38 protein-coding genes and 2 tRNA genes (1 of these 40 running past the window's edge) are annotated in these 57,671 nt (G+C 69.1%); 12 read left to right on the top strand and 28 right to left on the bottom strand.

What is annotated here, in order from left to right; all coding sequences use genetic code 11:
• Window positions 1-108: 108 nt before the first annotated feature.
• The 6 genes from rho to argS all read right to left on the bottom strand — a co-directional run bounded on the left by rho (window position 109) and on the right by argS (window position 9,200).
• On the bottom strand, window positions 109-2,067 hold the full coding sequence (gene rho, locus AB0H42_RS20990; protein ID WP_357058337.1) for a transcription termination factor Rho: 1,959 nt from the start codon (window positions 2,065-2,067) through the stop codon (window positions 109-111).
• Between the two features lie 447 nt (window positions 2,068-2,514).
• Window positions 2,515-3,462 (bottom strand): homoserine kinase, encoded by a 948-nt coding sequence (gene thrB, locus AB0H42_RS20995; protein WP_357058139.1) that lies wholly within the window; start codon window positions 3,460-3,462, stop codon window positions 2,515-2,517.
• 26 nt (window positions 3,463-3,488) lie between these two features.
• Complete coding sequence (thrC, locus tag AB0H42_RS21000) at window positions 3,489-4,604, bottom strand: threonine synthase (protein ID WP_357058339.1); 1,116 nt, start codon at window positions 4,602-4,604, stop codon at window positions 3,489-3,491.
• 77 nt (window positions 4,605-4,681) lie between these two features.
• Entirely contained in the window at window positions 4,682-6,043 is a 1,362-nt protein-coding gene (locus tag AB0H42_RS21005) for a homoserine dehydrogenase (protein WP_357058141.1), read from the bottom strand.
• 24 nt (window positions 6,044-6,067) lie between these two features.
• A complete protein-coding gene (gene lysA / locus AB0H42_RS21010) occupies window positions 6,068-7,483 on the bottom strand; it encodes a diaminopimelate decarboxylase (RefSeq protein WP_357058143.1) in 1,416 nt (471 codons plus the stop codon).
• A 58-nt stretch (window positions 7,484-7,541) separates the two neighbouring features.
• The gene (gene argS / locus AB0H42_RS21015; protein ID WP_357058145.1) at window positions 7,542-9,200 is read right to left on the bottom strand and encodes an arginine--tRNA ligase; all 1,659 of its coding nucleotides are present in this window, start codon (window positions 9,198-9,200) and stop codon (window positions 7,542-7,544) included.
• Window positions 9,201-9,292: 92 nt separating this feature from the next.
• Between argS and AB0H42_RS21020 the strand changes: the two genes are divergently transcribed.
• The 3 genes from AB0H42_RS21020 to AB0H42_RS21030 all read left to right on the top strand — a co-directional run bounded on the left by AB0H42_RS21020 (window position 9,293) and on the right by AB0H42_RS21030 (window position 11,131).
• A complete protein-coding gene (locus AB0H42_RS21020; RefSeq protein WP_357058147.1) occupies window positions 9,293-10,231 on the top strand; it encodes a DUF3105 domain-containing protein in 939 nt (312 codons plus the stop codon).
• The gene (locus AB0H42_RS21025) at window positions 10,231-10,965 is read left to right on the top strand and encodes a DUF305 domain-containing protein (protein WP_357058148.1); all 735 of its coding nucleotides are present in this window, start codon (window positions 10,231-10,233) and stop codon (window positions 10,963-10,965) included. Before AB0H42_RS21020 ends, AB0H42_RS21025 begins: the two co-directional genes overlap by 1 nt.
• 93 nt (window positions 10,966-11,058) lie before the next feature.
• Window positions 11,059-11,131 (top strand) — tRNA-Arg (locus AB0H42_RS21030).
• Between the two features lie 382 nt (window positions 11,132-11,513).
• Here AB0H42_RS21030 and AB0H42_RS21035 read toward each other — a convergent pair.
• The 3 genes from AB0H42_RS21035 to AB0H42_RS21045 form a co-directional block, all read right to left on the bottom strand.
• On the bottom strand, window positions 11,514-12,722 hold the full coding sequence (locus tag AB0H42_RS21035) for an FAD-dependent oxidoreductase (protein WP_357058150.1): 1,209 nt from the start codon (window positions 12,720-12,722) through the stop codon (window positions 11,514-11,516).
• 90 nt (window positions 12,723-12,812) lie between these two features.
• A complete protein-coding gene (locus AB0H42_RS21040) occupies window positions 12,813-13,709 on the bottom strand; it encodes a hypothetical protein (RefSeq protein ID WP_357058152.1) in 897 nt (298 codons plus the stop codon).
• A 44-nt stretch (window positions 13,710-13,753) separates the two neighbouring features.
• Window positions 13,754-14,785 carry a hypothetical protein gene (locus tag AB0H42_RS21045; protein ID WP_357058154.1) on the bottom strand — a complete coding sequence of 344 codons (1,032 nt, stop codon included), beginning with the start codon at window positions 14,783-14,785 and terminating at the stop codon, window positions 13,754-13,756.
• 161 nt (window positions 14,786-14,946) lie between these two features.
• On the opposite strand from AB0H42_RS21045, the gene AB0H42_RS21050 reads away from it, so the two are divergent.
• Together AB0H42_RS21050 and AB0H42_RS21055 are read left to right on the top strand one after the other, a co-directional pair.
• The gene (locus tag AB0H42_RS21050; RefSeq protein ID WP_357058156.1) at window positions 14,947-15,471 is read left to right on the top strand and encodes a hypothetical protein; all 525 of its coding nucleotides are present in this window, start codon (window positions 14,947-14,949) and stop codon (window positions 15,469-15,471) included.
• Between the two features lie 16 nt (window positions 15,472-15,487).
• Complete coding sequence (locus AB0H42_RS21055) at window positions 15,488-16,900, top strand: metallophosphoesterase (RefSeq protein WP_357058158.1); 1,413 nt, start codon at window positions 15,488-15,490, stop codon at window positions 16,898-16,900.
• A gap of 71 nt (window positions 16,901-16,971) precedes the next feature.
• On the opposite strand, the gene AB0H42_RS21060 is transcribed toward AB0H42_RS21055, so the two are convergent.
• Window positions 16,972-17,043 (bottom strand) — tRNA-Cys (locus AB0H42_RS21060).
• Window positions 17,044-17,211: 168 nt separating this feature from the next.
• Here AB0H42_RS21060 and AB0H42_RS21065 point away from each other — a divergent pair.
• Both AB0H42_RS21065 and AB0H42_RS21070 read left to right on the top strand, forming a co-directional pair.
• Window positions 17,212-17,754, top strand: coding sequence for a MarR family transcriptional regulator (locus AB0H42_RS21065; protein ID WP_357058160.1), 543 nt, complete (start codon window positions 17,212-17,214; stop codon window positions 17,752-17,754).
• Window positions 17,755-17,923: 169 nt separating this feature from the next.
• A complete protein-coding gene (locus AB0H42_RS21070; protein ID WP_357058162.1) occupies window positions 17,924-18,970 on the top strand; it encodes a hypothetical protein in 1,047 nt (348 codons plus the stop codon).
• A 103-nt stretch (window positions 18,971-19,073) separates the two neighbouring features.
• On the opposite strand, the gene AB0H42_RS21075 is transcribed toward AB0H42_RS21070, so the two are convergent.
• From AB0H42_RS21075 to AB0H42_RS21100, 6 genes are all read right to left on the bottom strand, one after another.
• Window positions 19,074-19,850 (bottom strand): enoyl-CoA hydratase, encoded by a 777-nt coding sequence (locus tag AB0H42_RS21075; RefSeq protein WP_357058164.1) that lies wholly within the window; start codon window positions 19,848-19,850, stop codon window positions 19,074-19,076.
• Window positions 19,851-19,957: 107 nt separating this feature from the next.
• Window positions 19,958-20,704: an ESX secretion-associated protein EspG gene (locus tag AB0H42_RS21080; RefSeq protein ID WP_357058166.1), complete on the bottom strand. Its 747-nt coding sequence runs from the start codon at window positions 20,702-20,704 to the stop codon at window positions 19,958-19,960.
• A gap of 6 nt (window positions 20,705-20,710) precedes the next feature.
• Window positions 20,711-21,526 carry an ESX secretion-associated protein EspG gene (locus tag AB0H42_RS21085; RefSeq protein ID WP_357058168.1) on the bottom strand — a complete coding sequence of 272 codons (816 nt, stop codon included), beginning with the start codon at window positions 21,524-21,526 and terminating at the stop codon, window positions 20,711-20,713.
• Complete coding sequence (locus tag AB0H42_RS21090) at window positions 21,523-24,153, bottom strand: hypothetical protein (protein ID WP_357058170.1); 2,631 nt, start codon at window positions 24,151-24,153, stop codon at window positions 21,523-21,525. Before AB0H42_RS21090 ends, AB0H42_RS21085 begins: the two co-directional genes overlap by 4 nt.
• A gap of 75 nt (window positions 24,154-24,228) precedes the next feature.
• Window positions 24,229-24,708 carry a YbaB/EbfC family nucleoid-associated protein gene (locus AB0H42_RS21095; RefSeq protein WP_357058172.1) on the bottom strand — a complete coding sequence of 160 codons (480 nt, stop codon included), beginning with the start codon at window positions 24,706-24,708 and terminating at the stop codon, window positions 24,229-24,231.
• Window positions 24,709-24,948: 240 nt separating this feature from the next.
• Complete coding sequence (locus AB0H42_RS21100; RefSeq protein WP_357058175.1) at window positions 24,949-36,711, bottom strand: toxin glutamine deamidase domain-containing protein; 11,763 nt, start codon at window positions 36,709-36,711, stop codon at window positions 24,949-24,951.
• Between the two features lie 437 nt (window positions 36,712-37,148).
• On the opposite strand from AB0H42_RS21100, the gene AB0H42_RS21105 reads away from it, so the two are divergent.
• Window positions 37,149-37,835 carry a hypothetical protein gene (locus AB0H42_RS21105; protein WP_357058177.1) on the top strand — a complete coding sequence of 229 codons (687 nt, stop codon included), beginning with the start codon at window positions 37,149-37,151 and terminating at the stop codon, window positions 37,833-37,835.
• A gap of 132 nt (window positions 37,836-37,967) precedes the next feature.
• Here the strand turns inward: AB0H42_RS21105 and AB0H42_RS21110 are convergent, their stop codons facing one another.
• The 7 genes from AB0H42_RS21110 to AB0H42_RS21140 form a co-directional block, all read right to left on the bottom strand.
• Window positions 37,968-38,288, bottom strand: a complete 321-nt coding sequence (locus tag AB0H42_RS21110; RefSeq protein WP_357058179.1) for a hypothetical protein — start codon at window positions 38,286-38,288, stop codon at window positions 37,968-37,970.
• Window positions 38,289-38,322: 34 nt separating this feature from the next.
• Complete coding sequence (locus tag AB0H42_RS21115) at window positions 38,323-41,826, bottom strand: hypothetical protein (RefSeq protein ID WP_357058181.1); 3,504 nt, start codon at window positions 41,824-41,826, stop codon at window positions 38,323-38,325.
• 302 nt (window positions 41,827-42,128) lie between these two features.
• Window positions 42,129-43,031: a 3-hydroxyisobutyrate dehydrogenase gene (mmsB, locus tag AB0H42_RS21120; protein WP_357058182.1), complete on the bottom strand. Its 903-nt coding sequence runs from the start codon at window positions 43,029-43,031 to the stop codon at window positions 42,129-42,131.
• The gene (locus AB0H42_RS21125; protein ID WP_357058184.1) at window positions 43,028-44,116 is read right to left on the bottom strand and encodes an enoyl-CoA hydratase/isomerase family protein; all 1,089 of its coding nucleotides are present in this window, start codon (window positions 44,114-44,116) and stop codon (window positions 43,028-43,030) included. The genes mmsB and AB0H42_RS21125 overlap by 4 nt, the downstream gene beginning before the upstream one ends.
• Before the next feature lie 37 nt (window positions 44,117-44,153).
• A complete protein-coding gene (locus AB0H42_RS21130; RefSeq protein WP_357058186.1) occupies window positions 44,154-45,305 on the bottom strand; it encodes an acyl-CoA dehydrogenase family protein in 1,152 nt (383 codons plus the stop codon).
• A gap of 5 nt (window positions 45,306-45,310) precedes the next feature.
• A complete protein-coding gene (locus AB0H42_RS21135) occupies window positions 45,311-46,810 on the bottom strand; it encodes a CoA-acylating methylmalonate-semialdehyde dehydrogenase (RefSeq protein ID WP_357058188.1) in 1,500 nt (499 codons plus the stop codon).
• Window positions 46,811-47,028: 218 nt separating this feature from the next.
• On the bottom strand, window positions 47,029-48,162 hold the full coding sequence (locus tag AB0H42_RS21140) for a DUF2157 domain-containing protein (protein ID WP_357058190.1): 1,134 nt from the start codon (window positions 48,160-48,162) through the stop codon (window positions 47,029-47,031).
• A 124-nt stretch (window positions 48,163-48,286) separates the two neighbouring features.
• On the opposite strand from AB0H42_RS21140, the gene AB0H42_RS21145 reads away from it, so the two are divergent.
• Both AB0H42_RS21145 and AB0H42_RS21150 read left to right on the top strand, forming a co-directional pair.
• The gene (locus AB0H42_RS21145; protein ID WP_357058192.1) at window positions 48,287-49,345 is read left to right on the top strand and encodes an amidohydrolase family protein; all 1,059 of its coding nucleotides are present in this window, start codon (window positions 48,287-48,289) and stop codon (window positions 49,343-49,345) included.
• 198 nt (window positions 49,346-49,543) lie between these two features.
• Window positions 49,544-50,134 carry a hypothetical protein gene (locus AB0H42_RS21150; protein WP_357058194.1) on the top strand — a complete coding sequence of 197 codons (591 nt, stop codon included), beginning with the start codon at window positions 49,544-49,546 and terminating at the stop codon, window positions 50,132-50,134.
• 79 nt (window positions 50,135-50,213) lie between these two features.
• Here the strand turns inward: AB0H42_RS21150 and AB0H42_RS21155 are convergent, their stop codons facing one another.
• Both AB0H42_RS21155 and AB0H42_RS21160 read right to left on the bottom strand, forming a co-directional pair.
• Complete coding sequence (locus AB0H42_RS21155; RefSeq protein ID WP_357058196.1) at window positions 50,214-50,978, bottom strand: hypothetical protein; 765 nt, start codon at window positions 50,976-50,978, stop codon at window positions 50,214-50,216.
• The gene (locus AB0H42_RS21160) at window positions 50,978-53,794 is read right to left on the bottom strand and encodes a DEAD/DEAH box helicase (protein ID WP_357058341.1); all 2,817 of its coding nucleotides are present in this window, start codon (window positions 53,792-53,794) and stop codon (window positions 50,978-50,980) included. Before AB0H42_RS21160 ends, AB0H42_RS21155 begins: the two co-directional genes overlap by 1 nt.
• A 312-nt stretch (window positions 53,795-54,106) precedes the next feature.
• Between AB0H42_RS21160 and AB0H42_RS21165 the strand changes: the two genes are divergently transcribed.
• Both AB0H42_RS21165 and AB0H42_RS21170 read left to right on the top strand, forming a co-directional pair.
• Window positions 54,107-54,469 carry a hypothetical protein gene (locus AB0H42_RS21165; protein WP_357058198.1) on the top strand — a complete coding sequence of 121 codons (363 nt, stop codon included), beginning with the start codon at window positions 54,107-54,109 and terminating at the stop codon, window positions 54,467-54,469.
• Window positions 54,470-54,519: 50 nt separating this feature from the next.
• Window positions 54,520-55,230, top strand: coding sequence for an HNH endonuclease family protein (locus tag AB0H42_RS21170; protein WP_357058343.1), 711 nt, complete (start codon window positions 54,520-54,522; stop codon window positions 55,228-55,230).
• 9 nt (window positions 55,231-55,239) lie between these two features.
• Here AB0H42_RS21170 and AB0H42_RS21175 read toward each other — a convergent pair whose 3' ends face one another.
• The 3 genes from AB0H42_RS21175 to AB0H42_RS21185 form a co-directional block, all read right to left on the bottom strand.
• Window positions 55,240-56,055, bottom strand: a complete 816-nt coding sequence (locus AB0H42_RS21175) for a sulfurtransferase (protein WP_357058200.1) — start codon at window positions 56,053-56,055, stop codon at window positions 55,240-55,242.
• Between the two features lie 102 nt (window positions 56,056-56,157).
• Window positions 56,158-57,588, bottom strand: coding sequence for a dihydrolipoamide acetyltransferase family protein (locus tag AB0H42_RS21180; protein ID WP_357058202.1), 1,431 nt, complete (start codon window positions 57,586-57,588; stop codon window positions 56,158-56,160).
• A 42-nt stretch (window positions 57,589-57,630) separates the two neighbouring features.
• Window positions 57,631-57,671: the 3' portion of an alpha-ketoacid dehydrogenase subunit beta gene (locus AB0H42_RS21185; protein WP_356959041.1), read on the bottom strand. Its footprint extends 934 nt past the window's final position; the window shows 41 of its 975 coding nt (coding positions 935-975); its start codon lies off the right edge, out of view; the stop codon is at window positions 57,631-57,633.

Here is a 57,671-nt window from a genome sequence, read left to right on the forward strand (position 1 = left end):
GTTCCGGCCTCGAAAGCGCATGAGCCGAAGGCTCGAGTCTCGAGGCCGGAACGGCGGGACCTCAGGGGGCCTCGCCCCCGCGCGCCGAAGGCGCGCCAATGAACACAGCTACTCGTCGAGCGCGCCCGGTGCAGTCTTGGAGACCTGCATCAGGAACTCGAGGTTGTTCTTGCTCTTGCGCAGGCGGTCGATCAGCAGGTCGATCGCCTGGTGGGAGTCCAGACCAGACAGGACGCGACGCAGTTTGTGCAGGACCGCGGCCTCGTCCGGGTTGAGCAGCAGCTCGTCCTTACGGGTGCCGGACGGGTTGACGTCCACCGCGGGGAACACGCGCCGCTCGGCGATCTTGCGGTCCAGTTTGAGCTCGGCGTTACCGGTGCCCTTGAACTCCTCGAAGATCACCGTGTCACCGGTCGAACCGGTTTCCACCATGGCGGTGGCGATGATGGTGAGCGACCCGCCGTTCTCGATATTGCGCGCCGCGCCGAGGAACCGCTTGGGCGGATACAGCGCGGTGGAGTCGACACCACCGGACAGGATGCGCCCGGAAGCCGGCGAGGAGTTGTTGTACGCGCGGCCCAGACGGGTGATCGAGTCCAGCAGCACCACGACGTCCTTGCCCATCTCGACCAGGCGCTTGGCCCGCTCGATGGCCAGTTCGGCGACCGAGGTGTGGTCGGACGGCGGCCGGTCGAAGGTGGAGGCGATGACCTCGCCCTTCACCGAGCGCTGCATATCGGTGACTTCTTCGGGACGTTCGTCGACCAGCACCACCATGAGATAGCACTCGGGGTTGTTGATCGCGATCGCGTTGGCGATGTCCTGCATGATCGTGGTCTTACCGGCCTTCGGCGGGGACACGATCAGCGCACGCTGGCCCTTACCGATCGGCATGATCAGGTCGATCACCCGGGTGGTCAGCTTGTTCTGCTGGGTTTCCAGGCGCAGCCGCTGGTTCGGGTACAGCGGGGTCAGCTTGTTGAAATCGGGGCGGCGCTTGGCCGAATCGATTTCGGCGCCGTTGACGGTATCCAGCCGCACCAGCGGATCGAACTTCTGCCGCTGGTTGCTCTGCTCGCCGTCGCGCGGCGCGCGGACCGCACCGGTGATCGCGTCACCGCGGCGCAGGCCGTTCTTACGAACCAGGTTCATCGAGACGTAGACGTCGTTCGGCCCGGCCAGGTAGCCGGAAGTGCGCACGAACGCGTAGTTGTCCAGCACGTCGAGGATGCCCGCGACCGGCTGGAGCACATCGTCTTCGCGAATCTCGGGCTCGCGCGATTCACCGCCGCCGGCGTCGCGGTCGCGGCCCCGGCGACGCTCGCGGAACCGGCGGCCACGGCGGCCCCGGCCGCCTTCCTCGTCGTCGCCACCACGATCGCCACCGCGATCGCCGCCCCGGTTGCCGCCGGAACCGCGCTGATCGCCGCCCTGGCCCTGCTGGCCCTGGTTGCGGTCGCGACGGCGTTCGCCCTGCTCGCCGTCCTTGCTGTCCTTACCGTCCTGCTGCTTGACGGCGTCGTTCTTCGCGCCGTCCTGCTGCTTGGCGTCCTCACCGGCGGGCTCGCCGTTCTTGGGCTGCTGGTCGCGACCACGACGCTGGCGGCCGCGGCCGCGCTGGCCGGACTCGCGGCCCGATTCCTCGGCGCCCTCGGCCGGCTTGTTGTCGGCTCTGCCGTCGGTCTTGGCGCCGGATTCGGTGTCCGCGTCCGTGCCTGCGGTGGCGTCGGCGGTCGCCGAGCCGTTGGTGGCGGCCTGGTCGGGCTTGCCCTTGTCCGCGGCCGCGGAGTCCTTGTTCGCCGCGGTATCGGCGGCGGGCGCTTCGACCGCCGGAGCCGACGCGGCGGCGGGCGCGGCCTGGACGGCAGGCGCCGCTGTCCCGGCCTCGGCAGGCTGGTCTGCGGTTTTACGTTCTTTGACAGCCTTCGCGCGGGTGCTGCGCTCCGCGGCGGCGGGTCTGCCTGCCTGGTTTTCCTTGATGGCGGCGATGAGATCACCCTTGCGCATACCGGAGGTGCCTCTGATTCCGAGTTCCCCTGCCAGTGCGCGCAACTGCGGCAACAACATTCCAGTCAGCCCCGATCCGATGTCGGTGTTCTCGCTCATCTTCGAAGAAATCTGTCCGGAGTCACTTTCGCGGTTGCCCGAGGGTTCGGAGTCGGATTCCACCCCGGGTGTCGCGAGCAGGTCCGTATCTGTCACGGAGATCCTTTCCTTCCCTCGATGGCCGTGTGCTGTGTCGAGGGTTCGTTCCGTAGCCCGATCTCGCTGCCGGACTCGGATTTGTAGCCGTATCGCCTGCCCCTCCGGGACCGGGTGCTTCGCCACCGCTGGAAAAGGTGGAAGAGATCATTCCAGTTGAGCGGCTGCGCGGCACCCCCATGGCATGAGGGCTCGAGCCTGGAGCCTGCTGGAGCGATTGCCCTGATGAAGCACCGGCGTCTGATGCGCGCGATGTACGGACTTGCCCAGGATAGCGGGCAAGTACGAAGGTCGGCAAGGCGGACGCGCCCGTCAGCCGATCTGCACGCCTTCCGCGATGCCCGGTTCGATGATCCGCAGCCCGTCCGCAGCGGCCGACAGACGTAGCTTTTCGGGAAAAGGGCAGGTCAGGAGAGCGAGCACGGTGGGCCCGGCGCCGGAGACCGTGGCCGCGATGCCGGCATCACGCAAGCGCTGGATCCACGCGGTGGTCAACGGCAGCGCGGGGGCGCGCTGGGTCTGGTGCAACCGATCCGCGGTGGCCGGGAGCAGCAGGTCCGGACGCTGGGTCAGCGCGACGACCGCCAGCGCGGCCCGGCTCACGTTGAACGCCGCGTCCCGGTGCGGTACCAGTTCGGGCAGCAGCCCGCGGGTCTGCGCGGTGGAGGACCGCTCCTCGGGAACCAGGACGACCGGATGCACCGTGGGATGCGCGTCGAGGCGAACCGCCCGGTAGAGGCGTTGCGGGGCGCCGATATCGGTATCCGGGCCGGGGCCGGCCTCCGTCCAGGACACGACGATTCCACCGAGCACACTGGCGGCGGCGTTATCGGGGTGGCCTTCGAATTCCGAGGCGAGCTGCACCAATTGATCGGTGTCCACCGCCAGGGACGGATCGAATCGCGCGGCCAGCGCACGCCCGGCGGCCAGCCCGCCGACCACGGCCGAGGCGGAGGAACCCAGTCCGCGGGAATGCGGAATCGCGTTCCGGCACAGCACGTCCAGACCGTCGGCCCAGATACCGGCCGATTCCAGCCCGCGTTCGATCGCCCGCACCACCAGATGCTGTGGCCCCCAGGCCACCTCGTCGGCGCCTTCGCCCTCCATCCGGATGTTCAGGCCGGAATCGGTACTGCGCACCTCGATCTCGTCGTAGATCCCCAGGGCCATACCCAGCGAATCGAAACCGGGCCCCAGATTCGCGGTGGAGGCCGGCACCCGGACCGAGACCGTGATACCGGCCGGCAGGGTCGGAGCCACCAGCCGGCTTTCGCGCGTATCCACGGTCAGGCCAGTTCGAGGCGTGCGGCCACGGCGACCGGGTCGACCTGGATGGCCTGCACCTCGGGCATGCCGAGCAGGGCGGTATCGGGGTCCTTGAGACCGTTTCCGGTGACCGTGCAGACCACCGTCTGCCCGGGCTCCAGCCAGCCCTCGGCATGGGCGGCCAGCACACCGGCGACACTCGCCGCCGACGCGGGCTCCACGAAAACGCCCTCTTCGGCCGCGACCAGGCGGTACGCGTGCAGGATCTCCTCGTCGGTGGCCGCGCGGAACGCGCCGCCGGACTCCTCTTTGGCCGTCACGGCGCCGTTCCAGGAGGCGGGCGCGCCGATCCGGATGGCGGTCGCGATGGTTTCCGGGTGGCTCACCGGGGCACCGTTGACCAGCGGGGCCGCCCCGGCGGCCTGGACACCCAGCATGCGGGGGAGCGTTTCGGTCACGCCGTCGGCCCGGTATTCGCGGTAGCCCCGCCAGTAGGCGGTGATGTTCCCGGCATTGCCCACCGGCAGCGCGTGCACATCGGGGGCCCGGCCGAGCACATCGCAGATTTCGAAGGACGCGGTCTTCTGCCCCTCGATCCGCGCCGGGTTCACCGAGTTCACCAGGCCGATGGACGGGAAATCCGAGGTGACCTTGCGGGCCAGTTCCAGGCAGTCGTCGAAATTGCCCTCGACCTGGATGACCTTCGCGCCGAGCATCACGGCCTGGGCCAGTTTGCCCATGGCGATCTTGCCCTGCGGGATGAGCACCGCACAGGTCATCCCCGCGCGGGTGGCGTAGGCGGCGGCCGAGGCGGAGGTGTTACCGGTGGAGGCACACAAGACCGCCTGCTGACCGCGGTATCTGGCATCGGTCATGGCCATGGTCATACCGCGGTCCTTGAACGAACCCGTCGGGTTGGCGCCCTCGACCTTCAGGTACACCTCGCAGCCGGTGAGCTGCGATAGATGCGGCGCGGGGACCAGCGGAGTCCCGCCCTCGAAAAGGGTGACCGGCTCCCAGTCGGCCGCACCCGCGAGCCGGTCGCGGTAGGCAGCGATGAGCCCGGGCCAGCGGGAGTGCACCCCGGCCTGCGGGGCGACACCGGCGGTGGGCCCACCCGTCGCGGCGACCCGCATCGAATCGCTGCGCGATGCTGTTGGCCCATCCGTCGCCCCACCGCCGCTCCTGACCGAATCGCTGCGCGATGCTGTTGTCATTCTTCGGTGCCTTCCAATCTCAGAACGCTGGTGACAGATGTGACGGATTCCATACCCGACAGCGCGGCGACGGTCTCCGAGAGAGCCGCCTCGGTCGCGAGGTGGGTCACGACCACCAGCCGCGCCTTGTCGTCGTGACCCTCCTGCCGGACGGTCGAGATACTCACTCCGTGGCGGGAGAATTCGCCCGCCACCCTCGCCAGTACACCGGGACGGTCTTCGACCTTCAGATTCACGTGATAGCGCGTCGGGGTGTCGCCGATCGGCGCGATCGGAAGCTCAGCATAGACCGATTCGCCCGGCGCCCGGCCACCGAAAAATTTATTGCGGGCGGCCATGACCAGGTCGCCCAGGACGGCCGAAGCGGTCGGTGCCCCGCCGGCGCCCTGCCCGTAGAACATGAGCCGACCGGCGTTCTCGGCCTCCACGACCACCGCGTTGAACGCTCCGGTGACCGCGGCCAGCGGATGTTTACGCGGGATCAGCGCCGGATAGACGCGCACCGACACCCGGTCCTTGCCACCTTCGGACCGAGTGGGTTCGCCCGCACCCGCCGGTACCCGCTCGCAGATCGCCAGCAGTTTGACGGTGCAGTCCAGCGCGGACGCGGTCTCCAGGTCCTCAGCGGTGATGGTGGCGATGCCCTGGCGGTAGACATCGGCGGCCGTCACGCGGGTGTGGAAGGCCAGCGAGGCCAGGATGGCGGCCTTCGCGGCGGCGTCGTAGCCCTCGACGTCGGCGGTCGGATCGGCTTCGGCGTAGCCGAGACGGGTCGCTTCGGCGAGGGTGTCACCGTAGTCGGCACCCGTCTCGTCCATGGCCGAGAGGATGAAGTTGGTGGTGCCGTTGACGATGCCGACCACTCGGTTCACCCGGTCGCCGGACAGCGACTGGATGAGCGGCCGGACCACCGGGATGGCACCGGCCACCGCGGCCTCGAAGTACAGGTCGGCGCGGCTGCGTTCCGCGGCGGCGGCCAGTTCGCCGGTGTAATCGGCCAGCAGCGCCTTGTTGGCGGTGACCACCGACTTCCCGGCGTTGAGCGCGGCCAGGATGAGTTTGCGGGCCGGATCGATACCGCCGATCACCTCGACGACCAGGTCCACGTCGGGCCGCGCCACCAGGGCCTCGGCATCGGTGGTCAGCAGTTCGGCGGGTAGTCCGCGGTCGCGGTCGAGGCTGCGCACCGCGACTCCGCGCAGGGTCAGCGGCGCGCCGACCCGCGACTGCAGATCGTCGGCGTGATCCCGCAGGATCCGCACGACCTCGCGGCCCACATTGCCCATCCCCAGTACCGCGATACCGATCGGGCGGTCCGGCCCCCATCGACCCGGTACCACCTCGGCCCCCTCTGGCATGCTCGCCCCTTTCGTCGCGTCCATTCAGACCTCCAGGCCGAGCAGGTCCTCGACCGTTTCCCGGCGCAGGATCAGCCGGGCCGCGCCGTCGCTCACGGCGACGACGGCGGGACGGGTCAGCATGTTGTACCGGCTCGACATGGAATAGCAGTAGGCACCGGTGCCGGCGACCGCGATGAGGTCCCCCGGACCCGCATCGGCCGGCATCCAGGTGTCACGGATGATGATATCGCCGCTTTCGCAGTGCTTTCCGACAACGCGAGCGACCACCGGCGGCGCCTCGGAACCGCGGGACACCAGCTGGCAGTGATAGTCGGCCTGGTAGAGCGCAGGCCGGATATTGTCGCTCATCCCGCCGTCCACGCTCACGTAGCGGCGACGCAGGCCACCGTCCAGCGAGACATCCTTGACGGTGCCCACCTCGTAGAGGGTCACGGTGCCGGGGCCGGCGATGGCGCGGCCCGGTTCCACGGCGATACGCGGGACAGGCAGTCCGGCGGCTTCGGCCTCGTGGGCGACCAGCGCGCCGAGTTTCTCGGCGAACATGTCCAGCGGCGGCGGATCGTCGGAGGGCAGGTAGGAAATACCGAGGCCACCGCCCAGATCGAGCAGCGATATCTGCGAGGTGCGTTCGACACCGAATTTGTCGACGGCGTCACGCAACAGCCTCAGCATCCGGCGCGCGGCGATTTCGAAACCGTCGATTTCGAAGATCTGCGACCCGATATGGCTGTGCAGCCCGACCAGCCGCAGATTATCTGCCTCGAACACCTGCGCCAGCGCTTCCATGGCGTCGCCGCCGGAAATGGAGAAACCGAACTTCTGGTCCTCGTGCGCGGTCGAGATGTATTCGTGGGTGTGCGCCTCGACGCCGACGGTGACCCGGACCAGGACGTCTTGGACGACCCCGGCGGCACCGGCGACGGCTTCCAGCCGTTCGATCTCGATCAGCGAGTCGACCACCACGTGGCCGACTCCGGCCGCCACCGCGGCCTCCAGTTCGGCCACCGATTTGTTGTTGCCGTGCAGGGCGATCCGCTCGGCCGGGAAGCCGGCGTGCAGCGCGACGGCGAGTTCACCGCCGGAGCACACGTCCAGCGAAAGTCCTTCGTCGCGGATCCAGCGCGCGATCTCGCCGCACAGAAAAGCCTTGGAGGCGTAGTGGACTCGCGCATTCGGCCCGAACGCGCGCACCATATCGCGGCAGCGGGACCGGAAATCGTCCTCGTCCACCACGAACAGCGGTGTCCCGAACTGCGCGGCGAGCTCGGTGACGGGCACCCCCGCCAGCCGGACCACATCGTCGGCGCCGCGGGTGGCGTTGCGCGGCCACACCTGTGCGGGCAGGTCGATCAGCTGTCGCGGATCGGCCGGGCGTTCCGGCAGGTTCGGGGCGTGCGGTATCTCGGCGTGCCGGGGCCCGGCGGGATGGACACTCATCGGTCTTCCTTCCTCGTCCACTGCCGGAACAGTCGGTCGATACGATTTCCGGGCGCGGTCACATCCGCTCCGGGGCGGTGACGCCGAGCAGGGCCAGGCCGTTGGCCAGCACCTGGCGGGTGGCGTTCACCAGCACCAGGCGGGCGGCGTTGACCGGCGAAACGGGTTCGTCGCCCAGCGGCAGTACGCGCAGGGCTTTGTTGGTCTGGAACGGGTGGTAGGCGCCGGCCAGTTCCTCCAGGTACCGCGCGATGCGGTGCGGTTCCCGCAGGGTCGCCGCGCTCGCCACCACCCGGGGGAATTCACCGATGGTGCGGATGAGCGCGCCCTCGAGCTCGGAATCCAACAGGGCGAAATCCGGTGTCACCGTGTCGTATTCGAATTCGGCGGCATTGCGCGCGATGGACGCGGCCCGGGCGTGCGCGTACTGCACGTAGTACACCGGGTTCACACTGTCCTGTTTGGCCCACAGGTCCAGGTCGATATCGATGCTCGAGTTCACCGAGCTGCGCACCAGCGAGTAGCGGGCGGCGTCGACGCCGATGGCCTCCACCAGGTCGTCGAGCGTGACCACGGTGCCCGCGCGTTTGCTCATCCGCACCGACACGCCGTCGCGCAGCAGGTTCACCATCTGGCCGATGAGCACCTCGACGCTGTCGGGGTCGTCACCGAACGCGGCGGCCGCGGCCTTCAACCGGCCGATGTAGCCGTGATGGTCGGCGCCGAGCATATAGATACACAGGTCGAAACCGCGCGACCGCTTGTCCTGCAGATAGGCGATATCGCCGGCGATATAGGCGGCGTTCCCGTCGCTCTTGATGACCACTCGGTCCTGCTCGTCACCATATTCGGAGCTGGCGATCCACCAGGCGCCGTCCTTCGAATACAGGTCACCGGAATTCTTCAGCGTGTCCACCGCGCGTTCGACCGCACCCGAGGCGAACAACGAACTCTCGTTGAAATACACATCGAAATCGGTGCCGAATTCGTGCAGCGATTCCTTGATGTGCGCGAACATCAGTTCCACGCCCTCGGCGCGAAACAACTCCAGCCGCTTTTCCGGTTCGAGTTCGGCCGCGCCGGGATGGGCGGTGACGATCCGGTCGGCGATCTCACCGATATAGGCGCCCGCGTACCCGTTCTCCGGGGTCGGCGCTCCGGTGGCGGCGGCGACCAGCGATTCGGCGAACCGGGTGATCTGGGCGCCGTGATCGTTGAAGTAGTACTCGCGGGTGACCTGGGCACCCTGCGCGGCCAGAATCCGGCCCAGCGCGTCGCCCACCGCCGCCCAGCGGGTCCCGCCCAGGTGCACCGGGCCGGTCGGGTTGGCGGAGACGAATTCCAAATTGATCCTGGTACCGGCGAGGGCGTCGGCGGTGCCGTAGGCGGCTCCGGCCGCATGCACCTGCTCGAGCACCGCACCCTGGGCGGACGCGGCGACCCGGATATTGAGGAAGCCGGGCCCGGCGACCTCCGCGGCGGCGACGGCCTCGGTATCGCTCAGCGCCGCGGCGAGCCAGCCGGCCAGATCCCGCGGGTTGGTTCCGGCCTTCTTCGCGACCTTCATCGCTACATTGGTGCTGTAGTCACCGTGCTCCGGATTCCGGGGACGCTCCACATCGACCGTGTCGGGCAGCACCGCGGCATCCAGTCCACGTTCGGCGAGGACCTTCGCCGCGGTGGCGTGAAGGAGATCTGCAAGGTCGGCTGGAGTCACGAGTCTCTATCCTATGGTCCGAGTGGGTGCGCGCCGCGAGTGGGCACCGCAGCTCGGCACTGTTCATCGACGTGGAAAGAACTGGGACCGGTATGCCGAACAGGACGAGCGCCAAATCGGCGAAGGCCGTGCAGGCGGCGGGCAAAGTCGCGGGTGCGCGCGCGGGCAGCAACAGGAACAAGGGCAAACCGCCGATCATGCAGCGAATCCCCTGGCTCACCATCGGCGCGGTGGTGGTGCTCGTCGGATTGGTCGCGGCGCTGGCGGTGAACCTGGTGCCCAAGTACCAGGAGAGGGCCGCCCTGGAGAAGTTCACCCCTTCCGAGCAGCAGAAGGACCCCTCCGACCAGATCGAGGGTGTGGTGAAGAAGGAGTACCCGGCGGGTCTGCACGTCGACGCGACCAAGCGGGTGGCCTACGACCAGACGCCGCCGTTCGGCGGCCCGCACGACTCCTCCTGGGCCAACTGCATGGGCACCGTCTACGACAAGGCGCTGCGCGACGAGAACGCGGTGCATTCGCTGGAGCACGGCGCGGTCTGGATCACCTACAACCCGGACAAGGTCGACCGGGCCGGGATCGACACGCTGAAGAAGAAGGTCGAGGGTGAGCAGTACATGCTCATGTCGCCGCACCCCGGCCAGGAAGCCCCCGTCTCGCTGCAGTCCTGGGGGCATCAGCTCACCGTGAACAGCGCCGACGACGAACGGGTCGGTCAGTTCATCACCGCGCTGCGGCTGAACAACTTCGCCTACCCCGAGGTCGGCGCGGACTGCGCGACGGTCGCCTTCGACACCCAGAACCCGCCGCCCTACGACCCGAGCGAACCGGGCCCCGACGCCGTGCCGATGGACGGCGCCGGCCTGCAGCCCGACCAGGGCGAACTCGGCGGTATGGGAGTACCCGGCGGCGGTCTGCCGGGTGGGCTGCCCGGCGGCATCCCGGCGATCCCGGGAATGCCCGGCACCCTGCCGGACCAGCAGGCGCCCGGCGCCGCGGCCGACCAGCAGGTCCCCGGAGCCGGACAGTAATGCCGGAAACGGAAACCCCCGATACCGGGCACCGGCCCGAGTCCGGGTTGCGCGCGCAACTGCGCGGCCAGCGCACCCCGCTGCTGATCATCGCCGCGATCGCCCTGCTCGTAGTCGGTTTCGGCGCGGGTGTGCTGTTCGCGCCGGACGACTCCGAGGGGTCGGAGCCGGGTCCGGTCGATATCGGATTCGCGCAGGATATGTCGGCACACCACACGCAGGCCGTGGAGATGTCGGGGATCGCGCTGCTGGGTTCGGCCGATCCCGCGGTGCAGCGCCTCGCCTACGACATCCTGACCACCCAGCAGAGTCAGATCGGGCGGATGCAGGGCTGGTTGCAGATGTGGGGCGCCCCCGCGCGCGGCACGGACGGCTACATGGGCTGGATGCACGAGCCCGGGCACGGTGACGACGACCAGCACAGCGGCGGCCACGACCACGGCGCCGGGGCACCGGGGTCCGGGGCCGTGGCCGCGATGCCGGGTATGGCGACCACCGCGGACATCCAGCGGTTGCGCGACGCACGCGGTACCGACCTCGATGTGCTGTTCCTGCAACTCATGCTGCGCCACCACGAAGGCGGGGTCCCGATGCTCGAATACGGTGCCGAACACGCCGAAACCGGCGAGATCGGCATCCTGGCCGGACAGATGCTCGCCGCGCAGCAGGGTGAGTCCCGGCTCATCACCGATATGCTCGCCGCTCGCGGCGGCCGGCCACTGCCCCTGAACTGAACCACCACCACTCGTTTTGGCCGCATCGGCGGTGATGCGATACGCTGTGGTCCGCCCGATCGACCGGCTCCCGGTCGCACCGGGTGGATCCCCGCCCTCGTAGCTCAGGGGATAGAGCGTCTGCCTCCGGAGCAGAAGGCCGCAGGTTCGATTCCTGCCGAGGGCACGCACGAGGAAGGCCCCCGACCAGCTGGGTTCTGGTCGGGGGCCTTTCTCGTGCGCGACGTCGGCACGCTGTCCGCTGCTGCGTCACATGCCGAACATCATCCCGAGCATCCGCTGCAGCATTTCCATACCGGCACCCAGATCGAGTCCGAACGAACCCATCGTTCTCATCTCCTTCACCACGGATTTTCTACTGGCCCCCGACTCAGTCGCCGCTTACCGCATCCCCGCGACCCGAAACAAGCACACGGCGATTTCGATGCACTTTCGGAACGGCATGCGTCGTCGATCTGCGCACGTCTCGCGGTACCGATCCGACCTGCCTCCGCCTGCATATCCGGCCGGGCCCGGCCACCACTGTGGCCGGGCCCGCCGGTCGGTGGCTAGTTGTTCGCGCGCCGGATGGAGCGCTGGACGAGACCTCGGATACCGGGTAACTGGATGGCGCGCAGCATGAGATCCCCCGCCCAGACATGCGCGCGGGTGGGTGGGGCGAACCGACCGATTCCCCTGCGAGCAAGGGCTTGCCGCTTGCGGACCTCCGGGCGCAGCGATTGCTCCCACGCGCCGAGTGCGGTGGTGAGGTCGTCGCCGTGGGCCGCGAGGGCCGTACCGAGCCGGTCGGCGCCATCGAGGGCCAGGGCCGCGCCGTAGCCGGCGAAGACCGTCACGCACCAGGCGGCATCGCCCAGGAGCACGACCCGGCCGCTACTCCACCGGTCGATGACGATCTGGCCGACCGAGTCGAAGTAGGCGTCGGCCGGGTCGGCGGCGAGCTGCCGGAGCGCTTCGGCCACCCCGCGACCCAGATCACCGAACGCCTCGGTGAGCGCCGGTGCGGCGCCGAGGGCGAGCTCGGCCGCCGGGTCGGGGCTGCGGTAGGTGAAGAACGCCGAGGACCGGTCCGGGCCCAGGTTCATCACCGCGGCGGTGCGCCGGGGCCCGAGGAAGGTCGTGCCGACCCCTTCGGCGACATGCTCGGGCACGGTGTCGAGCGGGAAGGCGCCCACCATGTGGTTCAGCTCGACCAGATAGTCGGATTCGGGACCGAAGACCAGGTCACGGATCCGGGAGTGCACACCGTCGGCGCCGATGAGCAGATCGGCCCGCAGGCGGCTGCCGTCGCTCAGGGTGGCCTCGACGGCACCGGGTTCCTGGGTCACCGCCCGCACTGTGGTGCCGAATCGGATATCGACGTGTTCGGCCACCGCGTCGTACAGCACCGATTCCAGGTCGCCGCGGAGAAGGCTCAGCGCCCGGTCCCCCACCGCGGCCTGCGCGACGGCGGCGGGAACGGTGAACTTCTCCCGGCCGTCGGCGTGGACGAGCACCGAGGTGAAGAACCCGATATCGCGCGGGGCGAGCGCGGGCACGAGACCGAGACGCTCGGCGGCGTCGTATCCGGGCCCGTGCAGGTTCAGCAGGTAGCCGCCGCTGCGCCGCGCGGGCGCCCGCTCGAGCACGACGACTTCCCAGCCTGCTCGGTGCATCCGCAATGCCGCGGCCAGCCCGGCGATACCGGCTCCCACCACCACCGCCCGTTTCGTCCCGCGACCGCTGGGGTTGCGCACCGCGTTTCTGTGATCGTCCACTGCCGCTCCTGGAGGTCTGCCACTCGGCCACTATCGTCAACTTCTAGTTGACGATATCACCTCGTCAACCCACGGTTGACGAACAGAGGGTCAGGACTGGACCGGGCCCGGATCGCCGGGGCACAGTGCTGCCACCGCCGCGGCGATGTATTCGGTGGCCGATCGGCTCCGCATGATCGCCCGGCCCACCTCTGTCCGGGCCGCACGCTCGGTGGGGAGCGACAGGTAGCGCAGGCAGGTGGGGACCAGGTTCTCGTAGTCGTCGAAGGCGACCGCCGACCCGAACGGGGACGACTCCTCGGTATCGGCACAGTTTTCCGAGACGACGAAGATGCCGTTGGCGAGGAGGTAGGAGACGCGCACTATTTCGAATACCCCGGCGTCGTAGTAGTGCGTATTGAGGACGATCTTCGAGCGTGCGTACAGCGCGTCCCGCGCGGGGCCATACAGTCCGAAATGAGCCCGGGCATCGATCCCGAGCCGGCGCAGACGCTCGATCGGCGCCATTCTGTGCTCGTTGAGCGATCCGACCAGGAGGACGTCGATATCCCGCTGCGCGGCGGGCGGGATCCGCTCCAGTTCGGGCACATGACCGATGGGAACATGCCGGACGCCCTCGATACCCAGGTCGCGAAGGGCGGCGATATTACGGAGGCTGTAGTCCCACACCGTGTGGCGGCGGAAGAGCGCCAGCAGTTCCTCGGTGATCCACTCCGACCCCGGCAAGACCTGCTCCAGGTTGTACAGAATCGCGTCGTCCGGGACCTGCATGTCCCACCAGTGCAACGTATTGCTGCCGAACACGATATGTCGCCGGTCCGGTATCCCGATGTCATCGGAGAGGACGCTGTCGAAGCCGGCCCGGCACAGTGCGAAATGCACCGTCTCGGCGATCTCGCGGAAGGCCTCCCGATGCTGATACGTGCGCGGCGGCGCAATGGTGACCGCGAACTTCCCGGCATCGGCAACGGGCGGTGTTGTCGGCATGATCGATCGAACCTTCCGGTTGTCCGGGCGGCCACTGCCACCGGTCAATCCAATGAATTCGCCAAACGAGCGTGCAGATCCAGCAGCTCGGGGATCTGGGCGGCCGGTCGGCGGCCGAAACCGCATTCGGTGGCGATTCCGAACTCGGGCACGAACTCGGCCGCGGCCTTGATGCGGCGGCGAGCACCGTCGAAACCATCGGAGGCGTGCACCAGGCCCAGGAAGAGGGTGGTCTCCGGTTCTGTCGCCAGGCCCGCGAGCGGGGCGAAATACGCAGCGTCCGTGCGCCCCTTCGGGACGGGCAGGTGGATCCAGTTCAACGGGCGCTTCAGCGCGGTGGCAATACCGGAGGCCACATCGACCAGTTTCGAAGTATCGGCGGGCTCGACGAAATGCCGATGGCCGAAATCGCCATAACAGAGGTGATAGCCCAGATCCACCCCGGCGGGAACCGCATTACCGAGACGGGAGAGCCGCTCGATCACGCCGCCCAGCCGGGCGGGATAGTCGTCGCCGAACCAGCACGGGAAGACGCCTTCGAACAGCGCGAATTCGACGGGCGCGTCCCATTGGATCGCCAGATCCTCATGGGGAATCGCCGAGGTGATCTGATCCAATTCGGCGAGGATCGCTGCCTCGTAACGGATCTCCAGTTCCGCCTGGGGGCCCGCGGCGAACGCGCCGATCACCGAGATCGGGGTCGGCAGACTCACCTGGAACCGGACCCGGGGCCGGAGCACACCCTGCGCGCGGAGCTGTTCGAACACCCGCCATGACGCGCGAGCGGCCTGCGCATATCCGAGCGTGCCGAAATCAATTGTCGCCGCGTCGATACCGGGCGCCGGCTGCACCCGTTCGCTCGGTCCGTATTCCGGGCTCGGCGGCGGCACAGTGACGAGGCCGGGGTGCGCCTGCAGCCGGGGCAGCTGCCACACCACAAAGTTGTCGCGCTCTCCGGTCTCACCGTCGGGGACTCGGGTGATATGCCCACCCAGACGGGTAGCGACCTGCGCGAAGACCGCCGCGGCGTCGGAGAGCGGCACGCTGCCGCACAGATGGACACCACGACCGGACATAGAACAAACCTCCACACATTGTCGGATACCGCTGAAAGGAGTGTAGGAGCGCCGACGCAGTTGCGCGCGCGGAGCACTCGGCCCGGGCGACCCGCCGTACCGGACTTCGACCCGGGAGGTGTCGTAGTGTTCGGGAAAATCCCCCGGGAACGGAGAATGTTTTGACTCAGCCACCGGCAGGCCCGACCGGTCCGCAGCCGCCCGACGGCACCCGGCCCCCACGGAAACGTCGCACCGGCCTCATCCTGGGCGCGGTGGCGGCCGTGGTCGTGGTCGTCGCCGCCATCGCCGCCGTGGCGGTGCTGACCGTGCAGGGACGCACCCCGCTGTCCTCCGACGACCAGCAGATCGTGGCCTCACTGCGCGAGTTCTACGGCACGCTCAGCGACGACGGTTTCGCGGCCGCCACCGGGTTGGCCTGCAAGGCCGACCGGGACGAATTCGATGCCATGTCGGACGCGGAGAAGTCCGAGGCCGAGAAGCTCGGATTCACCGTCGATATCGACTCGGTCGACAATATCGTCGTGACCGGTGACCGCGCGAAAGCCGAGATCAAGGGCAAGTTCAGCCTGTCGGCGCCGGGTGGGGGCGACGACGAGCAGATGGACGACAGCTCCGAAGAGAGCCTCGTGAAAGAGGACGGCGAATGGCGGGTCTGCTCCTCCTCCGACAGCGACCCGAAATGATGGACGGCGGGCGCCGATGAGCTGCTGCGGGCCCTCGCGCCGCACCGTACTGGGCGCGCTCGGCCTCGCGGCACTGCTGCCCGCCGCCGGACTCTCCGGTGCGGGCCGGGCGACCGCGGCGCCCGGCCCGGTGCGGGCGACCGACCTCGAAGTCGTCACGGTCACCGATACCGCCGCGGTGCTCACCTGGACCAGCCGCGACCCCGGCAGCGCGATCCCGGTACCCACCGACGGCGAGCTACTGCTCGGCCCGGCGGACAGTGCCCGCCCGCTCCGGACGGTCTGGGCTTCCGCGAGCGCCACCCCCTTCCATTACGCGCAGATCGACGGTCTGGAACCGGGCCGCGCCTACCGATTCGAGGCACGATCGGCCGGGGTGCGGGCGACGCCCGCACTCTCGGTCGTGAGCGGCGCGCCCGGCACCCCGGAATCCACCGCGACGTTCACCACCCTGGTGCCGCCGCCGGGACGGCTGCTGCGCACCCTGGCGCTGGCCAACGACGTCCACTACGGGGAGACCGTGAGCGGCCTGGTGGCGGGCGGGCTGCCCCCTGGGATACGCCAGGAACCGGGTCTGCCGCCCTATCCGGAGGTCATGTTCGACGCCGTCCTAGGCGATCTGCGCCGCCCCGATCGCGGCGCGGAACTACTGCTGCTGGCCGGTGACCTGACCGCCGAGGCCACACCCGCGCAGGTGCGCGCGGTGCGCGCCCGGCTGGACCACTGGGGCGTCGACGGTCAGGACTACCTCGCCGTACGTGGGAACCACGACCGGTTGCACACGGGCGCGGAATACGCGGACTGCCCGGCGGTTCCCGGCGCCACGGACCACCGTGATTGCTGGAGTGAGGTTTTCGGACCCCGGCAACAGGTAATCGAACACGAACTCGGCGGTCTGCGCGTCCTCGGCCTGGATACCAGCGCACTGGACGGCGCGGGCGGGGTACTCGACACCGCGCAGTGCGACCGGGTCACCGAACTGCTGCGCGCCGAACCCGACCGTCCCACTGTGGTTTTCGGTCATCATCCGGTCACTGTGGAGGCCGGGCTCACCAATACGGCCGGTCCCGGTTTCGTACTCGACCGCGATACCGCGCTGCGGTTGCAGCGGTTGTACGAGGACGCGCCGGGGGTCTTCCTGCAGCACAGCGGCCATACCCACCGCACCCGCCGCACCCGGCCGGATACCGCCTGCGCGGTGGAATTCCTGGAGGTCGGCGCGATCAAGGAGTATCCGGGCGGGTACAGCCTGCTGCGGATCTACGAGGGTGGTTACACGGTGAACTTCTACAAGACCCGCACCCCGGAATCCCAGCGCTGGAGCACATTGACCCGCGCCGAATACTTCGGCCTGCTTCCCGAGTACACACTCGGCACCTTCGCCGATCGCAATCACGTGGTGCTGCGGGATTTCTCGGGACTCACCTGACCAGCCATGACCCGGATTCGCGCGCGGCCCGGGCCGGAATCGCCAACGACTCCGGCCCGGCCGGCATACAGAGCGAGCGGCGGGAATTGAACCCGCGTAAACGGCTTTGCAGACCGTTGCCTGAACCACTCAGCCACGCCCGCGTGACTCGATGATCATGGCTCGCCGCCGCCGCACGGCACACAGTTGCGCTCAGCCGGATCGCAACCGGTGACAGCGCCCGGACCGGTGGCGGCGCGGGTGACACCCGCCACCGGCGGGTGTGCCCACGCCGCGGCTCACCGGCGAGGTGGCGTGCGATGATCGAACACATGTCTCGCCCCCGCCCGCTACCCGTCGACCCTATCCAGGAGGCCCACCGTCAATGGGTCGGCCACGGCTGGGGTGCGGTCGCCGACGGGATGGCCGCGGTGACCTCACTGGTCCGCGCCCAGCAGATCGTCATGGCGCGCGTCGACGAAGCCCTGCGCCCGACCGGCCTGACCTTCTCGCGCTACGAACTGCTGCAACTGCTGAACTTCAGCGCGACCGGTGCGCTGCCGATGGCAGTGGCCAGCGCCCGGCTGCAGGTGCACCCGACCAGTGTCACCAATTCGGTCGACCGGTTGGAGGCGGCGGGGTTGGTGAACCGGGTACCGCATCCCAACGACCGGCGGGCCACGCTGATCGAGATCACCGATGCCGGAAGGGCTCTCGTCGCCGAGGCCACCGACTATCTGAACGAGCGCGTGTTCGCGCGGCCGGAGCTACCGCCCGACCGGTTGCGGACGCTGCTGCAGTTGCTCGCCGAGTTCCGGCACACCGCGGGAGACTTCGACACCGGCGAGGAACCGGCCCGCTGGGCCGAACCCTGACCGTATCCCGGGCGGCCGGCGCGGACCCGGCAAACCCGGCTTCGACCAGGGCATCTCGGATGTTGGCCCGGCCGGATCGGCAGCGAAAACATCACAGCCGGGCACCCATTCGGCGAATTTCTCGGGGGTTCGGCTTGGCAACGACCGGCCCGCGGCGCACCATATGTTTATGGTGCTGGTTCTCGGGGTATCAGTAGGCGCCTCAGGTGCGCGTGCGGTGCTCACCCATTCGGATCAACCGCACCTGCCGCCGATCGATCGATGTCATATCCCCCGCCCGGCCCGCGCCTCGGTGGCCGAACCGGCCCTCATCGCGATCCGCCGGATGTACGGCGCCGCCGACCGGCGCGACGAGTACATCACCGGAACCGCGGTGACCTGTCACAACCGGGAGCAGGCCGAAGTGGTGGGCGATGCCCTCGGTACCGGCCGCGTCACCCTGGTGGACGAGCCGCTGGCGCAGTTGCGCTACCTCAGGTTCACCGAGAAACTGCCGGCGACCGGGGTGGTTTCCCTGTTCGACCTGGGCTCCTCCGGTCTGACCCTCACCCAGATCGACTGCCGCACCGATACTGTGCTGGCCGGGGCCCACTGCCCGGGGTTGGGCGGCGACGGCTACAACGAACTGCTGTGCGAATGGCTGGACTCCGCCGGTGTGTACACCGACGAAACGGCGGCCCGCCGGTACCGGGAAGCGCTGAGCAGTGCCCGTGTCGTGACCGCCGCCGACCCCGATACCGCCGAACGCGCGGTGATCACCCGCAGTGACCTCGCCGAACTCTGCGCGGACGCGGTGCAGTCGGCCGCCATCCTGGTACACCGGGTGGCCGAGCAGACGGAGGCGGCGCCGGACGCGGTGGCCCTGCTCGGCGGGTGCGCCCGCAATCCGGCCCTGCGCGCCCGCTTGACCGAACTGCTGAACCTGCCGGTGGTGTGCGATTCCGAACCGGAATATGTCTCGGCGCGCGGCGCGCTGCTGTTCGCGGCCGAACGGCCCGCCGCCGGTATCCGCACCGCGCATATCCGGGCGGGCGGTCAGGTGGTGCCGCTGGCCCCGCCTGCGGTCGGGCGGCGCAGGGTCTACGCGGCCGCGGCGGTGACGATCGGGCTGGGTGCGACCGTGGCCGGACTGCTCACGGCCCAGAACGGGGCCGCACAATCCACCCGGACCAATTTCGTGCCCACCGACATCCTGGACGCGCCACCGGCGCCCTGAACCGGGCCCGCACCGCCACCGGCGAGCGGGCCGCGGTCTTCGGGGTGCGCTTCGCCGGGTACCGAACCGGTCGCCTCGGGGCCCGGGCCGCGCGCCGAGAAAATCAGCGGTTGGTGAACTTCGCGGGCCGCTTGTCCACGAAGGCCGCCATCCCCTCGGACTGGTCCGCGGTCGCGAACAGCGAGTGGAACACCCGCCGCTCGAACCGCAGGCCCTCACCCAGCGTGGTCTCGAAGGACCGATTCACCGCCTCCTTGGCGATCATGGCCACCGGCAGTGACATCGACGCGATGGTGGCACCGACCTCCAGCGCGGTGTCCAGCAGTTCGGCGGCGGGCACGATCCGCGCCACCAGACCGGCGCGCTCGGCTTCTTCGGCATCCATATTGCGGCCGGTGAGCACCAGATCCATGGCCTTGGCCTTACCGACCGCCCGGGTCAGCCGCTGCGAACCACCGATACCGGGAATGACGCCGAGTTTGATCTCGGGCTGGCCGAACTTGGCGGTATCCGCGGCGATCAGGATGTCGCAGATCATGGCGAGTTCACAGCCGCCGCCCAGCGCATAACCGGCGACCGCCGCGATGGTCGGCTTACGGAACTGGGCCAGCCGCTCCCAGCGGGCGAAGTAATCGTCCATGAACATGTCCATATAGGACTTCGGCTGCATCTCCTTGATATCCGCGCCGGCGGCGAAGGCCCGGTCGGAGCCGGTGATCACCACGGCGCCGATCTCGTCGTCGCGTTCGACCTCGTCGAGCGCGGCGATCACATCGTCGAGGACCTGCGCGTTGAGCGCGTTCAGCGCCTTGGGCCGGTTCAGCGTGATGAGGGCGACCCCATTCTTGCGCTCCAGCAGAATCGTCTCGAAGTCGGTCACGGCGCATCCTCTGGTTCGAAAGGTCATGAACATCGGTGACGATACCGCGCGCCGGACGAGCGGCATCGACATGGCTCGAGGGTGCGGCGCGACGGTTACGGCGGTGTCTACGTCGCCAGTCGGACCATGATCTCCGCCATCCGCGCCTCGATCCAGTCGCATATCGCGGTGCCGTCCATACCGACCAGTTCCGCTTCCGGACCCATCACGTACCGGCCGTCCCCCGGTAGATCTCGCCAGACCAGACCCACATGGATAATTCCCCGCACCCGGAAACCCAGCCGGCCCTGGATCACTTTCAGGACCCCGGCATCCGGTCCGGACGAAACGCAGGAGGTGCCGGACGCGGGGAACCCGCGGAAATCCGGGTTCGCGCCCCCGGCGGCGAGCCCGGTCGACACCGACTGCGGATCGCGGCCCGCACCGGCTTCGGGCAGCAGACCGACTACCGTCCGCGCCAGGACCGCGGGACTGCATTCGGCGATATCGAAGCCGCCCGAATGGGCCACGGTCTCGCCCGGCCGCTGGGTGATCACATAACCCCGATCGTCACGACGAACCGCATGCACCCGGAGACACTGCTGCGGATCGGTATGGTGCCGTTCGTTCCACAGATTCGCCAGAACCATGATGTCGGGCCTGGTGAGCGCACGGACCATATCGTCGAACCGCGGATCGGTCACCTCGCGCAGGGCCGCGCGTACCTCGTTCCGCTCGCGTTCGTAGTCGTCGGCGAACCTCGTGTTACTGGTGAAGGTGAACGGACGCGGCAGGCCGCCGAGACGGAGGTCGTCGCACAGCACCTTGAACTGCAGACCGGTGAGATTCCAGCGGTAGCCGATCGGTTCGGACACAGGCGGTCATTCCTCGATTTCCATATTTCGATCGAGCCGGGCCACTACCAGATCTACCTGCTCATCGATCCACTCGATCAAATCCTCGGTGCCCATTCCCCGCGCGGACGGTGACGAATGGTGCATGGGGATCGCGTACCGGCCGTCACCCTCGACATCGCGCCACAGCATTCCCATCTCGACACGGCCGCGCGGACCGTACTTCGAACGACCCTGAACCACCCGGATGGAGCCGCTGCGCACGGCGGACGTACGCAGAAAGGTCAGGGCACGGTCGTATTCGTTACCGGTGTCCGCGTCCTCGTCCTGATCGGAGATCATCGATCCGGACGTGCTGTATCCGGGTTCGAACCGGGGATTTCGCGTCGTATCGGGGATAGCGGTATCGGGCAATCGCCCGGCCCGCGCGAACGGTATCCGCGACAGAACGATATCGCCCAGCGCATGCGGATCGCATTCGACGATATCGAAGCCGGCCGCATGGTGCACCGTTTCGCCGGGCCGCTGGGTGATCACGAAACCCCGTGCCCGCTGCCGGCAGGCATGGACGCGGGTACGCACTTCCGGGTTGTCGAAATCCCCGTCGCCGCCGAATGCCTGCAGGCTGACGAATACGTCGGGTCTGGCGAGCGCGACGCCGAATGCGTCCAGCTCACCGTTGTAGCGAACCCGTAGGTCCCGGGCGGTCTTCGACAGCTCCCATTCGTATTCGTCCGCCCACCGGATCGAACTGGTGAAGACCAGCGGCCGCGGCAACCTGCCCTCGGTGTGGTCTTCGCACAGTGCCCGGAACTCCAGAGCGGTGAGCTCCCAGCTCCTCATGGTTCGATCACCGGTTTCACCCGGTCCGGGATGTCGAAGACATCCTCCATGTTCTCGCGGCCCTGCAGGTATTTCGACGGTTTGTAGTCGTTGTTCTGCCCGCCCGAATTAGCGGCGCCGGCTCCCGGAGCACCACCCATCGGCGCTCCCCCCATCGGCTGCGAGGAACCCGTAGGCGATTGATAGTGGCCGGCTGGTTCCGTCCCCGGTCCCGCCAGCGCGGCTCGGGGGAACAGCTGGGACTGCTGCGGCTCCGGGTAGGACGACAGCGGCGGTTCCGGAGGAGTGACGCCGCCCGGCAGGCCCGCACCGGCACCGCCGCCCGCACCGGCACCGCCACCCAGCGCGCCGGCCAACTGGTCGAGCTGCTCCCGGGCCGGATCCAGCATGCCCTGCAGGTGCTGCTGGATCTGGCTGGGGTCCAGCATTCGAGCCAGTTCGTCCATTCCGGGAAGGCCGCTGCCGAGCTGCGCGAACGCCTGAATCCCCTGGGTGAGCAGGTTGGCGATCCTGCCCAGCGGATCCTGGTTGCTACCGCCTGCTCCGCTCCCGCTGCTACCGGAGCTGTCGCCGAGGAGGCCGGACCAGCTGTTGCCCGTGCTGCCGGCACCGTTGCCGCTCCCGGAACCGGAGTCGTCGCCGAACAGCGTATCCGCCGAACCGTAGGGCGAATTCTCGTCGTAGAGCGAGGAGAGCGGGGTGTTCTTCAGCTCCTCGGGCATCTCGTCCAGCGGGATGCCCGTGAGCTGCGAGAGCGCGTCCGCGAGAGAAGGCTCGCCCGAACCGTCCGATGCCGTGATCTTCCGGTTCTTCAGCGCCTCGGGAAGCTCGGAGGTCGGTATACCGGTGAGTTTGCTCAGGATATCCGCGGCCGTGGGGTTCTCCGGCATCTCGTCGGCACCGCCGGTGGAGTCCGAGCCGGGTCCACCTTCCGACCCTGGGCCGTTCCCGCCGGTCGAACCGGGGCCCCCGTTGGAGACCTCTTCGCCGGAGCTGTTGTTGCCCAGCAGATCCTCGGCCGACGGCATCTCCGGGAGCGTTGGGGACTGCTGCTGCTGACCGGTGTAGGCCGGGCTGCTGCCGCCTTTCGGACTCGAGCCGCCGCCGCCCGCCGGGCTGCCGCCGCCGGACCCGGTTCCGCCCGAGGATGCCTTCTCGGGCATGGACGGCATGGTCGGGCCACCGCCGGTCGCGGTTTCGGGCATGGACGGCATGGTCGGACCACCACCGGATCCCGTTTCCGTCATGGACGGCTTGGGCGGGCTGCCGCCGCTACCCGACCCACTGCCCTTCGAACCGGCCGTGATGGGTGCGCCGGAGCCACTCGACCCGTTGCCCGGACCTCCCCCTGAACCGCTCTGTCCGGTGTATTCCGGTCCGCCGCTGCCGGGACCACCACCGCTACCGGACCCCGTGCCCCGACCGTCTTCGAGACCATCCGCGTAGCCGTCCGCGTAGCCGGATTGATAGGTGCTTCCGCTTCCGCTGCCCGAGCCGCTCCCACTGCCACTGCCACTGCCACTGCCGCTGCCCGAGCCGCTTCCACTACCGCTACCGCTCCCACTACCCGAGCCGCTTCCACTACCCGAGCCGCTTCCGCTGCCCGAGCCGCTCCCACTGCCGCTACCGCTCCCACTACCCGAGCCGTCGCCCTCACCCCCGGGCTTCGTGATGGGCCCGTCCAATACGGGCATCACCTTCACGGTTTCCTTCATCGGCTCGAGGTAGTACTCGTTGAGCCGCCAGCGGTAGTCCCCCAGGTCCGGCTCGTGACAGCCGCCGGGTTCCGTGGGGATACCCGGCATCTGCGGCTTCGTGTACGCCAAAAATGTGGCCGCCCAGGCCATGTTGTCGCGCACCTGCTCGATGGAGTCGATCAGCGGCTGGACGCCGTTGCGGTAGTTGCGTACCGCTTCCTGCGCGCCCGCCGAGCCCTCGCCCTTCCACGACTCGGCCAACGGAAAAATCTTTTCCACCAAGCCGTTCAACTTGGAGCCCAGATCGCTCGCCAGCGAACCCCAGGTCGCCGAGCGGTTCATCACCGCCTGTGCATCGATGTACTGGCCGTGGTCGTACATCTCCCGCCAGGACACCGCATCCTGGGCCTCGACCTTGATGGCATCGCCCGGGTCCTTGTTGCCACCGTAGTTCTTCACACCGCTCGGAATATCGGGACTCTGATTACTGAACACGAGCGTCGGGTCCCGTGGTGCCATCGGGTCGGCCACTGTCGCGGGCTTGTAGTCCGCCGCGCCCTCGCCCGGCTTGATCGCGCCCAGTTCATCGCTCGACGCCTGGTCGACATTGTCGTAGGCCTTACCGGCGGCAATGAACAGCTGGGTCAAACCCTCGAGCACCGTGGCGTGCTCACGCAGGATCTCGTACAGCCGGCCGGCCTTCTTGCTGTACCCCCCCGCCAGCTGATTACCGGACGACAGCGCCCCGAACATCGCCGGATCCAGCATATCCAGCTTGTGCTGGGTGATGGCATTGGCCATACCCCGCAGATCATCGACCAGATCGGCGGCGGCCCGGGCCGCTGTGATCGCGTCCTTCGGGGTGAACTGCAGATGCCCCTCGTTCGCTTGGGTGGTGAGAGCGGTCAGCGTGTTCGGGTCCAAAGCCATGAGCGTTCACTTTCCGTCGTAACCGTCGACCGGATCCTGCGGTACCGCGACCGGGCTCGACATGATCGCGCGTTGTCAGTCTCGATCCGCGACAATGGACGCCGGCCCCGGATCATCGGGCTCATCCGGCTTGTTTCCCGGCCAGTCCGGCGAATCGGGCGGCACGGTCGGTGTTTCCAGCGGTTGGGGTATCAATCCGGCCAGGTCCGGCGCACCCTCGACCATCGCGGACAGCTTCGGCAGTGAATCCCGATGCGTCAGCAGCGGATCCATGAGTTCGCGTGCCTTCTTCTGCACCTGGGCCGCGGCCTCCTGTACGGCCTTGGTGATGGCCGCGGCGATCTCGTCCGGCGTCAGCTCGAGGATATCGTCGGCGAATTTGGTATCGATGAGCAGACCGTCGGCGTTCACCGTCACCTCGATCCGTTTCTCTTCGGCGAGGACCGTGGCGGTGAGCAGGGAACGTTTCTTCTGTACTTCGGCGATACCGCGCATCTGGTGGCTCAAGCCCGACAGCATGGCCGCCATATCTTCCTGCAGGCGTTCGTTCACCACGGTGCTACCTCAGTCCTTCTGGTCCGGAAGTGACCTCCGCGAAGACCACACCCTCGGGGATTACAGCGCAAGATGTTGAATACACGATGGCGCGCACGCGAATTCGGTGTGCGCGCCACCGGGCGTTCCGCAGAACTGGCTGTCCATCCAGCGCAATTGGTCGACGGCGGCGCGCTGACCGACGGCGAAGGATTCGAGAGTGCCCGCGATCGACTCGTCGACTCCGCGAATCCGCCGCTGTCAGAGAGTAAAAGGTTTGTCCTCCTCCGGCGCCGGGCCCGGATGATGGTCCGGGCCGGCAGTCGTGGCGCCGGGCGGCAACCACGTCATGTCCGCGGCATCGGGGGCCCGGAAATCCGTCGGCAGCGACCACTCCACCGGCCGTCGGCGTTGCGGCCGGCCGTGCCCGTGGTAGAGCCGCCGCCCCGGGCCGGGCTTCAGTACTCCGTCGTCCCCATCTCCGGCCATGCCCCGACCTGCTCCTGATGCCAGGCCGCCCAGGACGCCGCCACCATCGCGTCGGTGCTCGTCGGTTGTGGCAGGCGTGTCGCCTTGTCGATCACCATCGAGAATTCCGCCGCCGGCTTCACCTCCGAGCGGACGCTGATCCGGTACTCGATCCGCGCCGCGGTCTCGGCGATCCGCAGCAGTTCGACCCTGGTCCGGCGCGGATAGATCTGCCGTGCCGCCGGTTCCCGGCCGGTGGTCGCCGCCTCCGTGTAATCCTCCAGCACCGTCGAACCCGACCAGCTCGGATACTGCAGGATCACGCCGGTCTCCGCGTGCACCACCAGACACGACATCCCGACGGCCCGGCCGGTCTCCCAGTCCTCCTCGGTCGTCTCCGGCTGGAGCAGCCAGGCGCCCACCGGCATCCGGCCGATCAGGTACCGGTGATCCCCCGGCAGAACTTCCCGGACGTAGTTCCGTACTTGATCCTCGCTCTGTAACGGTGGATTCATCTCTCACTCCTTCTGAGGTGTGGTCGAGGTTCGGGCCACCCGCGACGGCCTGGGCCGGTCCGGACCTCGTGGAAGTCCGCGTCGCCGCGGCTGTCGCAACGGTCCGGCCCGGTGGTATCGCGACGAAATTCAGGTACAGGGTGCGCTGGATCAGGGCCGGTGGCGGAGATTCCGATACTTCGCCTGTCACCGGGTCCCACCACACCGGCTGGGTCGCGCCCTTGGGAAAGACGACCACCGGAGCCGCGGCACCGGTGATGGTCAGCTGGTCCTCGGGCAGTGCGCGGTCGAAGGTTCCCGTCTTCGGATCCACCTCGACGGTCACGCTCACAGCCACCACCGCGGCACCGGGACCGAGGCTCGCGACCCAGTCGTGTAGCGCGGCGAACTGCGCCGCCACGGATTTCTCCGGAAAAGCGTTCAGCTCGGTCTTCGTCCAACCCAGCAGCCGGTCGATACCGTCGCCGGCGCCCATGTCCTCGTCGTCGGCCCCCGCGGACGGCTGCCGCGGCGCGGCCACCAGCGGTGTCCCCAGGAAGGACGATACCGCTGCCATCGCCGCGTCGAATTTGTTGAGACCGAACGCGGGAGCCGCCGGGTCCGTCACCTCGACCAAGGTCCGGTAGGGGTTGCCGAGCGTGGGATACGTACGCGGATCGGCAGCGGTGACATAGTTCCCGCGGCTGTCGCGCAGAGCGTCTTCGAGCGCTTGCCGGGCCGCCGGGTCCACCGGATCGAAGAACGGGTCACGGTCCGCCGACGGATCCGCCAAGCGCAGCGGCGGCTGCGGCGGGTCGATTTCCGGCCGGACCAGCGGCCCCATATCCTTCTGCGCGAATGGCGTATCACTGATGCGGCGGCCGGGTGGTATCTCCAGAAATCGGAAGTCCACGGCTTCGGGGAATGCGTGTGCCGGCGGGGCGTCCCACGTCTGCCCGGTCACCGGGTTCCACCACACCGGTCCCGCGGCGTCGACCGGATAGACCACCAGCAGCATCTCGGTCTCGTCGTCGAAGGACGAAACGAGTTGCCCGGAACGCGGATCCACCGTGCCGAGCTCGATCACGGCCACCGCCGCGGAACCGGGCCCGAGGGCATCCACCCAGTCGTGCAGTGCGCCGAAATGCGCCGACTCCGGGCCCGCCTCGGACCCGAACCGGCCGAGACTGTTTCTGCCCCAATACTGCAGGCGGTGGATGGCGCCGCCCTCGTCGTCCTGGTTATGGACGCCGAGCCCGGAATCGGGATGACACGGCACCGCCACCTGCGGCTTGCCGAGGAAGGACGACAGTCCCGCCAATGCCGCGTCGACCCTGTTGTATCGGCGCATAGGTGTCGTCGGGCCACCAGCGTTGACCAGCATGCCGTAGGGCAGTTCGGGGGTGGGATAGGAGCGCGGATCCGCTCCGGTCACGAAGTTTCCGTGGCTGTCGCGGAGGGCGTCTTCGAGGGCTTTCTGATGTCCCGGATGTTCGAGCCGGTCGAGGTGGTACCGCTCGAACCGGCGCCCGTCGGTGGGATCGGCGAGCAGCATCGCGGCCGGTCGCCGCCGCCGCGGCCGGGTCGCCGGCAACGGACGCGCGGCCGTTGCCGGCGCCGGCAGGGTGGGGTTGCCGTTCGCTGGTTCGGTCACCACGGTGCGGCCGGGCGAAATCGGCAGGAACTGCACGCTCGCCGACCGCGTGGCCATACCGACCGGTGGGTCCGAGGACATTTCACCGCTCTGCGGGTCCCACCACACCGGCCGGTCGGCGCCGGGCGGATAGACGATCGCGATCGCGTGCCCGCCGGCGGTCTTGGGAGAACCGTCGGCATTGTGCAGCGGAGCGTCGGTCACCGGATGCCGCGCGTACCACTCGTTGGTGACGAACGCGGCCGAGCCCGGACCCAGATGTTCTATCCAGGCGCCGATGGCCGCAAGCTGCTCCGGGATCGACCGGCCGTCGTGGGCATAATCGTCGAACTCGGTGCGGAACATGTGGACCGCCCGCTCGAGACCGCCGTTCTCGCCGTAGGTCGAACTCACCACACCGTCGACCACTCGGAAATACGAGGGCGCGGCCACGACCGGATGTCCCAGGAATGTCGACAGCGCCGCCAGCGTGCAATCCACACAGTTGGTATCGCGCCCCGGCACCGACTTCCCGCCGGCATTGATCAGTTCCCCGTACGGCGGGCCGCCGGCCGGATGGACGCGTGGATCGGCGTTGACGACGATGTTGCCGTCGCGGTCCCGCATCGCCTGATCCAGGGCGCGCTGCGCCTCCGGGCTCTCCAGCGGAGCCATATGGCCCGTGCCGAAAACCCGGCTCCGCGTCGGATCCAGCACCTGAACAGGCGGCTGGCGGCGCCCGTGCCGTGGCGCCGGTGGCGGGTGGCCGGGAGACGGCGGACCCGGCGCCCCGGGCAAGTTCGCTGTGGGAACCGCCGGCGCGGGCACCGGCGGCGGGAGAGTGCGGTACGACGGCGCCGCGGGGACCGGATCGCTCGGGCCGGGACCGGGCCGTGCCGGCCGTGGCCCGAGCAGCTGCCGCAACCGCTCGCGCAGCCGGAACGATGTCCCGGTGGAGTGCGTATTGCCCGACCTGGTTCCGTTCCGAGCGGGCCGGGACTGCACCGGGCCCCGGGAACCGGACGCGGTGGGCGAATTCCCGGCCGGCGCGCCGAGGCTCATCCCCGTATCCGCCCGGCCCCCGGCAGCGGTACCGGCGACCTGCGTCGTCCCCGGGTTTCCGGCGGGATCGCCGACGGTCCGCCCCGCGGGTATCGGGACGAAGGCCAGCTCTGCCGTACTCGCCACCAGGGTCGGCGGCGGCGCGTCCCAGGTTTCACCGGTCACCGGATCCCACCACACCGGCCCCGAAGCCATGGGCGGGTGGACGACCACCAAGGGCTCCGGGTCCCCGAGAACGACGCCGCCGTCCGGGGCACGAAGCGGCGCACCGGTCTGCGGATCCGGCCGGGGTTTCACCGGCAGGACCAGTGCCGCCGAGCCCGGCCCGAGATGGGTCATCCAGTTCTGCAGCGCCTCGTACTGCCGGAGGATCGGCAGTGCGCTGTCGAAACCGGTCGGGTCACTGTGCAACCACTGGACCGCGCGGTCCTTACCACCGGTTTCGTCCGCGCGATCGTTGCCGGGAATCGCCGGATCGGGCTGTCGCGGCACGGCGACCTCGGGTTTACCCAAGAAGGTCGCCAGTGCCGACAACGCGGCATCGAACCGGTTGGTGTCGCGGCCCCGCAGGGCCGTACCCCCAGGGTTGATCATCTGCGCGTACGGATACTCCGGCCGGGGGAAGGTGCGTGGATCGGCACCGGCGACAAACTTTCCGTCGGCACCTCGCAAGGCGTCCTCGAGCGCCTTCTGGAAACCGGGATGCTCGACCGCGCGCAGGCCGCCTTTGCCGATACGCCGGCTCTCCGAAGGATTGGCCAATCGCGGCGGCGGATCCGGGCGGGTGGGCACCGGCGCGAGCACCGGTTCCCGCACCGGATGCCGCGGCACCGGCACCTCCGGCCGGGCGGACGGCTGCGCCGCGGGGAGATCATCGAGCACTGTGGTCCCCGGCGGCACCGGAATGAACCGCATCATCACCGTGCTCCGCGTCAACCGCAGCGTCGGCCGCTCGGAGGCGATATTGCCCTGCGGATCCCACCACACCGGGCCGGGCGCGCCCGCCGGGTACACGATCAGGGTCGCGTGCGAACCGAGAACGGGTTGCCCGTTGACCGACAGTGGCCTATCGGTGAGCGGGTCCCGCGCCTGGTAGACAATCTGCACATAGGCCGCCGATCCCTCGCCCAGATTCGTCACGTAATCCTGGAGCGCGGCGAACTGCTGCGGGATCGTGCGCGTCCCGTCGTTGAAATCGTTGGGCTGATTGCCGAGCATCCGGTGCAGCCGGAACTGGTCGAGACCGTCCCCTCCGACGGTGTCGACCACGCCGTTCACGATCCGGTGGTAGCGCGGCAGGGCGACCTTCGGCTTCCCGAGGAAGGTCAGCAACCCCGAGATCACGCAGTCGAGGCAGTTCTTGTCCCGGCCGGGCGCGGTCGTGCCGCCGGGGTTGATCATCTCGCCGTACGCCCGCTCGCCGGCCGGGTGGTTGCGCGGATCCGCGTATCTGACGACCTTGCCGCCGGAATCGCGCATGGCGTCGTCGAGATCCTGTTGCAGCGCCGGGTTCTCCAGTGGAGCGAGCCAGCCCGGTCCGAACATCCGGGCATCCGAGGCATCGGCCAACAGCGGCGGCGGCCACGGCCGATCCAGACGCGGCCGCGGCGAGACGTCCTGCTGGGCACCCGGATGCGGCGGCGGTACCGGTGACCGATTACCGAGACCGGGTCCCGGGTGCGGCACGCGCGGGCCCACCGGCACTTGCTGCGCACCGTCCCACTTCGGCTTCTTCGCGGCGGGCTCCGCCTGTTCGGGTTCGGACAGCGGTCGCTCGGCTCCCGCGTGCCCGGTTGCCGCCGGCACCGGTTGCGGCCCGGTCTGCTCGGACGCACTCGGTGCCGCCGGGTCGGTGACCAACCGGGTGTTCTCGGCCGGTGGATCTTCCGGTCCCCTGTCCGGCAACTCGATGTCGGAGTCCATCGCCGGCGAAATCTGCTCGCTCCCCGGCAACTCGTGCCGCTGCTCGCCCCTGGCCGGTACGTGCCGCTGCCCACTGCCGGGCAGTTCGTGGCGCTGGTCGTCCCCGGGCAACTCGTACCGGAATTCCCCCCCGGACCGAGTGCCTCCCTGATCCTCGCCCGGCAGTTCGTGCCGTTCGACGACTTCGGGCTGCCGGTGCCCCGACCCGTCGGATTCCGTCGCTGTTCCCCGCGGCCGCAACGGGCTCGCACCGCTCGGCACCCGTCGCCCCGGAGCCTCCGGCGCGACCGTGATCAATCCGTCCGAGTCCCGTTCCATCAGGACATCGGACGACATCACCGGGATCAACCCAGCCGATTCCACCCCGGCCGCCGCGACATCGGGCACCGGCGAACCCGGCCCGTCCCGACTCCGCTCCGGTGGGGCCTCCAGCGCAACCGGAATCAACCCGTCCGAGCCCTCCACCATCACCACATCGGACGACACCGGGATCAGCCCGACGTACCCACCCTCCTGCGGCCCGTCGGAGATCGTCTTCGGAACCGGAGCAGACCGGGCATCCTGCTCTGTCGCGCCGGATGCCGGGCCGGGCGCGGCCGCCGGGGGAAGCACTACTGCCCGGATGAGGTACTCGGGGCGAATATTGCCGTAGTCGCCGGTGGGGTTCGGCACCACCTCGGTGATCTGATAAACGGTGCCCCGGGCCAGCAGTAGTTCCCGTTCGTAGGCGTAGCGGCCGTTCCGGCCCAGCCACAGCCCACGAGTGCCCGCCGGCAGGTCCAGTTCGATCCGGACCGTGCCGGGGAAGGCCGGTACCTTCCCGAGCGAGGTCGACAGGTAGGCCGGTTCCTGCTGAGTGGTTCCGACCAGCAGCCGGGGGTCGCGCCCGCCCAGCGGCGCGCCGTCGCTCGCGGTGAGGAACGAGATATCGTTCATCCCGCGCACCGCCCGGAGCGGACCGCCGGGTATCGGCCGGTCCACCGCCGCATCGAGATCGGTGATCCGCCGGTCGAACGCGGCCTGGGTGGGCGCGGTTCCCAGATAGGCGGTCAGTCGGGACAGTGTGTCCTGGTCGGCGTCGAGTTGTTCCAGGTGCGCCTCTACATCCGGCCGGCCGAGCACCTGGTCGACCACCGCCCGCTGCTCGGGGGACAGATCCGGGTTCTGCGCGATGCGTTCCAGGTCGGCGCGGGTGGGCGCATCGCCGCCGTTGAGGTCGTAGAGCGTGATGAGGGTCGGCAGGGAGTCACGGACCCGCGTGAAGAATTCCGCTCGGTCCGGGTTGCCGTCGCGCAGCACATTGTTGACGGTGAACGATTCGGCGACGTATTTGCGGGTGGCATTCTGTTGTTCGGCGGGCAGATCGTGGAATACCCCGAGCCGGTTCTCGCCGTACCGGTTGCCCGACTCGTCATCGGTGAACTGCCGGTACCCGTCCACACCGATGTACCCCTCGTCGAACTCCGGGGACGGGGGCGGCTGTTGCGCAGCGGGATCGGTCGCCGGTAGTTCCGCGACCCCCGGTTCGGGTCGCCGCGCCGGGGGGATCTCCCGCGCCGCGGGCGCCGGTGTCATCACGGCTTCCGGGAGCGGTGTGTATTCGTCCGGCTGCACCGGTGTCTCGGACTCGACCGACGCGTGCGGCATCACGGTCTCAGGAACAGCGTCGAGCTCCACCGGCTCCGGCGACTCCGACCGATCGCGCGCGTCCGAGATCACCACCTCGGGCACCGGCGCGAACTCCACCGGCTCTTGGGTGAACCCCGGCCGCTCCGATGCCACAACTTCCGGCAGGGACGTGAATGCGGTGTCCTGCTCCGGGTTTCCGATAGGGTCGCGTAGCGGTTCGAACGACCCGTCCGCTGTCGGGTCACCTCGCCGATCGCCGGCTCCCGCCGGGCTGTGCGGCGCTTCGCCGGCCGCGGAACCACCCGGCGATGGCGCGTGCGGCACCGCGGGCGGATCGACGGTCCGGCCCGGAGGAATCGAGAGGAAGCCCAACCGTGCGGTTGTCGCCACCGCGCTCGCCGGTGGACGGTCCCAGGTCTCGCCGGTCACCGGGTCCCACCACACCGGTCCGTCGGCGCTGGGTGGATAGACGACCACGAGGGGTTGCATGCCGGTCACCGGACGGTGCTGTGGATCGCGCGCGATCGTCCCGGTCCGGGGATCGATCTCGGGGACGACCCGGAAGGCCAGTGCGGCGGCCCCGGGACCCAGGTGGTGCACCCAATTGTGCAAGTGCGTGAACTGTTGCGGTACGGGCAGGGCGGGATCGAAATGGTTGGGCCCGGTGCCCAGCCACTGGGCCGCCCGCAGATATCCCTGGGGCTCGTCGGTCTGTACATAGAGGCCGGGCCCGCCGTCGGCATGGCGGGGCGCGGCGACCTGCGGGCTCCCCAGGAAGGACGAAAGGGCCGAGATCGCGGCATCGAAGCGGTTCGTGGTGCGGCCCGGCAGGGCGGGGCCGCCGGCGTTGATCATCCTGCCGTACGGATTCTCCGATGTGGGATAGGTCCGTGGGTCGGCGCCGACAACGAAATTGCCGGAACCGGCGCGGAGTACGTCGGCGAGCACCTTCTGCAGGCCGGGATGTTCGACCGGATCGAGACGGCCCGGGCCGAACGTCCGGGTCGCCGCGGGATCGGGCAGCCGCATCGGTGGCTCGGGAACGGTGCGGACCGGCGGGGACACCGGGCCCGGCGGCGGGCGATGCACCGCCGGGGCGGGTGGTTGCGCGGCGGGTGGGTCGGCGACCATGCTCCGGCCCGGCGGAATCGGGATGAAATCGATTTTGGCCGTGTTCCGGACCATATGCTGCGGCGGCCCGTCCGATATCGCGCCGGTCTGTGGGTCCCACCAGACCGGGCCCGCCGCGCCCTTGGGATAAACGATCACCGTGGCGTGGGCGTAAGAGGTCCCGGGCCTGCCGCCCGCGACCGGTGACGCACCGGTCGCGGGATCGATTCGGTGCCATTCGCTGTTGACGAAGGCCGCAGATCCTTCGCCGAGGTGGGTCATCCAGTCGTGGATGGCGGCGAACTGCTCCGGAATGGTCCGGCGGCCGTCCCGATAGCTGTCCGGGTAGGTCCGCAGCATATGGAACACCCGCTGCAGCGCCTTCGGTTCCTGCCGCAGGGTGTCGACGACACCGTCCACCATGTCCGGATAGCGCGGTACGGCGACCTCCGGCCGGCCTAAGAAGGTCGCCAGGGCCGACATCGCGCAGTCGGGGCAGTTGTTGCCGCGGCCCAGGGTCGCCGGGCCCCCGGGATTGATCAGCCGGCCGTAGGGCGTGCCCCCGGCGGGGTGGGTCCGGGGATCGGCGAATCGGATGAAGTTGCCGTCCTCATCGCGGAGCACGTCCTCGAGGTTTCGCTGTGACTGCGGGTCCTCGAGGGGAGCGAGCAGACCCGGCCCGTACACGCGGGTATTCGACGGGTTGGTCAGCAGCATCGGTGGCGGTGGTCGCCGCCGGCCGGGCGGTGGCGGCCCGGCCGCCGGCGCCGCGGTGGAAGACGGTTGCACCGGGCCCACCTGCGGCAGAACTCGATTCGGAATCGAGGGTCCCTGCTGCGGCAACGGAACCTGCGCAGTCACCGGCCCCCGGTGCGTCTGCGCGGGCGACGGCCGGCGGGACCGCGGAGGCGGCGGCGCGGTCTGTGGCCCCACGGTCAGCGGGACCGGCGCCACGGGTGGGGTCTGCTGGGACTCGGACGCGGCGGGCGGCGGCACCGCGGGCTGCTCCGGGTCCGGCACCGCGTGCTGCTCCGGATCCGGCACCGCGTGCTCGGTACGCGGTTTCTTCGGCGGCGGTTCCGCCTCGGATTCCGTCTCGGCATGCGACCGCTTGGGCCGCCCGGCATCGCTGTCCGCGGTCGACTGCTGCCCGCCCTGGTTCGAGGGTGGTGAATTCTGGGTGGGCGAACCGGGCTGCTGGGCCGGTTGCGCAGGATTGAGTGGCGGCTGGGCCGGGGTCGGCGACGCGGAAGCGGGGGACTGCGGGAGCAGGCTCCCCGGAACCCGCGCCGGCGAGGGCATTCCGGGTTCGATGAGCGGGACCGTGTCCTCACCGTCGATTACCGAGGTCTGGAATTCGGTTCGAGTCCAACGCGAATCCGCGTCGTCGGAGTGCTGGATATCCGCCAGGTTCGCCCAGGCGTCCTCGTCCGATCCCGGGGCCGGCCCGGGATCGGTTCCGGTGGGCAGCCCGTCGCGACCGGAAATCGGCCCGGCCGCCGGTGTCGAATCCGCTCCGGCGGCAGACGTAGTCGACGCGGGTGCCGAATCGCCGGCGGCAAGCCCCGCCGGCGTGCCGGTGGGCGCCGCCGACGAGGAAGTCCCCGGTCTGTTCCCGGCGGAACTCGACTGTCCGGCCGGTGCTTCCGTCCGGCCCGGCTGGGTCGATGGCGCGGGCTGGGTGGGCCCGGCCGACTGGCCCGGCACCGTGGACTGCGGCGCCGCAGCGGGCTGGACCGGGCCGGTCACCGGCGCCGCCGGCGGTACGGACGACTGCTGACCTCCCACGATCGGCTCCTGGCCGAACCGGCCACCGGTCTCTCCGCGATCGCCGGGTCGCTGCCCCGCCGCCGACTCCCCGGCCCGCGAACCGGGCTGATCCGGCCGCTGTCCCGGCTCACCCGGCTTCTCGCTACCGGAGATCCAGGAAGCGTCACCGTGCCGATCCCCGTGGTTCGCGGTGTTCTCGCCGGACGCGGTCGCCGGGTCGCTGCCCTTACCGCCGAGCGGGTCCGGCGCCGACTCCGGCGACCGGTGACCGCCCTCGTCGCCGGTATGCCCGCGTTCACCCGATGCCGATTCTCCGCTGTCGTTCCCGCTCGACGCGCCGCCGTTTTTCCCGGTGGATCCGTCAGCGCCCCGGTCACCGTTGGTCGGCCCGTCGCCGCCGACCGACGCCGCGGCTCGGTCGTCTCCCCCGGCCCCCGGATCGCTCGGCCGGGTCCGCCCGTCCGACCCGGCCCCACCGGTCGCACCGCTGTCCACCGGCGCGGGCGCGGGCGGCTGCTGCGGTGACCGGCCACCGGTGGGCGAGATCTCCGGTGCGGTGGGACGCTCGTTGTTCCCGTTCCCCGGTTCGTACGGGTTGCTTCCGGAGAAATCGGTGGGGTCGGAATGCTGTCCGCCGAACCCGTCCGGCTGCTGCCCGCCGGAGAAATGCTGCGTTCCGGTGGACGAGCCGTACAGGCCGCTGGGCGTGAACGATGTCCTGCCGGTCGGCACGATGCGCGGCCCCCCCGACCGCTCCTGCCCGGACCCGTACGTCTCCGATCCGGCCGGGGAACGCGGACCGTCCTCGCTCATGCCCGCGTTCTCCCCGGTATTCTGCGCACCCGGCACCGACCCGTCCCCCGAGCCGCCGGCGAATCGCGGACCGCCTCGCCCGAACGGGCTACCGCTACCGGCGAACCCCGACGGGCCGAAACCAAAACTCGACGGATCCGCCGCACCGACGATCCCGCCCTGGATGAAACCTCCGGCCACCCCGATCCCGGTGAGCGTGTCCTCCACACTCTGCCCCGAGATCGCGGAGACGAACAGGCTGCCGAAGATGCCCGCACCCCCGTCGGCCGCAGCGCCGACCACGGTGTTGCGGCCCACGCGGCCCCACCAGTTGTCGAGGCCGGCGCCGAAACCCTTGGAGAATCCGAATCCGTTGCCGATTCCTTTGTTCAGTCCCTTGGCGATACCGCTGCCGACCGGTTCCGCGGCACCGCCCGCCGCGACGCTGTAGCCGAATTCCTCCCCGTTGAACTCGTCGCGTTTCCCGTCGGCCAGTTGCCCGGCCTGTATCGCGCCGTTGATGAGCGCCTCTTCGGCCGCCCCCTGGATCACCTCGCTACCCACCGACCCCCAGCCTTTGGCGGTCGGCATCACCGGTTTACCGGCCAGCAGGCTCTTCCAGAAACTTCGCTGGATATTGGGCGCACCGAGTTTGGCGGCCAGGTTCTGGATCGCCCGCTGGACGGAGGTGGCCACTGCCTGCAGGGTCGCGCGGGTGGTGCCGATCGCCGCGGCCTCCACCGCGGGCGCGGTCGGCGGGAACAGCCAGGCCAGCGCTATCTCGATGGCCAGCCAGCACAGCGTGATGATGATGGTCAGCTTCTGCGACTGCAGTTCGGTCCCGAAATCGAAGGTCGAATCGGCGGTTTCGAGCATGTAGTTACCGAGGGCCTCGAGTGAGGAGTCTCCGGTACGCAACCGGTCGAACTGGGCGCCCATCTCGACCCGGGCGGCACCCTCGGGGTAGGCCGCCATGGTCGCCTCTTCGACTTCGTCGACAGCGGCGAGCAGAGCCAGCAGTTCGTTCGCGGCGTCCTTCCAGGCCGCGGACACCGCCCAGGCATTGTCCTCGTCGCCGTCCGGCCATTCCGCACCGGCGATCCACCCGAGCCAGCGCAATTCCTCCGGCAGATACAGGCTCATCGAGACAGAACGCCGGCAGACACTGTGCTGATCACCGCCACCTCCTCGCAGAACCGCTCGGGCGAATTACAGCCGACGAGGGTGAACCAGCGATGGCGCACAGGAGAATTGGGCAGAAATGACCTGTTCTACGGCAAACATTCCCCGAACAGCCGGGTGCAGGGTCGCGGTGGGGTTCCCACCGCGAGCTGTGTCAGGGTCGACAGTTGCTGTCGCAGGTGGAATCCGACCTCGCTACGCCATCCTGCGGGCGGGTTCCCCATCCGGTCGGTGAACGCGGCATATCCGGATACCGAACACCGTGAATCCGCTCGACGAACGGTGGTCTATCAGGGATCGGTGGCTTGTGTTTACAGGCGTCCGCACGCGCGCCCCGCCGGTAACTCAGCCGGTACGGTTGACACGATCACGGTGCTCTCGGAAGGCGGAAAATCAGAATGGACCCCTCACGCTGTGTTGTTCTGGTACCCGTCGGCAGCCACATCGAACACGACTGTGATGAGGCGTTGAAGCAATTGGAACGACGCGGCTACCCGGTGTGGCGCAGACACGGCTCGGCCGCGATCGACCAGGCCCGCAGTCAGATGGCCACCGATGCGCTGGCCGAGGGATTCGACGAGTTGATGTGGATCGATTCGGATACCGGATTCGATCCGGACGCGGTGGACCAATTACGCGCCCACGACCTTCCACTGGTGGGTGGGGTATGCGTCAAGAAAGGTTCACGCGCACTGGCTTGTCATGTCTTGCCGGGCACCGAGAAGTTCGTCCTCGGCGAAGGCGGCGGTCTCACCGAAGTCCGCTACGTCGGGACAGGTTTTCTGCACACCAGGCGGGAGGTCTACGAGAAGATCGCCGAACACGAGGAGCTCCCCGTGTGCAACCTCAGGTTCGGCAAACCCACTGTCCCGTATTTCCTACCGATGCTGCTACCGGAAGGCGACGGCAACCACTGGTATCTCGGCGAGGACTTCGCCTTCGTCGAACGCGCGCGGCGCTGCGGATTCAGCGTGTACGTCGACACCAGCTTCCGGCTGGACCACATCGGAACCTACAGCTACACGTGGGAGGACGCCGGGAGCAACAAGCCCCGCTACGGGAGCTACAACTACTACTTCAACTGAGGTACGAGCAGCCACCGGCGCCTCGGCAGAGCCCGAGCGGTAGCGAACCTACGCCGGAGAATCCCTTCCTGCCGGATCGCGGTCACGATCGCCGAGAGATCCCGGTTTGCGGACACGGCCGCCCGCCTCCGCTCAGACCTGCCCGTCCATCCTGCGCAGCTCGTTGACAGCATCGGTTTGACCGGTGGCGATGGCAACAAAGGTGCCGCCGATCCCGTCGACGCCGTCGAGCAGGTTCGGCTTGGAGGTGCCGTAACCGTCGTTGTTGTTGCCGTTGATGAACTTCTCGCCGAAACTATCGTTACCCCACGGCTGTCTGTTCTGCTCGTCCTCGAGTCCGCCGAGCCGCTCCCGCAACCGGCTACCGACACCCAGTATCGAATCGCCGAGCTCCTGCGATATTCCCGCTGCGATCGCCAACCGGTCCGGATCCACCTCTACGCGATCCACCATCGTCCTCACCTCTCATCCGGGTGCCGCCGGATCGTTACAACCTGAACGGCACATCTACTTCCGAGGACTGTGTCCCCGGGTTTCCGCCGACCACCTCGCCCGCTGCCACCGTCGCGCCGTCGGGCACCACCGCGCCGGGCAGGATCACCGCCCCTTCGTTCACGATGGCCCCCGCGCCCACCACGGCTCCCGGGTGCACGATGACGCCCGCGTGGAGCTGCGCGCCCTTGCCCACCACGGCCCCCTCCTGCACCGCCGCGCCCCCGTGGATGACGGCGCCCTCGCCGATCTCGGCGTTCTTGCCCACCGTGGCGCCCGCCTGGACCTCTGCCCGTGGCCCGATGTTCGCCGATGGATCGACCACCGCCTCCGGGCTCACGATCGGCTCCGGCGCGTCACCCGCTCCGTCCGGGTCGGCCGTATCACCCGCCCCTGCCGGAATCGCGCCCTCGGGCAACCATCCGTCGGTCGCCACCTCGGGACCGCGGAATTCGGTGATCGGGTACGGCACCCGCATCGGCCAGCGCTGTGGTCGCGGTTTACCGCGCACATCCTTGCCTTCGCCCAGCGTATGAGCGATACCGTGATGACCGTGCTCGGTCCTCGACTCGGCGTGCCTGTCGCGGAAGAGCTCGTAGGCTTCGCGGGAGCCGGGTGGCACTCCGAGCCGATCCGCAAGCTCCGACCCGAACGACAATTGCGAGGTGTTGGCCGACCAGGCCGACTGGAACGGCGGGTCGCCGTTGTCCGACGAAGTGGCCGACCAGAACGACTGGATCGGCGGACCCCCACCCTGCGCCGCGGAATCCGAACTGTAGACCGACGCACTGTCCGAGGACATTTCGAACGAGGTCTCCGACTGAGAGAACTGCGGCCGCTGCCACGGTCCCGGCGCCGGAACCGGCTGTCCCAGTGCGCCTACCGGGAATCCTGCTTCCGATATCGTGCCGTCCGAGGAGGTCTCGAAAATGGTCTCGGCGTCGCTGTCGTCCTGTCGCTGCTGCGAGTTCTGCTGCAGGGGATGGGGAGCCGGCGGGTTCTGGCCGCCGAACGGACGCGAGAAGTTGAACGGCTGCGCGGCCGGTCCATTCTGACCGGGTAGTGGACGCGAGAAGTTCAGCGGGCGCTGCGCCGACGGCGTATCCGGGCCGGGTTGCGGCGCCCCCGGCGCGGACGGGCCGGCGTGGTTCGTTCCCGGCGCGGGGTACAACGGGCCCGCCACCCGGTCGCCGCTCCCGGGAATACCCGGAGTCGTCGTGGCGCCGTACATACCGGATGGTGGAAGCGGGAAGTCCGACAGCGAAGCAGCGTCGGACCGCATATCCGATCCGGTTTCGATACTGGTTACCGAGGTGGAGTCGGAGTCGGAGCCGAACCAATCCGTGCGCAGGGGCCGAACCGTGTTGTCCAGCGGGCCGCCGAAGGTATCGCTCCTGCCGCCGGGTGGCACCGGCGAGGCATCGGGATCGGTCATCGCCGAGGAGTCGATCGAGGTGACCGACGAATTGTCGTGCAGCCCCGGCTGCGGCGCCGACTGACGGGACGCGGGACCCGCCGGCTGATTCTGCGACTGCTGGCTCTGCGACGAGAACTGCTGCTGCGCGGACGACGTTTGCGCGGCGGAGTTCACCGGTCCCGGCTGGCCCGCCGACGGTCCCGGCTGTCCGTGGTAGCCGCCGCCCAGGGTCGGGGGATCCGATCCGAACTGCCCACCGGATACAGTGCCGGGAGGGGCGGCACCACCCGACATGACAACGTCACCGCTCACATTGTGGATGGAGATACCGTCGTCCGAACCGCCGAACCAGGCGTGCTGCGGCATGGCCCCGCCGTTGCCGACCGATGTCCACGGCGCACCCGAGTCGCCATAGTGTCCACCGGCGACAAAACCTTGCGCGTTGTCCCGGCCACCATAGGTGCTGTCGTCGTCCCGGCCACCGTAGTAGCCGCCATTACCCTCATCACCGAACCGGCCACCGATGAACCCACCATTACCGTCATCACCGAACCGGCCGCCACCTCCCTCTCCGTACTGGCCACCGTAATTGCTTTGGCTGCCGCCCTCCCCGCTGAACCCACCGAAAGTCTGGGAGCCGGAAGGACCACCGTGAGCCGCGGGTCCGTAATTTCCGAACTGCCCCGGCGATTGATTCGGCTGCAGGTGTCCCCCGTAATGACCGTCGCCGCCGGACCACTGGCCACCCAGGCCGGCCTGCCCCTGACTGTTGCCTTCCGAACCAAAAGTGTGTGCACCGGGCGGGTTCGTTGCGGCAGTCGAGTTCAGGTTCTGCAGCGCGATATCATCCGGCCCGATACCGGGCGGTCTCGCGATATCGGTCGAGGAATCGTTGGTCGTGTTGCTGGAACTGTCGCTCGAACTGTCGGCCGAGCTCTCCGGTGCGGGAGCCGATGCGGGGGCGAACAGCCCGGGCCCTTCGTACTTCGGCAGCCGCCAGGCGAAACTTCGCCAGTGGTCGTTCCGGAGTCCGGCCAGGTTGCTGAACCCGTGTTCACCCTTCGGAATGTAACTGTTGAACGCCGCCCCGCCGCGCACTCCGCCGACGATACCGCCCTGAGCGATATTGCCGACCCAGCCGGCGGCGTTGCCGAAGGCGGAGAAATCCGCGCCGGAGGCGAGCGCGGTGGCGAGATTGCCGAAGATGGCACCGAAGGCGTCGGAGGTGGCGCCGATGAACATCCCGCGGAACGCGCCCATGGCGGGGTTGTAGACCACATTGCTGGGAAGTTTGCCGAGCCCCTTGTCGATGAATTCGCCGAGATACTTCCCGAATTCGCGAGCGGGGACCGCGCCGGCGGCACCGCCCAGCGCACTCAGGCCGAACTCCTTGCCGTTGAACTCGTGCCGTTTGCCCTGACCGATCTGGCCGGCCTGCACACTGCCGTTGATCGCCATCGGCACCACCGCGCCCTCGATGGCGCGGGAGATGTAGACACCCCAGCCTTTCGCGGTCGGCCAGTGGGCAGTGCGTCCGGCCCCGACGAGGTTTTTCCAGAAGGGACTGTGCTTCAAGTTCGGCGCCCCCATTCGCGCCGCGATATTCGTGATCGTCTTCTGCACGAAATCCTGTATGAACTTGAGAGCCGAGCGCGTCGAGACGATCGCGGCCGCTTCCACGGCGGGCGCGGTCGGAGGGAACAGCCAGGCCCAGGCGATCTCGATCGCCAGCCAGCACAGCGTCAGGATGATGGTGAGTTTGGTCGCCTGCAACTCGGTGCCCATATCGAACGCCGAATCATATTGCGTCATCATGTATTCGGCGATCTGCTCCACGGAGTGTTCGCCGGTGCGCAGCTCGTCGAACCGCCCACCCATCTCCGCACGCGCCGCGCCCGCCGGATACGCGGCCATGGTCGCCTGACGCGCCTCGTCGATCTTGGCGAGCAGAGCGGTGAGCTCCTTACTCGCCTCCTCCCAGGCCCGGGCCACCTCCCAGGCCTTGTCTTCGTCCCCATCCGGCCACGGGGCCCCGGCGATCCAGCCGAGCCAGCGCAATTCCTCGGGTAGGTAGAGCGTCATACCGGCGAAGCCACAACAGTCCGACCTTGCTGGCTCACCGCTACCTCCCTGACGGCCGATACCAGTGCTATCTCAGCGTATTCGGCTGAACTGGCAGTAGCGCGGCCTTGAACTCGGCGCGATATTCCGGCGAATCGACCTCCGGTCGTATCCCGCTTCGCCGCGGCACCGCCGATCCCCGGCGCGCCGAAAAGGGACCTGCCGTGCCGTCACACCACAGGTCCCCCCACCGTTTCGCCCACCGGGCCGGCCCCTCGACTCCGCTACCGCCCACGGTGCAACGCTGTGCTCTCCCGGACCGGCTATTCGGCCGGACCGGTCCCGCCACTGCGTTTGCGCACCTCGGTGATGATGGCCGAGAAGTCCCGGTCGCCGGAACCCTCGTTGAATTCGCGGTAGATCTCCGCCGCGAGCTGCCCGATCCGGCCCTCGACACCGTTGGCGCGCAACGCCTCCACCGCCAGGCCCAGGTCCTTGTTCATCAGCGCCGTGGCGAACCCCGGCTTGTAGTCGTTGTTCGCCGGGCTGGTCGGCACCGGGCCCGGGACCGGGCAGTAGGTGGTGAGCGACCAGCTCTGCCCCGAGGCCGTGGAGACGACATCGAAGAACGCCTGATGACTCAGGCCCAGCTTCTCACCCAGCACCAGCGCTTCCGACAGGCCGATCATGGAGATGCCGAGGATCATGTTGTTGCAGATCTTGGCGGCCTGCCCGTTCCCGGCGGCACCGGTGTGCACCACCTTGGCGCCCATCACCTCGAGCACCGGCAGCGCCTCGGCGAAATCGGCATCCGCACCGCCCACCATGAAGGTCAGCGTTCCGGCGGCCGCACCGGAAACCCCACCGGAGACCGGCGCGTCCAGGGCCCGGTGCCCGGCCGCCGCCGCGGCTTCGGCCGCAGCGCGGGCGTCGGCCACATCAATGGTCGAACAATCGATGAACAGCGTGCCCGGGTTGGCGGCCGGCAGCAGTTCGTCGTACACGGTGCGCACCAGCTTGCCGTTGGTGAGCATGGTGATCACGATGTCACGACCGGTGGCCGCGGCGACGCCGGTGTCCACCAGCGCGACCCCGTCGGCGCGGGCCTGCTCCTGCGCCGCGGGCGAGGGGTCGAACGCGTGGACGTCGTACCCGGCCTTGACCAGGTTGGCCGCCATGGGGCCGCCCATATGGCCGAGGCCGAGGAAGCCGATCGTCTTGCTCATTGCTTATCCTCCGGAATCGTCAAACCCAGTTCCCGCGCACCGAGCTCGGCGAAATATTCGTCGACCTGCGCGGTGGTCACATCGGACAGAGTGGCGGGCGACCACTGCGGGTTGCGGTCCTTGTCGATCACCTGGGCGCGGATGCCCTCGACCAGGTCGTGCGAGGCCAGCGAGGCGATCGACACCCGGTACTCCTCGTTCAGCACCGCTTCCAGGCTGCCGGTGCCCTTCGCCGAACGCAGCGACCGCAGGGTCACCTGCAGCGCGACCGGCGATTTGCCCAGCACGTCGGCGGCGGCCTTGTTCGCCTCCGGAGAGTCGTGGGCCTGCAGGCGGGCCACGATCTCGGCGACGGTATCGGCGCTGTAGCACGCATCGATCCAGTCGCGTTGCGCGACCAGCGCCGACTCCGGGGCCGCGGCGGTGAATTTCGCGATGGCGATATCCGCGGCCTCGGACTCCAGGGTGGTCAGCAGCGCCGGGATCTGGTCGGCGGGTACGTAGTAGTCCGCGAAACCGGTGGCGACGGCATCGCCGGCCCCGAGCCGTGCGGTGGTGAGCGCGATATGCGTGCCCAGTTCACCCGGTGCCAGGGCCAGCAGGTAGGTGCCGCCGACATCGGGGATGAACCCGATACCGACCTCCGGCATGCCGACCTTGGACCGTTCGGTGACGATCCGGTGGCTGCCGTGGGCGGACAGGCCGACCCCGCCGCCCATCACGATCCCGTCCATCACCGCGACATACGGCTTTGGATAGCGGCCGATGAGCGCGTTGAGAATGTACTCGTCGCGCCAGAACTTCCCGGTCGCCGAATCCGCCGCCGCCCCCACATGCCCCGCCGCCTGCTGTTCCTTGGCGTCGTGGTGGATGGCGACGATATCGCCGCCCGCGCACAGGCCCCGCTCACCGGCGCCGGTGATGGCCACCGTGCGCACCGAATCGTCGGTGGCCCAGGCACGCAACCGCTCGGTGATGGTGAGCGTCATCGCGTGGTTGAGGGCATTGATGGCCCTGGGCCGGTTCAGGGTGATCAGGCCCAGGTCGCCGCGCTGTTCGACCAGAACTTCGGGTTCGTCGCTCATTCATTTCCTTTCGCGCTCGCCGCCGGGCGGCCGCCGATCACGACACACCCGCCGCGGACGCTGTCATCGACCGGGCGATGACCATCCGCATGATCTCGTTGGTGCCCTCCAGGATCTGGTGCACCCGCAGGTCGCGGACGATCTTCTCCAGGCCGTATTCGGCCAGGTAACCGTATCCGCCGTGCAGTTGCAGCGCGGCGTTGGCGACCTCGAAACCGGCGTCGGTGGCGAACCGTTTGGCCATGGCGCAGAGTTCGACCTTGTCCGGGGCATCCGCGTCCAGCGCCGCCGCGGCCCGCCACAGCAGGGTCCGGGCGGCTTCGAGTTCGGTCCGCATATCGGCCAGCTCGAATTGCAGTGCCTGATTGTCCAGCAGCGGAGCGCCGAACGCCGTGCGCTGGGCCAGGTAGGGAACGGTTTTCTCGAGCGCGGCCTGCGCCCCGCCCACCGAGCACGCGGCGATATTGAGCCGCCCGCCGTTGAGCCCGTTCATAGCGATCCGGAAGCCGTCGCCCTCGGCGCCGAGCCGGTTGGCCACCGGCACCCGCGCGTCGGTGAGGATCACCTGCCGGGTGGGCTGGGCGTTCCAGCCCATCTTCTTCTCGTTGGGCCCGACCTCGAGACCGGGAGTGCCGGCGGGAATGACCAGCGTCGAGATACCCTGTGCCCCGGTGTCCTGGGTGCGGACCATCATCACGTACAGATCGTTGCTACCCGCCCCCGAGATGAACTGCTTGGATCCGTTGACCACATAATCGTCACCGTCGCGTACCGCGCGGGTGGTGATGGCGGCGGCATCGGAACCCACACCGGGTTCGGTGAGCGCGTAACTGGCCAGCTGCTCCATCGCCGTCAACCCCGGCAGCCACCGCCGGCGCTGGTTGTCGTCGCCGTAGGCGTCGATCATCCAGGCCGCCATATTGTGGATCGAGATATAGGCCGCCACGGTGGGGCATCCGGTGGCGAGCTGTTCGAAGATCCGTACCGCGTCCAGCCGGCGCAGCCCGGATCCACCGAACTGCTCCCCCACGTAGATGCCGCCGAGCCCGACCGCACCCGATTTCCGCAGCACATCCACCGGGAAGTGTTTGTTCTGGTCCCATTCCACAGCGTGCGGCGCCAGGTATTCGTCGGCGAATTCCCGGGCGGTATCGCGGATGGCCCGCTCGTCTTCGTCGAGCGTGAACACGGCCGTCATTCCATCGTCGGGATGACGAAGCTGTTGCTCTCCTTCAATCCCGCCGGCCAGCGCTGGGTCACGGTCTTGGTCTTGGTGTAGAAGCGGATCGAATCCGGGCCGTGCTGGTTCAGGTCACCGAACCCGGACCGCTTCCAGCCGCCGAAGGTGTAGTACGCGATCGGCACCGGGATCGGGACATTGATACCGACCATGCCGACCTGTACGCGGGCCGCGAAATCACGGGCGGTGTCACCGTCGCGGGTGAAGATCGCCACGCCGTTGCCGTATTCGTGATCGTTGGCCAGCCGCAGGCCTTCCTCGTAGTCGGCGGCGCGCACGACGGTGAGCACCGGGCCGAAGATCTCCTCCTTGTAGATGGACATCTCTTTACCGACCCGGTCGAACAGGGTCGCGCCGACGAAGTACCCGTTCTCCGCGCCCTCGACGGTGAGCCCGCGGCCGTCGACCACCAGTTCGGCGCCCTCGTCGATGCCCTGCTGGATGTACTTCTTCACCCGGTCCACACCGTCGAGCCCGACCAGCGGCCCGTAGTCCGCGCCCGGATCATCGGATTTTCCGACATTGAGCTTGTGCACCCGCTCGGTGAGCTTCTCCACCAGCCGGTCCGCGGTCTCCTCGCCCACCGGTACGGCCACCGAGATCGCCATGCAGCGTTCCCCGGCCGAACCGTAGCCCGCGCCGATGAGCTGATCGGCGACATCGTCGAGATCGGCATCGGGCATGACGATGGCGTGGTTCTTGGCGCCGCCGAAGCACTGGGCGCGTTTACCGTTCGCGGTGGCGGTCTCGTAGATGTACTGGGCGATCGGGGTGGAGCCGACGAAGCCGACGGCCTTGATGCGGGGATCGTGCAGGATCGTGTCCACGGCCTCCTTGTCGCCGTTGACCACGTTGAATACGCCCGCGGGCAGACCGGCTTCGAGGAACAGTTCGGCCAGCCGCAGCGGCACCGACGGGTCGCGTTCGGAGGGCTTGAGCACGAACGCATTACCGGTGGCCAGTGCGGGGCCGGCCTTCCACAGCGGAATCATGGCCGGGAAGTTGAACGGGGTGATCCCGGCGACCACACCCAGCGGCTGGCGCATCGAGTAGACATCGATCCCGGTGCCCGCGCTCTCGGTGTATTCACCCTTGAGCAGGTGCGGGATACCGACCGCGAACTCGATGACCTCGAGGCCGCGCTGGATATCGCCTTTGGCATCGGGGATGGTCTTGCCGTGCTCACTGGACAGCAGTGCGGCCAGCGCGTCGATCTCGTCGTTGACCAGGGTCAAGAACTTCATCAGCACCCGGGCCCGGCGCTGCGGGTTGGTCGCGGCCCAGGCCGGCTGCGCGGCTTCGGCATTGGCGATAACGGCCTCGACCTCGGCCCGGCTCGCCAGCGGCACCCGGGCCTGCACCTCGCCGATATTCGGGTCGTAGACATCGCCGAACCGGCCAGAGGTGCCGGGAACGTGCTGCCCGCCGATGAAATGTGTGAGTTCTCGAACCATGCGATTCCCTGCCTCGTGTCGGGGGTGGCGGGCGCGGCGCTGCGGCCGTCCGTCACACGAAGATCGTTTTGCGGGCTTCCAATAGTTGGACGTCCAAGCAAAACGATACACCCGGCCCCCGGCCGAGACCAGAACCCGCCGCAAATGTGGCCCCCGGCCGAGACCGGAACCCGCCGCAAATGCCCCGCCCGGGCCCGCGAGTCCCCTCGTCCGCCCTGCTAACCGGCGGTTTTCGTGGACCTGGCCAGCAGATAACTGCCGATCCCCAGCACCACGGCGCCGATCACCAGGATCGCACCGGACGCACCGGCCGACTCACCGGTCCAGTCCGCGACCGCCTCCACCGCCGCCAGCGTCAGCGCGGCGGCGCCACCGAGAACCAGCACCCAGGACCGATCGGTGGCGTAGACCCCGAAGCACACCACTGCGACCACGGCGGTGAGCGCGTAGGCCGGCCACCTTCCGTCGAACGCGGCGACGGTCTGCGCCCCCGCCACCGCCAGGACCACGCCCGCCAGATACCCGGCCCACACCTCGAGCACCACCCGGGCGCGGGTGAGACCGAGCCAGCCGAAACCCAGCACCAGTACCCCGCCGCCGACCCAGCTGTCGTCGAGGTCGAAGACCTCGTCCAGTACGCCCACCACCAGCGCCACGCTGAATCCGGTGCACACCAGCAGACCGAGCAGCGACGGCAGCGCGGCATACCCGGCGGCCGCCGCCAGCAGACCCGCCCCGGCGGCATAAACCCAGGTGGTGTCGCTCCCGACCGCCCCGCTGTCGAAAGCCGACCCCGCGGCCGCGGCCACACTCGCCGCCGCGAGCACGAACAGGACCACCGCCAGCCGGGTCCGCGCGGTATGCCCGGTATCGGGTACCGACCGCCACGCCGCGCGCAACAACACCGAGCGACCGCCCGCCGTCGCCACACCGGCCACGATCAGACCGAGGGCGACCAGCGCGAACAGAACGAACCGGCCGAGTTTGGCCATATCGTCCCAGGACTCCACCAGGATCAGCACCAGTCCGCTCAGCAGCAGACCCGCCCCGGCGTAGGCCGCGATCTCGGCCAGCAGCCGGGCCGGCGTGGGCCGTGGCCGTTCGTGCCGCAGCGCGGTGACCACCGCGGTCAGCTGGGTTTCGTCGAGCACACCCTGCTCGACCAGATCGCGCAGCGCGGCGGGCGCACGACCCGGTTCCGGCGCCGCCGCACCGGCACTCTGCGGTTCCGCCAAGGGGCCGCCGGCCGGGCGAGGCGCGGCGGCCGGGGCGGTTTTCTCCGTCACGACGCGGTCGGGAACCGTATCGGTTCCCGACACCGGCGCCCGCGGCGCCGAATCCTGTTCGGCCACAGACCCAGTATGACGCCGGATCCGCCGACTCGTCCGACGCGAGCCGAACGGCTCCCCCGGGCGCCGGTCACGCGCTACCCTCGGCGACCAGACCCCAGACGATCGCAGGAGGTGCCGGAGCGCAATGGACATCGGCGAGATCCGGATCATCGACGCCCACATCCACCAGTGGGACCCGTTCACCACCGCGCGCGAGTTCAGCCGTACGGCGAAACTGTTGCGTGCCGTCCCGGTCCCGCTCCCGCTCGCGGTACGTCTCGCGCCGCGTAAGGACCGCGAGTTCATCGGTGAACCCTCGGCCTATCTGGCGCCGTACCTGCCCGCCGACTACCGGGCCGACGCCGGTGACCTGCCGGTCGAATCGGTGGTGCACATCGAGGTCGAGTGGACCGGACCCAAGGTCGAGGAGACCCGCTGGGTCACCGCCCTGCCGTTCGGGGTGGACACCCCCGCGCTCGCCGCCGTGAGCGCGAGCGGATTCCCCGGTGCCCCGGGATTCGCCGAACTGCTCGACGCACATCTATCCGCCTCACCCCTGGTACGCGGAGTGCGCAGTATGGTCGCCCACCATCCGGACACCGGCATCCGCAGTTTCACCACCGACCCGGGCGCCCTGCACAGCAACGCGTTCCTGGACGGCTTCGCCGCACTGGTCGACCGCGATCTGATCTTCGAGGCCTGGGTGTACTCGAACCAACTGCCGGAACTGATCGCGCTGGCCCGGCGCTACCCCGAGGCGAAGATCGTGCTGAACCACCTCGGTACGCCCGCGGGGATCTTCGGGCCGATCGGCAAGTACACCGGGAACGACGCCCGGCAACGCGCCGCGATATTCGAACGCTGGCGCGCCGATATCACCGCGCTGGCCGAATTCCCGAATGTGGTGGCCAAGGTCAGCGGGCTGATGATGCCGATCCTGGGCCACCCGGTGCCCAGGCCCGGCCATCCGACACCGGTGGCCCGCCTCACCGACCGGATCGGCCCGCTGCTGCGGCACGCGGCCGACGTCTTCGGCGCCGAACGACTCGTCTGGGGATCGAACTTCCCGGTCGACCGGCCGATCACCTCGATCACCGGCAGCGCCGAGGCGGTGGCGACGGTGCTGGCCGACCATCTCGGCGGCACGGAGTTCCTGGAGAAGGTGTTCCGCGCCAATGCCCAGCGGGTGTACCGGCTGGACTGACCGAAAAGCTATCGCAGCGGAGCGACACCGACCCGGCGGCGGGCCCGGGAACTTCCGGCTCAATAGGTTGTCCGGGAAGGGCGAACTCAGGAGTCCCGCCGCCTTCTTTCACGACACGCCGAATCCCCCAGCACAACCCGCTCGACTCACAGGCTGCGGCCCGAACGGCGCGGTATCGCCACCAGGAGGCACGACTCGATGGCCACCACCGAACCCGACGACGAGCTGCGCCGGCAACGCAGACCCGCTGCGACCGCATCCCGGTGGTGGCGAGTGTCGATCGCGGTGATCACATTGTCGGTGAGCGTGTGTTGCGTAACGACGCTGTGGTTGTTGATGTCGGATGCCGCGTTCCCGTTTCTCGCGCTCGCAGGCTGGGCGCTGGTGCTACTGGGCGCGCTGTGGCTGGTGATCGGGTTGTTCGGTGCGATCCGCTACCGCCGCTACCGGCGGCTGCTCCTCGCGCCCGGCGCGGTCGCACTGACCTGTGCCCTGGCGTGGACCGGCCTCCCTCAGGATCTCGGATGGCGGGTTTCCACCGGCAGTCTCGAACGCCTCACAGCCGGTTGCGAGGCCTCGGCCCACGGCCGGTACGGCGTCTACACCATCACCCGGGTGGTGAAACGCGACGACGGCTGCCTGCTCTACACCGACGGAGGCCTCATCGATTCCGTCGGTTTCGCCTATTTTCCCCACGGCGCACCCGGACAGGGCCCACCCCGCTCCGACGGCGACATCGGTTACACACCCCTCGAAGGCAGCTGGTACCGGTTCATCCAACGGTTCTGATCACACTGCCACCAGGGCGACAACAGTGCCCTGCACTGTGCCACCCGCACGCGGGACGAGAGGGCGAGCCCCGGGTGCGCTAGCGACCGGTCAGCGCCGAATACACGCCCACCAGGGCCCGCCCCGCCTCGGCCGCCGTCGACTCGTCCGCGGCCAGCATGCGCAGCGCCCGCCGCAGCAGCGCCGGATCCAGATCGTCGGGGGCCGGGCGTATCCCCGGCGCCGGCAGGGCGGGTAGCTCCGTACTCTCGCCGTAGGGATCGGCGAACTCTTCGCCCTCCGGCGCCGCGGCCTCGACGCCGCTGATCAGGGTGTCCAGGCTCAGCCCGCGCAGGGTCAGCAGATCCCGCGGATGGTCGTCGAGTCGTTCGGCGAGCAGGCAGGCGAGGGCGACCGCGTGTTTACACGGCCAGCCGGGATCCGGGCAAGTGCAGCCGAAATCGATATCTGCGGCGGTCTCCGGGAGCAGATGAGGTGCGAGTTCGCGGGGCAGATCGCCGGATACCACGCGGGCGAGCATGCCGGGCGAGCCGCGGATCAGCCCGACCAGCAACTCCACCTCCTCGTCGCGCAGGCGCCGGATATCGCAGGTCGTGGCGAACGGGCGCGGCTGACTACCCTGCACCTCCGCGGTCACCACGCCGGGCTCGATCCGGTAACTCACCACCTGCCCCGCCCGGGCATAGGTCCGGCCGCGGGACAGCCGGCCGGGTTCGGCGAGCCGCTCGACCACCTCCAGGAAGCTCTTGCCCCAGAAGGTGCGGGCGAAGGCACCGCGCCGGCTGCGCGCCCCGACCCCACCGGAAACGGGCCGACGCTTGCCGAACTCGCTGAAGTCGGTCATCACTCACCCACCGCCTCGGCGCCGAGGGTGAACAGCCGGGCCAGGTCGTCGTTGCCGAGTTCGGTGATCCAGTTCTCGCCGACCCCGACCGCCAGATCGGCGAGTTCGCTCTTACCCGTGATCATCTCGTCGATACGTTCCTCGATGGTGTCGACGCAGACCAGTTTGCGCACCTGCACCGCCCGGCGCTGCCCGATCCGGAACGCGCGGTCGGTCGCCTGGTTCTCCACGGCCGGATTCCACCAGCGATCCAGATGCACGACATGATTGGCGGCGGTCAGATTCAGTCCGGTACCCCCGGCCTTGAGTGAGAGCAGCATGATCGGCGGCCCCCCGGCACCCTGGAACGCCGCGACCATCCCGTCACGTCGTTTCTTGGCGACACCGCCGTGCAGGAACGGGATCTCGCCGCCGAACCGTTCGGCGAGGTACGGGACGATGAGCTCGCCGAACTCGCGGAACTGGGTGAACAGCAGCGCCTTCTCCCCCTCGGCCAGGACGGCGTCGAGCACATCCTCGACCAGCGCCAGCTTGCCGGATCGGTGGGCACCGCGCCGCAGCACCGCGGAGGAGTCACCGAGGAAATGCGCGGGGTGATTGCAGACCTGCTTCAACCGGGTGAGCGCGCCGAGCACCGCTCCCTTGCGGGCCATTCCCTTGGCATCGCGCAGTTTCTCGAGCATATCCTCGACCACCGCCTGATACAGGGCGGCCTGTTCGACGGTGAGATTGGCCCGGACCGTCATTTCGAGTTTGTCCGGCAGATCGCTGATGACGGCGGGATCGGTTTTCACCCGGCGCAACAGGAACGGGGAGGTCACGGTGCGCAGCCGGGCCACCGCGTTCTCGTCGTTCTCCCGCTCGATCGGTACGGCGAAGCGGGCCCGGAAGGTCTGCGGGCTACCCAGTAGTTTCGGTACCGCGAAGTCGAAGATCGAGCGGAGCTCTTCGAGCCGGTTCTCCACCGGCGTACCGGTGAGCGCCAGCCGGTGCCGGGCGGGCAGCGCCCGGGCGGCCCGGGCCTGCCGGGTCGCCGCGTTCTTGATGTGCTGGGCCTCGTCGAGCACCACCCGTTCCCACTGCTGCCGGGACAGCTCGGCGATATCGCGGGCGAGCAGCGCGTAGGTGGTGACCACCAGATCCGCTCCGGCCACCGCCGCGTCGAGGTCACGGCCCTGTGCGCGCCCGGGGCCGTGGTGCACCAGGACCCGCAGGTCGGGCGCGAACCTTTCGGCTTCGCGCTGCCAGTTGCCGACGACCGACATCGGGCACACCAGCACGGTCGGCCCGGGTGCGCGGTCACCCTCGCGTTCGTGCAGCAGCAGGGCCAGCACCTGGACCGTCTTACCCAGACCCATATCGTCGGCGAGGACCGCGCCGCACCCGAGCCGGTTCATGGTCGCCAGCCAGGCCAGGCCGCGTTCTTGATAGGGGCGCAACTGGGCCTTCAACCGTCCGGGCACGGGCACCGGATCCACCGGACGGTCGGGGTCGAAGAGCGCGGCGGGCCAGCCGCTCGCCGTGACCTCGGTCAGCGGCACGCCCCCGGCCCGGTTCTCGCTGATCTCACCGATCAGATCGGCGAGGGTGATCTCGTTGTCGCCGTGGTGCAGGGCCACGAACTTCGCGGCGGCCGCGAGCACGGTGTGATCGGCCTGCACCCATTCGCCGCGCAGGCGCACCAGATCGGACTGGGCAGTGATCAACCGCTGCATCTCGTCCTGGGAGAGCACGATGTCGCCGAGTGCCAGTTCCCACCGGTAGCCGACCAGCCCGTCCAACCCCACCGTGCTCTCGGCGGCGGGTACCGCGGCGCCCTCGACCCGCAGCCGCAGGCCCGGCTCGGTGATGTTCCAGGCCCGGGGCAGCAGCAGCGGAATACCCGCGGCCGACAGTGCCTGCGACCCGTGCGCGACCAGATCGGCCACCACCTCGGTCGGCAGCAGCAGATCGAGGCTGTGCGGGTCGCCCGGGACATCGCGCAGCCGGGGATAGGCACGCTGCGCCCGGCCCAGCCATTCCAGGCCCAGCCGCACCTCGTCCGCCGCACCGGGAACCGGGATGGGCCGCGGCGCCGTCCCGTCGGCCCGCAGGCAGACCTCGAGGCGCCACAGCGCGGACGCGTCCGCGGTATCGGCGAACTCTCCGTCGGGTTCGCGCAGGCGCAGCACCAGCCCGGTCTCGTCGGCGGCGCGGCTCTCCCGCCACTGCCGCAGCACCTCGGCCACCTGATGGCTGCCGGTGTCCACGGGAACATCCGTGCGCAGACCGTGCACCAGCGGGTGCGGGTGCGGGTCCGCCGCGATCAGTTCCCGCACCATCGGATCGGTGAGCTCGGTGACCATATCGTCGAGCACATCGCCGGGCGGCCCGGCGACCCGCAGCGCCGGCGGCAGCAGGGCGGCGAGTTCGGCGAGCCAGGCCCGCTGGCCCGATCCCCCGGACAACCGCCAGCGCGCCCACCATTCACCGTCGTCGCGCCGGAGTTCGGGAACCACCGCGCCGGCCCGCACCCAGCGTTCGATCCCCTGGGCGATATGGCCCAGGAAGCGCAGATCCCCGGCCACGGCGCCGGCCGGCAACCGCTGCCGCAGCGCGGCGGCGGCGGGCCCCGGGGCGAGCGCGTGCGCCCGCACCGTCTCCCGCCGGGTACCCGCGTCGTCCACCACGAGCACCTCGGCCCGGTGCCGGAAGCGCGATTCGGCCAGTACCGACCCGAGCAGCCCCGGCACGGGCGGTCCGTCCGCCCCGCCGGGGGCACGCCACAGCAGCAGCCCGGAACCGGGCGACCACAGTCCGTGCAACATGGCCCCCATCAAATCAGCCGGGTGCGACAGCCCGCGCACGGTCCCCCACCTCGGCATCCCGCGGCGCGGGCCGGTGGACGCGACACCGGTCCGGCGCACCCGGGCCGGTCCCTGGATTTATCTCCCGCGACGGCACATACTGGGAAATATCCGCTGGTCATCACTAATATCCATACCCGCCGAGCGCAGCCCCGCCGGGTGGCTCGGGCTGCCTCCGGCGGCCACGCGCGGCGCCCGGCGCAGCCCGGCCCGCGAACAGCGGTCTCATCACACAGCGGCATCCCGGCACCGCGGTGCCATCGAAAAGCGGAGGGCAGCAGTATGACGATTCTGCTCCAGGTTCTCGAGCAGAGCTACACGCCGACGACCCCGTGGGAACGGCGCAAGTTCACCTTCGTGAATGCCGACAAGATCGTCGGCATGCGGCTCGACGGGCAGTGCGGAGTATGGCTGGACCTGTCCCGGCCCGGCGAGTCGCAGCGTCTGGCCCACACCACCGTGCCCGAAGAGGCGGTCACCTTTCTCCTCACCGCCTTCGCCAAGATCGCCGAATGTACCGACAGCGGTGGGTCCTGGGTGATCGGTCACGACGGAGTACATATCGAATCCCTGGTCGCCACGCGCTTCCCGCCCCACAGCAGCCGGGTCGACAACGACGAACTGCTGGCCCGCGCCTGGCTCTGACTCCGGAATCGCGGTAGCTGTCGGAGGGGTCCGGTATACCGGTATCCGTGATGACACGGGGGACGATTCACGCGGTCACCGCTCTGTGTGCCGCCTTTCTGCTACTGACTTCGGGGGCCGGATGCGCGGCGGTCACCGGGCAGCGGCCCGCACCGGGTAGCCCGGGGCGGGCGCAGCTCGAACAGTTGCTCGGCGCCGTCCGGGTGGTGCCGCAACGCCCGCATCCGGGCGGATACGAACGCGGCTGCGGGTCCGGGCAGGGGTGCGTTTTCGGCCCTGCCTGGTCCGACGACCACGACGGCCCCGGCGGCCGGGACGGCTGCGATACCCGGAACAATGTGCTCGCGCGCCAGCTCACCGGAGTCGGCTACCGGCCCGGCAGCCACCGGTGCGTCGTGCAGTCCGGCACCTTGGCCGACCCCTACACCGGCGCCCTCATCGTGTTCAGCAGGGAGAACGCCCGGCGGATACCGATCGACCACATCTATCCGCTGGCCGCGGCCTGGGATCTCGGGGCGGCCCGGTGGCCGGCCGCGCAGCGGATCCGGTTCGCCAACGATATCGATTACAACCTGCAGGCCACCGATGACACGGCCAATACCGACAAGAGCGACGGCACACCCGCGGACTGGCTACCGCCGTCCCGGCCCGGGCACTGCTACTACGCGGGCCGCTACCTCACGGTCGCGGTGCGCTACGGGCTACCGGTCACCGCCGCCGATCACGCGGCGCTGCGCCGGGTCGCCGCGACCTGCGGATGATCACCCGGCCTACACGCCCGTGGCTACCGGCCGCTTCGGATCGTGAGCCCACTGCGACCAGGAGCCCGGATAGAGCGCGGCCTGAACCCCCACCACGGCGAGCGCCGCGATCGCGTGTGCGGCCGTGACACCCGAACCGCAGTACACCGCGACCGGGGCCTCGCCGATCTCACCGAACCGCTCGCGCAGCAGGTTTTCGGGCAGGAAGCAGCCGTCCTGATCGAGGTTCTCGCTGCTCGGCGCGCTGATCGCGCCGGGTATGTGCCCCGCGCGGGGATCGATGTGTTCCTGTTCGCCGCGGTAGCGTTCGGCCGCGCGGGCGTCCAGCAGGACCCCCTCCCAGCGGGCGGCCGCGTCGGCGTCGATCACCGGCAGCCGGCCCGGCCGGAATTCGATATCACCGGGCGCCGGATCGGGTTCCACCCCGGTGGCCAGTCGACCGCCGGACCGGGTCCACGCCGGGAGCCCGCCGTCCAGGATCCGGACATCGGCGATACCCGCCCAGCGCAGCAGCCACCACGCCCGCGCCGCCGACATTCCGCCGATCGCGTCGTAGACCACGACCGGGTCGCCCGTGCACAGACCCCAGCTGCGCGCGCATTTCTGCAGACGGCGCGGATCCGGGAGGGGATGCCGGCCGTGGGCGGGTGAGGGCAGGGCGGCGAGTTCGGTATCCAGGTCGACGAACACCGCTCCGGGTATATGACCGTTCTGGTAATGCTGGGGCCCGTCGGGATCGCCGAGTTGCCAGCGCACATCCAGCAGGCGCAGATCTTTCTCTGTTGATTCCCGGAGTTCTTCAGCCGAGATCAATACCGCGTTCAACGCAGCTCCTCGTCAAAGGGTCTGGAACAGATTTCGCCACCGTACGCGCGGGTGGTCCGCGAAGTCCATGCGTACACGGATATCCGCGGGTGAATTCTGGTATCAGATCCGGGCGAGCAGCGTCAGCGGGTCCTCCAGCAGGCCGGCGACGGTCGCCAGGAAGCGGGCCGCCGCCTCACCGTCGATCATCCGGTGGTCGAAACTCAGCGTCAGCGTCGCCACCGAGCGGATCGCCAATTCGTCCCGGAAGACCCACGGCCGTTTCACCACCGCGCCCAGGCACAGGATCGCGGCCTCACCCGGATTGACCAGCGGCGTACCGGATTCCACCCCGAAGACGCCGACATTGGAAATGGTGAACGTGCCCCCGCGCAGATCGGCCGGACCCGCCCGGCCGTCCCGCGCGGTCCGGGCCAGCCACCCGATCTCGCGGCACAGTTCCCGCAGGCTCAGGGTTTGGGCGTCTTTGATATTGGGCACCAGCAACCCGCGCGGGGCCGCCACCGCGATACCCAGGTTGACGTAGTGCCGGGTGACGATCTCCCCGTTGGCCTCGTCCCAGAAGGTGTTGATCATGGGGAATTCGGCCAGCGCGGCGAGTACTGATTTCGCCACCAGCGCGAGCAAGGTCGGGGTGATTCCTTCGAAGGATCGGGTGGCGCGCAGATGTTCCAGCAGTTCCAGCGAGGCCGTGACATCCACCGTGATCGAGGTATCGGCCTGCGGGATCGTACGCGCACTGGTCACCATGGCCGCCGCGGTCCGCTTACGGACCCCGGCGATCGGCGTGCGCTCCTCCCGGACCGACCCCGCGGCCCGCTCGCCGGTCGTCGCGGCCTCGTCACCGGGATCGCGATCGCGTGTATCCGGTTCCGAAACCGGCACGGCGCCACGGACATCCGCGACGGTAACCGCCCCGTCGGGTCCCGAACCGGCCACATACCAGAGGTCTATGCCCAGCTCCCGGGCCAGTTTGCGGGCTCCCGGCGTGGCGGCCACCCGTTGCGATTCGGCCGCGGCGGCGCGTGCGGAGTCACCACCGTCCGCCACCGTCCGGGCCGGCGCGCCGGGCGATGCGCCGATCACGCCGCTCTCGTACGACATCCCGTTGCCCGCGGACGCCTCCGACGGCGGTGTCGCCGTACCGCCGGGGCGTTGCCCACCGCGCCGCCGCCGCGAGGCACGCTCCTCCGACGGCCCGTAACCGACCAGCACCGAGGGCCGCCCCTCGGCTCCCGATTCCGTGGCGGCCGTGCGTATCCGGAGTAGCGGCGCACCGACGTCGATGGTCTCGCCGGGCTCGGCGAGCAGTTCCACGACGGTCCCCGCGAACGGGGACGGTAGCGCGACCACCGCTTTCGCGGTCTCGACCTCGGCAATGGTCTGGTTCAACGCGATCTCGTCGCCCACCGCCACCGTCCAGTTCTGGAATTCGGCATCGGTGAGTCCTTCGCCGAGATCAGGGAGACGGAACTCCAGGATCTCGCCGGTATCTGCGGCACGACCTTCGTCGGCGCGGGCGTCGTCGTCCACGGTTTCGGGCACCTCCGGCTGGCATCAGGGCGGGATCACACTTCAGGCGGCAAGCGTTCGATCGACCGCCTCCAGGATCCGAT

The sequence above is a fragment of the Nocardia sp. NPDC050799 genome, assembly GCF_040654015.1.
Classification (GTDB): domain Bacteria; phylum Actinomycetota; class Actinomycetes; order Mycobacteriales; family Mycobacteriaceae; genus Nocardia.

Coding starts and splice junctions, on each gene's coding strand:
- AB0H42_RS21115 (WP_357058181.1), bottom strand. CDS start 41,826: ATGACGCTCTACCTACCCGAGGAATTGCGCTGGCTCGGCTGGATCGCC.
- AB0H42_RS21040 (WP_357058152.1), bottom strand. CDS start 13,709: ATGCCGACAACACCGCCCGTTGCCGATGCCGGGAAGTTCGCGGTCACC.
- AB0H42_RS21020 (WP_357058147.1), top strand. CDS start 9,293: ATGCCGAACAGGACGAGCGCCAAATCGGCGAAGGCCGTGCAGGCGGCG.
- AB0H42_RS21025 (WP_357058148.1), top strand. CDS start 10,231: ATGCCGGAAACGGAAACCCCCGATACCGGGCACCGGCCCGAGTCCGGG.
- AB0H42_RS21165 (WP_357058198.1), top strand. CDS start 54,107: ATGACGATTCTGCTCCAGGTTCTCGAGCAGAGCTACACGCCGACGACC.
- AB0H42_RS21125 (WP_357058184.1), bottom strand. CDS start 44,116: ATGAGCGACGAACCCGAAGTTCTGGTCGAACAGCGCGGCGACCTGGGC.
- AB0H42_RS21085 (WP_357058168.1), bottom strand. CDS start 21,526: ATGAGGAGCTGGGAGCTCACCGCTCTGGAGTTCCGGGCACTGTGCGAA.
- AB0H42_RS21110 (WP_357058179.1), bottom strand. CDS start 38,288: ATGGTGGATCGCGTAGAGGTGGATCCGGACCGGTTGGCGATCGCAGCG.
- thrC (WP_357058339.1), bottom strand. CDS start 4,604: ATGCGGGTCGCCGCGACGGGTGGGCCCACCGCCGGTGTCGCCCCGCAG.
- AB0H42_RS21045 (WP_357058154.1), bottom strand. CDS start 14,785: ATGTCCGGTCGTGGTGTCCATCTGTGCGGCAGCGTGCCGCTCTCCGAC.
- AB0H42_RS21135 (WP_357058188.1), bottom strand. CDS start 46,810: ATGGTTCGAGAACTCACACATTTCATCGGCGGGCAGCACGTTCCCGGC.
- AB0H42_RS21065 (WP_357058160.1), top strand. CDS start 17,212: ATGTCTCGCCCCCGCCCGCTACCCGTCGACCCTATCCAGGAGGCCCAC.
- AB0H42_RS21155 (WP_357058196.1), bottom strand. CDS start 50,978: ATGACCGACTTCAGCGAGTTCGGCAAGCGTCGGCCCGTTTCCGGTGGG.
- AB0H42_RS21170 (WP_357058343.1), top strand. CDS start 54,520: ATGACACGGGGGACGATTCACGCGGTCACCGCTCTGTGTGCCGCCTTT.
- rho (WP_357058337.1), bottom strand. CDS start 2,067: ATGTTGTTGCCGCAGTTGCGCGCACTGGCAGGGGAACTCGGAATCAGA.
- AB0H42_RS21105 (WP_357058177.1), top strand. CDS start 37,149: ATGGACCCCTCACGCTGTGTTGTTCTGGTACCCGTCGGCAGCCACATC.
- AB0H42_RS21160 (WP_357058341.1), bottom strand. CDS start 53,794: ATGGGGGCCATGTTGCACGGACTGTGGTCGCCCGGTTCCGGGCTGCTG.
- AB0H42_RS21005 (WP_357058141.1), bottom strand. CDS start 6,043: ATGCCAGAGGGGGCCGAGGTGGTACCGGGTCGATGGGGGCCGGACCGC.
- AB0H42_RS21150 (WP_357058194.1), top strand. CDS start 49,544: ATGGCCACCACCGAACCCGACGACGAGCTGCGCCGGCAACGCAGACCC.
- AB0H42_RS21070 (WP_357058162.1), top strand. CDS start 17,924: ATGGTGCTGGTTCTCGGGGTATCAGTAGGCGCCTCAGGTGCGCGTGCG.
- lysA (WP_357058143.1), bottom strand. CDS start 7,483: ATGAGTGTCCATCCCGCCGGGCCCCGGCACGCCGAGATACCGCACGCC.
- AB0H42_RS21100 (WP_357058175.1), bottom strand. CDS start 36,711: ATGAGCCTGTATCTGCCGGAGGAATTGCGCTGGCTCGGGTGGATCGCC.
- AB0H42_RS21055 (WP_357058158.1), top strand. CDS start 15,488: ATGAGCTGCTGCGGGCCCTCGCGCCGCACCGTACTGGGCGCGCTCGGC.
- AB0H42_RS21145 (WP_357058192.1), top strand. CDS start 48,287: ATGGACATCGGCGAGATCCGGATCATCGACGCCCACATCCACCAGTGG.
- AB0H42_RS21090 (WP_357058170.1), bottom strand. CDS start 24,153: ATGGCTTTGGACCCGAACACGCTGACCGCTCTCACCACCCAAGCGAAC.
- mmsB (WP_357058182.1), bottom strand. CDS start 43,031: ATGAGCAAGACGATCGGCTTCCTCGGCCTCGGCCATATGGGCGGCCCC.